This is a genomic window from Streptomyces sp. NPDC029152 (assembly GCF_055564355.1).
Map to the genome: position 1 here is coordinate 486,841 of NZ_JBVHWR010000003.1, position 55,715 is coordinate 542,555.

50 protein-coding genes, 5 tRNA genes and 1 other RNA gene (2 of these 56 only partly in view) are annotated in these 55,715 nt (G+C 74.5%); 28 read left to right on the plus strand and 28 right to left on the minus strand.

What is annotated here, in order from left to right; translation table 11 throughout:
- Positions 1-445, minus strand: the 5' portion of a protein-coding gene (locus tag ACZ4V6_RS08890) for an ATP-binding protein (RefSeq protein ID WP_467824119.1). The gene continues 107 nt to the left of window position 1, outside the view; the window shows 445 of its 552 coding nt (coding positions 1-445); it begins with the start codon at positions 443-445; the stop codon falls past the left edge of the window.
- Here ACZ4V6_RS08890 and ACZ4V6_RS08895 point away from each other — a divergent pair.
- On the plus strand, positions 402-527 hold the full coding sequence (locus ACZ4V6_RS08895; protein ID WP_467824366.1) for a hypothetical protein: 126 nt from the start codon (positions 402-404) through the stop codon (positions 525-527). The genes ACZ4V6_RS08890 and ACZ4V6_RS08895 overlap by 44 nt on opposite strands.
- A gap of 131 nt (positions 528-658) precedes the next feature.
- On the opposite strand, the gene ACZ4V6_RS08900 is transcribed toward ACZ4V6_RS08895, so the two are convergent.
- Entirely contained in the window at positions 659-1,486 is an 828-nt protein-coding gene (locus ACZ4V6_RS08900) for a glycerophosphodiester phosphodiesterase (RefSeq protein ID WP_467824122.1), read from the minus strand.
- Positions 1,487-1,762: 276 nt separating this feature from the next.
- Here ACZ4V6_RS08900 and ACZ4V6_RS08905 point away from each other — a divergent pair, with 276 nt between their 5' ends.
- The gene (locus ACZ4V6_RS08905) at positions 1,763-3,211 is read left to right on the plus strand and encodes a S1C family serine protease (protein WP_467824124.1); all 1,449 of its coding nucleotides are present in this window, start codon (positions 1,763-1,765) and stop codon (positions 3,209-3,211) included.
- 55 nt (positions 3,212-3,266) lie between these two features.
- Here ACZ4V6_RS08905 and ACZ4V6_RS08910 read toward each other — a convergent pair whose 3' ends face one another.
- A complete protein-coding gene (locus tag ACZ4V6_RS08910; protein WP_467824126.1) occupies positions 3,267-4,538 on the minus strand; it encodes a hypothetical protein in 1,272 nt (423 codons plus the stop codon).
- Between the two features lie 421 nt (positions 4,539-4,959).
- Here ACZ4V6_RS08910 and ACZ4V6_RS08915 point away from each other — a divergent pair.
- Positions 4,960-5,044, plus strand: a tRNA-Ser gene (locus ACZ4V6_RS08915).
- A 190-nt stretch (positions 5,045-5,234) separates the two neighbouring features.
- Here the strand turns inward: ACZ4V6_RS08915 and ACZ4V6_RS08920 are convergent.
- The gene (locus ACZ4V6_RS08920) at positions 5,235-6,101 is read right to left on the minus strand and encodes a bifunctional DNA primase/polymerase (RefSeq protein WP_467824128.1); all 867 of its coding nucleotides are present in this window, start codon (positions 6,099-6,101) and stop codon (positions 5,235-5,237) included.
- Between the two features lie 372 nt (positions 6,102-6,473).
- Between ACZ4V6_RS08920 and ACZ4V6_RS08925 the strand changes: the two genes are divergently transcribed.
- The 3 genes from ACZ4V6_RS08925 to ACZ4V6_RS08935 all read left to right on the plus strand — a co-directional run bounded on the left by ACZ4V6_RS08925 (position 6,474) and on the right by ACZ4V6_RS08935 (position 9,455).
- Complete coding sequence (locus ACZ4V6_RS08925; protein ID WP_467824131.1) at positions 6,474-6,800, plus strand: hypothetical protein; 327 nt, start codon at positions 6,474-6,476, stop codon at positions 6,798-6,800.
- Positions 6,801-7,092: 292 nt separating this feature from the next.
- Positions 7,093-7,650, plus strand: a complete 558-nt coding sequence (locus tag ACZ4V6_RS08930; RefSeq protein WP_467824133.1) for a SigE family RNA polymerase sigma factor — start codon at positions 7,093-7,095, stop codon at positions 7,648-7,650.
- A gap of 128 nt (positions 7,651-7,778) precedes the next feature.
- Positions 7,779-9,455: a long-chain fatty acid--CoA ligase gene (locus ACZ4V6_RS08935; RefSeq protein ID WP_467824136.1), complete on the plus strand. Its 1,677-nt coding sequence runs from the start codon at positions 7,779-7,781 to the stop codon at positions 9,453-9,455.
- 84 nt (positions 9,456-9,539) lie between these two features.
- Here the strand turns inward: ACZ4V6_RS08935 and ACZ4V6_RS08940 are convergent, their stop codons facing one another.
- Positions 9,540-13,901 (minus strand): hybrid sensor histidine kinase/response regulator, encoded by a 4,362-nt coding sequence (locus ACZ4V6_RS08940; RefSeq protein ID WP_467824139.1) that lies wholly within the window; start codon positions 13,899-13,901, stop codon positions 9,540-9,542.
- Positions 13,902-14,132: 231 nt separating this feature from the next.
- Entirely contained in the window at positions 14,133-14,648 is a 516-nt protein-coding gene (locus tag ACZ4V6_RS08945; RefSeq protein WP_467824141.1) for an SSI family serine proteinase inhibitor, read from the minus strand.
- A 168-nt stretch (positions 14,649-14,816) separates the two neighbouring features.
- On the opposite strand from ACZ4V6_RS08945, the gene ACZ4V6_RS08950 reads away from it, so the two are divergent.
- A tRNA-Ser gene (locus ACZ4V6_RS08950) sits at positions 14,817-14,907 on the plus strand.
- Positions 14,908-15,162: 255 nt separating this feature from the next.
- Positions 15,163-15,235 (plus strand) — tRNA-Arg (locus ACZ4V6_RS08955).
- A gap of 119 nt (positions 15,236-15,354) precedes the next feature.
- Here ACZ4V6_RS08955 and ACZ4V6_RS08960 read toward each other — a convergent pair.
- Positions 15,355-16,695, minus strand: a complete 1,341-nt coding sequence (locus ACZ4V6_RS08960; RefSeq protein ID WP_467824143.1) for a hypothetical protein — start codon at positions 16,693-16,695, stop codon at positions 15,355-15,357.
- A gap of 256 nt (positions 16,696-16,951) precedes the next feature.
- On the opposite strand from ACZ4V6_RS08960, the gene ACZ4V6_RS08965 reads away from it, so the two are divergent.
- The 7 genes from ACZ4V6_RS08965 (at position 16,952) to ACZ4V6_RS08995 (ending at position 26,100) form a co-directional block, all read left to right on the plus strand.
- Positions 16,952-17,833 carry a DUF2797 domain-containing protein gene (locus ACZ4V6_RS08965; protein WP_467824144.1) on the plus strand — a complete coding sequence of 294 codons (882 nt, stop codon included), beginning with the start codon at positions 16,952-16,954 and terminating at the stop codon, positions 17,831-17,833.
- 62 nt (positions 17,834-17,895) lie between these two features.
- Positions 17,896-18,813 (plus strand): amidohydrolase family protein, encoded by a 918-nt coding sequence (locus ACZ4V6_RS08970; protein WP_467824146.1) that lies wholly within the window; start codon positions 17,896-17,898, stop codon positions 18,811-18,813.
- A gap of 171 nt (positions 18,814-18,984) precedes the next feature.
- Positions 18,985-19,725, plus strand: a complete 741-nt coding sequence (locus ACZ4V6_RS08975) for a response regulator transcription factor (protein WP_467824148.1) — start codon at positions 18,985-18,987, stop codon at positions 19,723-19,725.
- Positions 19,722-21,380 carry a sensor histidine kinase gene (locus ACZ4V6_RS08980; protein ID WP_467824149.1) on the plus strand — a complete coding sequence of 553 codons (1,659 nt, stop codon included), beginning with the start codon at positions 19,722-19,724 and terminating at the stop codon, positions 21,378-21,380. The genes ACZ4V6_RS08975 and ACZ4V6_RS08980 overlap by 4 nt, the downstream gene beginning before the upstream one ends.
- A 14-nt stretch (positions 21,381-21,394) precedes the next feature.
- On the plus strand, positions 21,395-22,819 hold the full coding sequence (locus tag ACZ4V6_RS08985; RefSeq protein ID WP_467824150.1) for a bifunctional glycosyltransferase family 2/GtrA family protein: 1,425 nt from the start codon (positions 21,395-21,397) through the stop codon (positions 22,817-22,819).
- On the plus strand, positions 22,816-25,014 hold the full coding sequence (locus ACZ4V6_RS08990; protein WP_467824152.1) for a glycosyltransferase family 39 protein: 2,199 nt from the start codon (positions 22,816-22,818) through the stop codon (positions 25,012-25,014). The genes ACZ4V6_RS08985 and ACZ4V6_RS08990 overlap by 4 nt, the downstream gene beginning before the upstream one ends.
- Positions 25,015-25,245: 231 nt before the next feature.
- The gene (locus tag ACZ4V6_RS08995; protein ID WP_467824352.1) at positions 25,246-26,100 is read left to right on the plus strand and encodes a TetR/AcrR family transcriptional regulator; all 855 of its coding nucleotides are present in this window, start codon (positions 25,246-25,248) and stop codon (positions 26,098-26,100) included.
- On the opposite strand, the gene ACZ4V6_RS09000 is transcribed toward ACZ4V6_RS08995, so the two are convergent.
- Entirely contained in the window at positions 26,039-26,509 is a 471-nt protein-coding gene (locus ACZ4V6_RS09000; protein WP_467824155.1) for a PPOX class F420-dependent oxidoreductase, read from the minus strand. The two genes, ACZ4V6_RS08995 and ACZ4V6_RS09000, sit on opposite strands and share 62 nt — an antisense overlap.
- Positions 26,510-26,518: 9 nt before the next feature.
- On the minus strand, positions 26,519-26,890 hold the full coding sequence (locus tag ACZ4V6_RS09005; protein ID WP_467824157.1) for an STAS domain-containing protein: 372 nt from the start codon (positions 26,888-26,890) through the stop codon (positions 26,519-26,521).
- 217 nt (positions 26,891-27,107) lie between these two features.
- Here ACZ4V6_RS09005 and ACZ4V6_RS09010 point away from each other — a divergent pair, with 217 nt between their 5' ends.
- Positions 27,108-27,854 carry an ANTAR domain-containing protein gene (locus ACZ4V6_RS09010; RefSeq protein ID WP_467824159.1) on the plus strand — a complete coding sequence of 249 codons (747 nt, stop codon included), beginning with the start codon at positions 27,108-27,110 and terminating at the stop codon, positions 27,852-27,854.
- 18 nt (positions 27,855-27,872) lie between these two features.
- Positions 27,873-28,583 carry a GAF and ANTAR domain-containing protein gene (locus tag ACZ4V6_RS09015; protein ID WP_467824161.1) on the plus strand — a complete coding sequence of 237 codons (711 nt, stop codon included), beginning with the start codon at positions 27,873-27,875 and terminating at the stop codon, positions 28,581-28,583.
- Here ACZ4V6_RS09015 and ACZ4V6_RS09020 read toward each other — a convergent pair.
- From ACZ4V6_RS09020 to ACZ4V6_RS09030, 3 genes are all read right to left on the minus strand, one after another.
- Complete coding sequence (locus ACZ4V6_RS09020) at positions 28,566-29,387, minus strand: YceI family protein (protein ID WP_467824164.1); 822 nt, start codon at positions 29,385-29,387, stop codon at positions 28,566-28,568. The genes ACZ4V6_RS09015 and ACZ4V6_RS09020 overlap by 18 nt on opposite strands.
- Before the next feature lie 145 nt (positions 29,388-29,532).
- Positions 29,533-31,995 (minus strand): MFS transporter, encoded by a 2,463-nt coding sequence (locus tag ACZ4V6_RS09025; protein WP_467824167.1) that lies wholly within the window; start codon positions 31,993-31,995, stop codon positions 29,533-29,535.
- Between the two features lie 85 nt (positions 31,996-32,080).
- Positions 32,081-32,581: a MarR family winged helix-turn-helix transcriptional regulator gene (locus ACZ4V6_RS09030; protein WP_467824170.1), complete on the minus strand. Its 501-nt coding sequence runs from the start codon at positions 32,579-32,581 to the stop codon at positions 32,081-32,083.
- 205 nt (positions 32,582-32,786) lie between these two features.
- Between ACZ4V6_RS09030 and ACZ4V6_RS09035 the strand changes: the two genes are divergently transcribed.
- Entirely contained in the window at positions 32,787-32,987 is a 201-nt protein-coding gene (locus ACZ4V6_RS09035) for a hypothetical protein (protein WP_189230274.1), read from the plus strand.
- 104 nt (positions 32,988-33,091) lie between these two features.
- Here ACZ4V6_RS09035 and ACZ4V6_RS09040 read toward each other — a convergent pair whose 3' ends face one another.
- The 8 genes from ACZ4V6_RS09040 to ACZ4V6_RS09075 all read right to left on the minus strand — a co-directional run bounded on the left by ACZ4V6_RS09040 (position 33,092) and on the right by ACZ4V6_RS09075 (position 38,038).
- Entirely contained in the window at positions 33,092-34,018 is a 927-nt protein-coding gene (locus ACZ4V6_RS09040; protein ID WP_467824173.1) for an RNA polymerase sigma factor SigF, read from the minus strand.
- Between the two features lie 293 nt (positions 34,019-34,311).
- On the minus strand, positions 34,312-35,223 hold the full coding sequence (locus ACZ4V6_RS09045; RefSeq protein ID WP_467824175.1) for an RNA polymerase sigma factor SigF: 912 nt from the start codon (positions 35,221-35,223) through the stop codon (positions 34,312-34,314).
- 140 nt (positions 35,224-35,363) lie between these two features.
- Positions 35,364-35,657 (minus strand): Dabb family protein, encoded by a 294-nt coding sequence (locus ACZ4V6_RS09050; protein WP_467824177.1) that lies wholly within the window; start codon positions 35,655-35,657, stop codon positions 35,364-35,366.
- Positions 35,657-35,833, minus strand: coding sequence for a hypothetical protein (locus tag ACZ4V6_RS09055; protein WP_077801305.1), 177 nt, complete (start codon positions 35,831-35,833; stop codon positions 35,657-35,659). The genes ACZ4V6_RS09050 and ACZ4V6_RS09055 overlap by 1 nt, the downstream gene beginning before the upstream one ends.
- 438 nt (positions 35,834-36,271) lie before the next feature.
- Positions 36,272-36,356: transfer RNA gene (locus tag ACZ4V6_RS09060), tRNA-Ser, on the minus strand.
- Between the two features lie 67 nt (positions 36,357-36,423).
- Positions 36,424-36,858 carry a tRNA adenosine(34) deaminase TadA gene (gene tadA / locus ACZ4V6_RS09065; protein ID WP_467824180.1) on the minus strand — a complete coding sequence of 145 codons (435 nt, stop codon included), beginning with the start codon at positions 36,856-36,858 and terminating at the stop codon, positions 36,424-36,426.
- A 95-nt stretch (positions 36,859-36,953) separates the two neighbouring features.
- Positions 36,954-37,499, minus strand: a complete 546-nt coding sequence (locus tag ACZ4V6_RS09070) for a tRNA adenosine deaminase-associated protein (protein WP_467824354.1) — start codon at positions 37,497-37,499, stop codon at positions 36,954-36,956.
- Between the two features lie 320 nt (positions 37,500-37,819).
- Positions 37,820-38,038, minus strand: coding sequence for a hypothetical protein (locus ACZ4V6_RS09075; RefSeq protein WP_467824182.1), 219 nt, complete (start codon positions 38,036-38,038; stop codon positions 37,820-37,822).
- Between the two features lie 139 nt (positions 38,039-38,177).
- Here ACZ4V6_RS09075 and upp point away from each other — a divergent pair, with 139 nt between their 5' ends.
- Positions 38,178-38,813, plus strand: coding sequence for a uracil phosphoribosyltransferase (upp, locus tag ACZ4V6_RS09080; RefSeq protein ID WP_467824185.1), 636 nt, complete (start codon positions 38,178-38,180; stop codon positions 38,811-38,813).
- A 27-nt stretch (positions 38,814-38,840) separates the two neighbouring features.
- Here upp and ACZ4V6_RS09085 read toward each other — a convergent pair whose 3' ends face one another.
- The 6 genes from ACZ4V6_RS09085 to ACZ4V6_RS09110 form a co-directional block, all read right to left on the minus strand.
- Complete coding sequence (locus ACZ4V6_RS09085) at positions 38,841-39,461, minus strand: LytR C-terminal domain-containing protein (protein ID WP_467824357.1); 621 nt, start codon at positions 39,459-39,461, stop codon at positions 38,841-38,843.
- A gap of 148 nt (positions 39,462-39,609) precedes the next feature.
- A complete protein-coding gene (locus tag ACZ4V6_RS09090; protein WP_030420160.1) occupies positions 39,610-39,906 on the minus strand; it encodes a type II toxin-antitoxin system VapB family antitoxin in 297 nt (98 codons plus the stop codon).
- Between the two features lie 157 nt (positions 39,907-40,063).
- Positions 40,064-40,201, minus strand: a complete 138-nt coding sequence (locus ACZ4V6_RS09095; protein WP_467824188.1) for a hypothetical protein — start codon at positions 40,199-40,201, stop codon at positions 40,064-40,066.
- Between the two features lie 59 nt (positions 40,202-40,260).
- Entirely contained in the window at positions 40,261-40,650 is a 390-nt protein-coding gene (locus ACZ4V6_RS09100) for a hypothetical protein (protein ID WP_467824190.1), read from the minus strand.
- An 80-nt stretch (positions 40,651-40,730) separates the two neighbouring features.
- Positions 40,731-41,408: an HdeD family acid-resistance protein gene (locus ACZ4V6_RS09105; RefSeq protein WP_467824192.1), complete on the minus strand. Its 678-nt coding sequence runs from the start codon at positions 41,406-41,408 to the stop codon at positions 40,731-40,733.
- 738 nt (positions 41,409-42,146) lie between these two features.
- Complete coding sequence (locus ACZ4V6_RS09110; protein ID WP_467824193.1) at positions 42,147-42,869, minus strand: siderophore-interacting protein; 723 nt, start codon at positions 42,867-42,869, stop codon at positions 42,147-42,149.
- Between the two features lie 82 nt (positions 42,870-42,951).
- Here ACZ4V6_RS09110 and ACZ4V6_RS09115 point away from each other — a divergent pair, with 82 nt between their 5' ends.
- From ACZ4V6_RS09115 to ACZ4V6_RS09125, 3 genes are all read left to right on the plus strand, one after another.
- Positions 42,952-45,021, plus strand: coding sequence for a penicillin acylase family protein (locus ACZ4V6_RS09115; RefSeq protein ID WP_467824196.1), 2,070 nt, complete (start codon positions 42,952-42,954; stop codon positions 45,019-45,021).
- Positions 45,014-45,622, plus strand: coding sequence for a GNAT family N-acetyltransferase (locus ACZ4V6_RS09120; RefSeq protein ID WP_467824199.1), 609 nt, complete (start codon positions 45,014-45,016; stop codon positions 45,620-45,622). Before ACZ4V6_RS09115 ends, ACZ4V6_RS09120 begins: the two co-directional genes overlap by 8 nt.
- Positions 45,623-45,741: 119 nt before the next feature.
- Complete coding sequence (locus ACZ4V6_RS09125; RefSeq protein WP_467824358.1) at positions 45,742-47,505, plus strand: copper resistance CopC/CopD family protein; 1,764 nt, start codon at positions 45,742-45,744, stop codon at positions 47,503-47,505.
- A 24-nt stretch (positions 47,506-47,529) separates the two neighbouring features.
- Here the strand turns inward: ACZ4V6_RS09125 and ACZ4V6_RS09130 are convergent, their stop codons facing one another.
- Positions 47,530-48,396, minus strand: a complete 867-nt coding sequence (locus ACZ4V6_RS09130) for a LysR family transcriptional regulator (protein WP_467824201.1) — start codon at positions 48,394-48,396, stop codon at positions 47,530-47,532.
- Between the two features lie 204 nt (positions 48,397-48,600).
- Between ACZ4V6_RS09130 and ACZ4V6_RS09135 the strand changes: the two genes are divergently transcribed.
- Positions 48,601-49,200: a short chain dehydrogenase gene (locus ACZ4V6_RS09135; protein ID WP_467824204.1), complete on the plus strand. Its 600-nt coding sequence runs from the start codon at positions 48,601-48,603 to the stop codon at positions 49,198-49,200.
- Positions 49,201-49,320: 120 nt separating this feature from the next.
- Here ACZ4V6_RS09135 and ACZ4V6_RS09140 read toward each other — a convergent pair.
- Positions 49,321-49,408, minus strand: a tRNA-Ser gene (locus tag ACZ4V6_RS09140).
- Between the two features lie 73 nt (positions 49,409-49,481).
- On the opposite strand from ACZ4V6_RS09140, the gene ffs reads away from it, so the two are divergent.
- From ffs to ACZ4V6_RS09165, 5 genes are all read left to right on the plus strand, one after another.
- Positions 49,482-49,580: signal recognition particle sRNA small type (ffs, locus tag ACZ4V6_RS09145), an RNA gene on the plus strand.
- Positions 49,581-49,625: 45 nt separating this feature from the next.
- On the plus strand, positions 49,626-51,896 hold the full coding sequence (locus ACZ4V6_RS09150; protein ID WP_467824206.1) for a DNA polymerase III subunit gamma and tau: 2,271 nt from the start codon (positions 49,626-49,628) through the stop codon (positions 51,894-51,896).
- A gap of 126 nt (positions 51,897-52,022) precedes the next feature.
- On the plus strand, positions 52,023-53,300 hold the full coding sequence (gene purD, locus ACZ4V6_RS09155) for a phosphoribosylamine--glycine ligase (protein WP_467824209.1): 1,278 nt from the start codon (positions 52,023-52,025) through the stop codon (positions 53,298-53,300).
- A 290-nt stretch (positions 53,301-53,590) separates the two neighbouring features.
- Complete coding sequence (locus tag ACZ4V6_RS09160; RefSeq protein WP_467824211.1) at positions 53,591-55,513, plus strand: M48 family metalloprotease; 1,923 nt, start codon at positions 53,591-53,593, stop codon at positions 55,511-55,513.
- A 199-nt stretch (positions 55,514-55,712) separates the two neighbouring features.
- Positions 55,713-55,715, plus strand: partial view of a N,N-dimethylformamidase beta subunit family domain-containing protein gene (locus tag ACZ4V6_RS09165; protein ID WP_467824214.1) — the 5' end (the start) only. 1,497 nt of this gene lie beyond the right edge of the window; the window shows 3 of its 1,500 coding nt (coding positions 1-3); its start codon is at positions 55,713-55,715; its stop codon lies beyond the right edge, outside the window.

Below are 55,715 nucleotides of genomic sequence, written 5' to 3' on the forward strand. Positions count from 1 at the left end.
GGTCGTGCACGTCGTCGTGGACGACGACCCAGACCGTGACCTCTCCGCGCGCGCCGTCCCGTACGCCCCAGTCGTCGGCGAGCGCGGTGATGATGTTCAGCCCGCGGCCGCCGTGCGCGGTGACCGACGGGGTCGCCGGGGCCGGCCGGGTCGGTCCGCCGCCGTCCGTCACCTCCACGAGGAGCCGGCCCGCCGGGTCCACCTGCCATGCGGCGCGGACGTCACCGTCCCCGGCCAGGGCGTCGCCCAGCGGGCGGCCGTGCTTGCACGCATTGCTGAGAAGTTCGGAAAGGACCAGTACCGCGTCGTCGATGACCGATTCCGCCACACCGCCTCTGCGCAACTGCTCCCGCATCCGGTGCCGTGCTCTCCCCACGCCCGCAGGGCCATGGGGAACGGCCATGCTCGACGACGTGGGCACCTCCTGTGCCACCACCAACGCCACCCCCGAGACCTCCTTCGCCCCACGCCACGGAGTGGATGCCCTTCCGGCCTGGACCGGAAACCGGCCGGTGCCCGCCCGGTGACGCATTCGGCACGGTCGCTCACGCACCGAACGCGCCGGAGCACTCCCCGTGACCGTGTGGCTGGATCTCGTCGGTGGTCGAGCCTGGAGAACGGGTGCGGACGGGCCGCGGGGCCGGGGCTTCCGGACGCGTCAGCGGCCGAGGTGCTCCAGGACCGCCCGCGGCCGGTTGGTGATGACCGCGTCGACGCCCAGGCCGGCGCAGAGGTCCACGTCGGCGGTCTCGTTCACGGTCCACACGTGCACCTGGTGCCCGGCCGCCTTCAGCCGCTCGACGTAGGCGGGGTGGTTGCGCACGACGCGGATCGAGGGGCCCGCGATCCGGACACCGGCCGGCAGCCGTCCGTCGCGCAGCCGGGGGGAGACGAACTGCATCAGGTAGACCGTCGGCAGCGTCGGCGACGCGGCCCGCACGCGGTGCAGCGAGCGGGCCGAGAAACTCATCACGCGCACCGGTGATTCGGCGGCCGAGGCGGGCGCGTCGAGACCGAACCGCTTCAGGAGCAGCAGCAGCCGCTCCTCCACCTGTCCCGCCCAGCGCGTGGGGTGCTTGGTCTCGATGGCCAGCTCCACCCGCCGTCCCGCGTCCGACACCAGCTCCAGCAGCCGCTCCAGGGTGAGGACCGAGGTCTCCTCCCGGTCCTCGGGCCGGTGCTCCCATTCGGGCTGCTCGTCGCGCGTGCGCCAGAAATCCCGGGTCCTGCGGGCGCCGAAGTCCAGGGCGGCCAGATCGGCGAGCTCCAGCGCCGAGACCGCGCCGCGGCCGTTGGACGTACGGTCGACGCGCCAGTCGTGGACGCAGACGAGGTGGCCGTCGGCGGTCAGGCGCACATCGCACTCCAGGGCGTCCGCCCCGTCCTCGATCGCCTTCCGGTAGGCGGCCAGGGTGTGCTCGGGGGCCTCCTCGGAGGCCCCGCGGTGGGCGACCACCTGAATCGGGTGCTGTCGTACGTGGGTCACCGCGTCATGGTGCCACCGCGCGTGGGTAGACGTGGCCCTGGAGTCATCGGTCGCATGCCCGTTTAGTCTTGGATGACCTGTATAAGGAACGACTGCGGGCCCACAGCATCCGCTTATGGTGCTCTGACGGCTCGTGGGAAAAGCTGATGGCCTACACAAACACATGCACCACCACATGCGCAGCCGCTTCGCGCCGGGCCGTGGAGCGGCGCGCGTGAGCGTGGCCGAGCGCGATCAGTACGCCCGAGCGGCAGTCGTGGATCGAGGAGAGAAGCTGTGAGCACCGAGAACGAGGGCACCGCGGTACCCCCGGCCCCGTCCGCACCTCCCGTGCCGGTGGAATCTCCCGCAGCCTCGGAGCCGGCCCCGCCGCCCCACCCGGACCGGCCGCCGTCCCAGCCGCCCACGGGTGCGGATCCGCACGGCGGTTTCCGGACACCCCCGGCTTCCGCACCCGCCCCCCACCAGGCCGCGTCCCCGGGTCCCTCGGCCCCCGACGCCTCCTGGCCGCCGCCCCCGCCGCCGGCCGGTCCGTCCTACGGCGGTGGCGGCGACGGTTCCGGCGGCTGGGGCTCCTCGTACCAGCAGCCGGCGCCGAAGTCCGGCCGCGGCCGCGGCGGCACGGTCGCCGCGTTCCTGATCGCCGCTCTGGTCGCGGGCGGTCTGGGCGGCGGGATCGGCTACACCCTGGCCAAGAACAACGACGAGTCCGGTTCCACGACGGTCTCCGCCTCGGACACCGGCGGCTCCGTCAAGCGCGACGCGGGCACGGTCGCGGGCGTGGCCGCCAAGGCGCTGCCCAGCACGGTCACCATCCAGGCCGAGGGCAGCAACGGCGAGGGCGGCACCGGCACGGGGTTCGTCTTCGACAAGCAGGGCCACATCGTCACCAACAACCACGTGGTGGCGGAGGCGGTCGACGGCGGCAAGCTCAGCGCGACCTTCCCCGACGGCAAGAAGTACGACGCCCAGGTGGTCGGCCACGCGCAGGGCTACGACGTGGCGGTCATCAAGCTCGAGAACGCCCCGTCGGACCTGAACCCGCTGCCCCTCGGCAACTCGGACAAGGTGGCCGTCGGCGACTCGACGATCGCCATCGGCGCCCCCTTCGGCCTGTCCAACACGGTGACCACGGGCATCATCAGCGCCAAGAACCGCCCCGTGGCCTCCAGCGACGGCAGCGCGAGCAGCAAGGCGTCCTACATGAGCGCCCTGCAGACCGACGCCTCGATCAACCCGGGCAACTCCGGCGGCCCGCTGCTGGACGCGAAGGGCAACGTGATCGGGATCAACTCCGCGATCCAGTCCACGAGCAACGGCGGCTTCGGCGGCAGCGGTCAGGCGGGCTCGATCGGACTGGGCTTCGCCATCCCGATCAACCAGGCGGAGTTCGTCGCCAAGCAGCTGATCAGGACCGGCAAGCCGGTGTACGCCAAGATCGGCGCCTCCGTCTCCCTGGAGGAGACGACGAACGGCGCGAAGATCACCGAGCAGGGCGTCAGCGGCTCCGATCCCGTCGAGCCGGGCGGCCCCGCCTCGGCCGCGGGCCTCAAGCCCGGCGACGTCATCACCAAGCTCGACGACACGGTGATCGACAGCGGCCCGACCCTGATCGGCGAGATCTGGACCCACAAGCCCGGCGACAAGGTCACGGTCACCTACGAGCGCGGCGGCAAGCAGCACACCACCGACCTCACCCTCGGCTCCAAGACCGGCGACGACTGACCCGCCCGCGCGTGCCGGCCCGCGGCCCCGGCGCCCGCGTGCGGCCGTCCGCGGGTCAGGAGCGCTCGCGGACGGCCGACGGGTTCAGGCAGAGCGCGATGTTCCGGACCGCGGCGGTGAGTTCCTCGATCACCCGGGCGGCCTGTTCCGCGTTGTGGAAGGCCGGGCGCTCGGTCAGGGACAGGCCCAGCTCCTCCGCCGCCCGCAGCGCCTGTCCGGCGCTCTCGACCGAGGAGGCCGCGGCGGCGGGCGTCTCGGCGGCGGCGGTGGCGGGCGCGGGCGTCTCGGCCGCGGCGGCGGGCGCGGGCACGGTGGCCCGACCCGGTCCGGCCGGGTCCGCCGCCGGCGCGGCGGGGGCCGCGGGTGCCGTCCGGTGCCCCGGCTCGGAGGAGGCCGGTGCCGCACCGGTCTCCGGTTCTGCGCGGTACCCGTCGAACGGAGGGTGGAACGTGCCGGAGCCGCCCACCGCGCGGGCGCGTTCCTCCTCGGCCGGCCGCGCCTGGCCGAACTGCGGGGCGTGCGGGCTCTGGGGGCCCTGCTGGACGTGCGGGGCCAGGTCCGGGGCGTGCCGGGTCTGGGGCACCACGAAGTGCTCGAAGCCCGGGAACGCCGGGGTGGCGGGATGGGCGGCGGAAGAGCGCGGGTTGTACTCGGCCTGCCACTGCATGCGGTAGCAGTCGACCTGATCGGCGCAGGCGGCGCGGGCGTGGAAGACCGCGGTGTTCTCCTCCAGGTCCGGGTACCAGAGGTTCGGCCCCGGGAAGCGCACGGTCCGCCCCCGAGGCTTGATCGGCTCGGCGCACCCCATGCAGCAGCCCTCCGGCACGATGAGCGGGATGCCGCCGCTGTTCTCGGGCCAGCGGGGGCCGCCCTCCCAGCGGTACTCCCCGTGGTGGCAGGGCGGCAGCTCGCCGCAGGCGCGGCAGACGGCGTAGTGCTCCGGGAGGACCTGCCAGTCGTGACTGGCGGGGGCGCACCAGTGCTTGGGCGTGGACCGGGGCAGGTTCTCGTTGCGCAGGACCAGGATCACCGGACGCTTGTAGAATTCGGAGCGCTCCGGCGCCGGCTTGACCATCTGGTTGTTGGCCCGCCGCAGTTCGTTGGCGTGCCACCACAGCTCCACGTGGTCGCGCCACGCCTTCTCGTAGGACTCCGGCCACCGGTCGCCCGAGTAGGCGTTGATCTCCAGGATCCGCCATGCCTGCCGGTCGAGTACCACGATGGAGCCGGCCCGCAGTCGCAGATGTGTTCCGTTGTCACCCTCGTCCGGCCAGTCGTGCCGGCCGATACGGGTGGGCTGGTCTGGGAGCCACCTGCGAACCTGCATGTCACGCTCCTCGGCAAAGAAACTTCATAGTTTCAACTGGGGCAGTGGGGAACATTCTGAACAATTTGGTCGTCCGCTTCGGTGTAGACACGCGCACGCTGTTGACCGATGGCGACCGGAAACGCTTTCGTACCGCCGCTTCCTTTCGGAAACACCCCCGCGACCGGGCATTTTCGCCCCCAGGGCCCGCCCGGGGCCCGCCTCCGCCGAGCGCCGGGGCGGCGGCCTCGTACCCGGTCGTCCGACTCCGACGCTCACCCGTACGTGTGGTGATGCTCCGGTTGCCGCCACCCCGTACGTGTGCATCCCTCCGCGTACCCGTCACCGACCGCCGCGCGCCCGCGCGTTCGGTGGACCACGCCCCCACCGGACGACCCGGGGCCGGTAGTCTGTACCCGCTCCGCCCCGACGGGCGGCACGAGGTGGGTTGCCCGAGCGGCCTAAGGGAACGGTCTTGAAAACCGTCGTGGCGCAAGTCACCGTGGGTTCAAATCCCACACCCACCGCGGTGGCGAACGGCCCCCGACCAGGCATGACGGTCGGGGGCCGTCGTTCTGGGGGAGCCCGCGGACACGCTCCGCACGGCCGGGGCGCGCGGTGACCGCCGGCGTCCTCGGCCGCGTCGGCCTCGCCCCGAAGCCCCCGAGAGGGCGCACCGCGCGCGCCCGGCGCGCCGCAAGGGCTCCCTCGCCCCGGTCAGGGGTGGTGGCCCGTCATGCGGGCCGCCGACGCGACGGTCGTGCGTGCCTCGCGTTCCGTGAGCCCGGTCTCCCGGGCCGCCTCGACCAGGTGGTCCGCCAGTGCGGCGCCGATGCCGTCCTCGTAGGCGCGGCAGGCCGCCCAGAACAGGCGGGTGTTGCGCTGGCCCTCGTGCGCCGCGAGGACGAACTGCACGAGGCCCCGGCCGTGCGCGTCGGTGGTCGCGTGGGCGTGCTGGTGGGCGCGGGGCGGGGGGAGCAGGAGGCGCAGCAGCGCGGGCGGGCAGGCGGCGGGCGCGAGGTGGGCCGTGCCGGGTGCGGCGGCGTAGGTGCCGTGCCGGGTGCGGGAGCCGGGACCGACGAGGTAGCCGCCGGCGCCGCGGATGTCGATGCCGGGGGCGAGACGGCCGGCCGAGTTGGGGACGACGGCGTCGGGCGGGCCGGTCAGCCAGAGGTGGCGGCCTCCGCTGGGGGTCAGGACGACCACCGTGGGCGGGATGGTGAACAGGTGGCGCAGGGCCAGCTCGCGCAGGGCGGCCGTGGAGTCCGTGTCCCCTTTCGTGTCCAGGTCCACGCCGATGAGGTGATGCGGCGGCAGCCCGCAGGCGATGCCGTAGCCCGTGGCCCAGGGGGCCGCGGCGAACAGTTCGCGGATGCGGGAGGGGTCGGTGGAGGCGTCGTGGACGCCGTGGCCGAAGCGGCCGCACTCGCCGTGGCAGCGGAGGGGGGCCGGGTCGTCGCGGTGGGGGGAGCGCAGGGCCGGGAGCTTCGTCGGGGACAGGGGGATGACCGCCAGTCCGCGTTCGGCGGCGGACAGGGCGTGGGCGAGGGCCAGCGTCGTGGCCCGCCGGTCGATGGTGGCCATGACTTCATTTTCGTACGCGCGTTCGATAAAGGGAAGGGTGCCCGCATGCGACGCGCCGGGGGTGGAGGGGCGGAGGGGGAAAGCGGCGGAACGCTTCACCTCTTGTGGCGCTTGATGCGGAACCGTCCGCACCGACCGGGGTGCGGCGTAAGGGTGGCGAAGGGGTTTATCGGCTTGTCCTCACGCTTGAGGGCGAATCGGGGCCTCCCGGGTGGTTCGCCGGGGAGCGGTGGGCAAGTCTGATCACGCGACGTCGTGCACAGCGTCGGGGCGGTCGGCCAACTGCCTTGGCACACAGGCTGGTTCACAAGTGCTGGTACTTCTCGCGTTGTCGGCAGGAAGCCGGTGCGCACCGTGTTCTGGAGGAACTACATGGCAAGCATCCGTACCGCTCGCGTCATCGCCGCCGTCGCCGCGCTCCCGCTGGCCGTCGCCCTCTTCGGCGGCGCGGCGACGGCGGACAACGGCGCCCTCGCGGACGACGGATCGAATGCGACCTCCGCGGAGGCCTTCGCGGGCATCGTCGGCAGCGGCGTCGGCGACGACAACAGCGGCAACTCGTCCACCACGCAGCAGCAGGCGGTCGGCCCGGGCGCCTCGAACCAGAACAACACCGCGCAGGTCGACGGCTCCGCGTTCACCGCCGTCAACCAGGGCAACGAGAACGTGGCCGTCAGCTTCCCCCCGCTGTGGTGGTGAGCTGAGGGGCCGGTGCGGGCGCTCCGGCGCCGGCCCCCGGTCTCCGTACGGGTGTGCTTCACGGGGTCGCACGACGTCCGGGCGGTGGTGCTCCGGTGCCACCGCCCGGACGTTCCTCCCCGCCGGGCCCCGCGGGAGCCGGGGGTCCCCCAGGGGCGAACCCGCAGTACTCCCCGCCCCCTCCTCCACCCAGAGGAGGTGCAGCCGGCCCCACCCCTACAACCTGAGGCGGACTCCGCTTCGGGACCTGCGGCCGATCCGCCGCGCACCCCTTCGCTCATAGCGTTGAGTCATGACCGCACCCGTCTGCACCAGCGCTTCGAACGCCGCCACGGCAGTGGCGCAGACCTTCCCGTACCCGTCGTTCTCGTCGTACGTGAAGGACCGCCGGCCGGTGCTGCTGCGTACCGCCCGGTCCCTGACCGCGAACCCGAGCGACGCGGAGGACCTGCTGCAGACCGCGCTCACCAAGACGTACGCGGCCTGGGAGCGCATCGAGGACCACCGCGCCCTGGACGGCTACGTGCGCCGGGCGCTGGTGAACACGCGGACGTCGCAGTGGCGCAAGCGCAAGGTCGACGAGTTCGCGTGCGACGAGATGCCCGAGCCGGAGCCCGAGCCCGGCGGGGACGACCCGGCGGAACGGCAGGCGCTGCGCGACGCGATGTGGCGGGCCGTCATGAAGCTGCCGGCCCGGCAGCGGGCGATGGTCGTCCTCAGGTACTACGAGGACCTCAGTGAAGCCCGGACGGCCGAGGTCCTCGGAGTTTCCGTGGGCACGGTGAAGTCGGCGGTGTCCCGCGCACTCGGCAAGCTCCGCGAGGACCCTGAGCTGGGGTTCGTCGGGTGACGGGCGGCCCCGTGGCACCGCGGCGGGCGGGCCTGCCGGGCCGCGGGCACTGATCGATCACCCGGGAGCAGTGACATACCGCGCGGTATGTGCGCAGAATCAGCGCAACCCTTGCCGCCGCGTAGGCAATGTCGCCCCGGGAGGACACCGTGCTGAGCACGATGCAGGACGTACCGCTGCTGATATCGAGGATCCTGACCCACGGGTCGACGATCCACGGCAGCTCGCAGGTGACCACCTGGACCGGTGAGGAGGGGCCGCACCGCCGCTCCTTCGCCGAGATCGGCGCCCGCGCCGCCCAGCTGGCGCACGCCCTGCGCGAGGACCTCGCCGTCGGCGACGACGAGCGCGTGGCGACCCTCATGTGGAACAACGCCGAGCACGTCGAGGCCTACTTCGCGATCCCCTCCATGGGCGCGGTCCTCCACACCCTCAACCTCCGCCTCCCGGCCGAGCAGCTGGCCTGGATCGTGAACCACGCCGCCGACCGGGTCGTGATCGCCAACGGTTCGCTCGTCCCCCTCCTCGCCCCCCTGCTGCCGCACCTGAAGACGGTCGAGCACGTCGTCGTCACCGGCCCCGGTGACCGCTCCCCGCTGGACGGGACCTCCGTCCAGGTGCACGAGTACGAGGACCTGATCGCCGGGAAGCCCACCGCGTACGACTGGCCCGAGCTGGACGAACGGGCCGCCGCCGCCATGTGCTACACCTCCGGCACCACCGGCGACCCCAAGGGCGTGGTCTACAGCCACCGCTCCGTCTACCTGCACTCCATGCAGGTCAACATGGCCCAGTCGATGGGCCTGACCGACCAGGACACCTCGCTGGTCGTGGTCCCCCAGTTCCACGTCAACGCCTGGGGACTGCCGCACGCCACCTTCATGACCGGCGTCAACATGCTGATGCCGGACCGGTTCCTGCAGCCCGCGCCGCTCGCCGCGATGATCGAGGGCGAGCGGCCGACGCACGCCGCCGCCGTCCCCACCATCTGGCAGGGCCTGCTCGCCGAGCTGACCGCGCGGCCCCGGGACGTCTCCTCGCTCACCCAGGTCACTATCGGCGGCTCCGCGTGTCCGCCGTCCCTGATGGAGGCGTTCGACGCGCTCGGCATGCGGGTCTGCCACGCCTGGGGCATGACGGAGACCTCGCCGCTCGGCACGGTCGCCCGGCCGCCGGCCCACGCGGTCGGCACCCCGGAGGAGTTCGCGTACCGCCTCACCCAGGGGCGCTTCCCGGCCGGGGTCGAGGCCCGCCTCACCGGGCCCGGCGGCGAGCGCCTGCCCTGGGACGGCGAGTCCGCCGGCGAGCTGGAGGTCCGCGGCAACTGGATCGCCGGCGCCTACTACAACGGCCCGGAGGCCGAACCGCTGCGTCCCGCCGACAAGTTCAGCGAGGACGGCTGGCTGAAGACGGGCGACGTCGGCACCATCTCCCCCGACGGCTTCCTCACCCTCACCGACCGCGCCAAGGACGTCATCAAGTCCGGCGGCGAGTGGATCTCCTCCGTCGAGCTGGAGAACGCCCTGATGTCCCACCCGGACGTCGCCGAGGCCGCCGTCGTCGCCGTCCCCGACGACAAGTGGGGCGAGCGTCCCCTGGCCACCGTCGTCCTCAAGGAGGGCGCGAGCGTCGGCTTCGAGGAGCTGCGCACCTTCCTCGCGGAGGACGGCAAGATCGCCAAGTGGCAGCTCCCGGAGCGCTGGACGGTCATCGGGGCGGTGCCGAAGACGAGCGTCGGCAAGTTCGACAAGAAGGTGCTGCGCAGGCAGTACGCCGAGGGCGGGCTGGACGTCACCCGGCTCTGACCTCCGGGTACGAAGGCGCGGAGGCCGGGCGGCACCCACCGCCCGGCCTCCGCGCCCACCGCTCGCGGGGCCGGGCCGACGGCGTCAGTTGGTCCCGATCCGCGCGAGCAGCTCGACGATCCGGGACTGCACCTCACCGCTGGTGGACCGCTCCGCCAGGAACAGCACGGTCTCGCCGGACGCCAGCCGCGGCAGGTCGGCCTGGTCGACGGCGGCGGTGTAGACGACGAGCGGGGTGCGGTTGAGCCGGCCGTTCGCACGCAGCCAGTCGACGATCCCGGCGAATCCCTCCTGGCGCCGGTGGACCCGCATCAGGTCCATCACGACCAGGTTCGGCCGGAACTGGCCCGCCAGCGTCACCGCGTCGGCGTCGCTCGCCGCCCGCGCCACCTGCATCCCCCGTCGCTCCAGCGCCGAGGTCAGCGCCAGCGCGATCTCCGCGTGCTCCTCGATCAGCAGGACGCGCGGCGGGTGCTGCTCGCTGTCCCGGGGCGCGAGCGCCTTCAGCAGCACGGCGGGGTCGGCGCCGTAGGCGGCGTCGCGCGAGGCCTGCCCCAGCCCGGCCGTGACCAGCACCGGCACCTCGGCCGCGACGGCCGCCTGCCGCAGCGACTGGAGCGCCGTACGCGTGATCGGTCCGGTCAGCGGGTCCACGAACAGCGCGGCGGGGAACGCCGCCATCTGCGCGTCCACCTCCTCGCGCGAGTGCACGATCACCGGCCGGTAGCCGCGGTCGCTGAGCGCCTGCTGCGTGGAGACGTCCGGCGCGGGCCACACCAGCAGCCGGCGCGGGTTGTCCAGCGGCTCCGGGGGCAGCTCGTCGTCCATGGGCTGCGGACGCGGCGGGTCCGCCACCTCCACGGCTCCGCCGGGCCCGTCCAGCGGTTCGGGTCCCTCGGCGGCGTTCCGGTCCGGCGCCCCTATGGCGTACGACCGTCCCGCGCCCTCGGTCGTCGGCGCGAGCCGGGGCTGGCCGCCGCCCGGGGACGGCTGCTCCTGCCCCGGGGAGGACGGGGCCTTGGACTGTGCGGGCAAGGGCGGCTGTTCCGGGCGCGCCGTGGCCGCCGGGTCGGGCGGGGTGCCCAGCTTGCGGCGCCGGCCGGAACCGCCCGGCTGGTGCGGCGGCGGCGTGGGCGACGACTGCTGCACCTGGAACGCCTGCCGGTTGAACGGCACGCCCTGTCCGAGCGTGCGCACGCTGATCGCCCGGCCCTGGGTGGAGTCCGGATCGACCGGAGCGGAGGCTTCCGCAGGCAGGGGCTGGGCCACGCGCGGCGTGTTCTCCGGCGGCAGCGGGGTGCCCCGGCTCGGCGTGACGGCGGGCAGGCCCCGCGGGGCCGCCGGGGCCGTGGGGGCCGCCGGGGCGGGCGCGCCGGTGGTGTCCGGGGCGGTCGAGGGCGTCGCGCCGTCCATGTCTCCGGGCGGCACGGGGGTTCCCGCGCCCGGGGTCTCGGCGGCGGCGGGCCACGGCTGCGGGGCCGGGGCCGGGGCGGCCGGGGCCTGCGTGCCGACGGGGGGACCGACGGCCTCCGGTGCGGCGGGCGCGGGGGCGGAGGGCTCGGTGCCCGCCGCGGGCACGGTGGACGGGACGGGGTCCACGGGCTGCGCGGGTCCGGCCGGCTGGTCGGGCCCTTGGGGCTGGACGGGTCCGGCGGGCCGCGCCGGTCCGGTGGGCGCGGTGGGCCGCTGCGCGGTCTCCTGCGGTGCGGGCACGCCCTGACCGGCGGCGCCGCCCTGCGGGGGGACGACGGCACTCCGCCGGGGCACGGGCGCTCCCTGCACCGGGCCGCCCTGGGCGGGAATGCCGTGGGCCTGCGCCGTCCGCGCGGCCTGTGCCGCCTGTGCCGACGGGGCGCTGACGGCCCGGCGACGGCGCCCCGTCGGCGCCTCGGCCGGGTGCGGCTGCGGCGGAGTGTGGTCGTCGGCCTGGTCGTGCGGCACGGCGTCGTGCCGGCCGTCGTCGATCAGGGCGTCGCCGGAAGCAGCCGGGCCGGGCACCGGGGCCTGCCCCGCGGCCACGTCCCCCACGGGGCCTGCCGCCTCGGCCGCACCGTCCGCCGCGCCGCTCGCCTCCGGCACACCGCCGGACGGCCGGTCGGCCTCGGCGGGCGGCAGGGCGAACACCTGACGCGGTGCCGCCTCCTGCGCGGCGGCGCGCTCGTTCGCGGAGGCCAGGGCACGCCGCCGGCGCCCGGTCGGCCTCGACGCGTCGTCCGGGTCCGACTCGCCGGCCTGCGCGGGCAGCGCCGCGGGCAGCGCGTACTGCTCCTCCCCGGCCCGCCGGGCACGCCGCCCGGTGGGTGCGGGCAGGGCCTGCGGGGAGCCGGGCACGCCCTGCGGCGGCACGGTTCCGCCCAGGCCGGTGTTGGAGGCCGCCGCGTCCCCGGTGTGCTCGGCGGCCATGACGACGGCGCCCTCGGAGACGCCGGCGGACGCCGGCCCGGGCCGGGCGTCGTCCGCGTCCTCCGCGGGCCGCCCCCGCCGGCGCCCGGTACCGCCGGACCCCTCGGCCGACGACGCCTGTGCCGGCAGGGGGAGGGCGGCCGGTGCCGGCTCCTGGGCCGCACGCCGCCTGCGCCGCCCGGTCGGCGTGCCGCCCTCCGCCTCGGGGCCGGCGGTGCCGTCGGCGTCCTCGGCGGACGGGTCCTCGGCGTCGCTCTCCAGGAAGGAGTCGACGGACGGCCGCCGGGCCCGTCGCCGCCCGCCGTCGGCGGGATCCTGAGCGGCCGGCTCCTCCTGGGTCTCCTCCGCGTCGGCGGCCGGGTCCTCGGCCGCGACGGCTCCCGCCCCACCCCCGATCGGCACCTCCAGGACGTACGCGCTGCCGCTCATGCCCGGCACCTCGTGCGTCTGCAGCACGCCGCCGTGCGCCCGGACGATCCCGCGCACGATCGGCTCGTGCACCGGGTCTCCCCCGGCGTACGGTCCGCGCACCTCGATCCGTACGACCTCGCCGCGCTGCGCCGCCGCCACGACGACGGTGTTGTCCAGGTAACCGCCCGTCGACACCGGTGTGTTGCCGGTCGCGTCGACGCCCGCGACGTCCGCGACGAGGTGCGCCAGCGCGGTGGCCAGCAGCCGGGGGTCGACCTCGGCCTCGATGGGCGGCGCGTGCACGGCGAACTGCACCCGTCCCGGGCCGACCAGCTCGACGGCCCCGTCGACACCGGCGGCGACGACGGCGTCCAGCATCACCTTCGTACGGGAGACCTTCTCGCTCCCGACGTCGAGGCGCTGGTAGCCGAGGACGTTGTCGATGAGGGTGGTGATCCGCGTGTACCCGGCCGACAGGTGGTGCAGCACCTGATTGGCCTCGGGCCACAGCTGCCCGGCGTCGTCGGAGGCCAGCGCGGCCAGCTCCTGGCGCAGCTCCTCCAACGGGCCGCGCAGGGAGGTCCCGAGGAGGGTGAGCAGCTGCTCGTGCCGGGCGGCGAGCGCCTCGTACCGGTCCTTCTCCCGCTCACCGAGCGCGGCGTAGCGGTCCTCGTTCGCGGCGAGTTCCTCCGCGTGCTTCTCGCGCAGTTCCTCCAGCTCGGTCACGTGCTGCTGGCGCAGCGCGGTCAGCTCGGAGGCGTGCTCCTCGGAGAGCCGCTCCAGCTCCTCGGCGTGCCGCTTCTCCGCCTCCTCGTGCTCCTTGACGAGGGCGTCGTACGGCCGCCGGTCGGTGAAGGTCATCACGGCGCCGACGAGCTGGTCGCCGTCGCGCACGGGCGCGGTCGTCAGGTCGACCGGCAGCTTGTCGCCGCTCTTGGAGTACAGCACCTGCCCGCGCACCCGGTGCTTGCGACCGGAGCGCAGGGTGTCGGCGAGCGGGGACTCGTCGTACGGGAAGGGGGAGCCGTCGGCGCGCGAGTGCAGGACGAGGGTGTGCAGCTCACGGCCGCCGAGGTCGCTGGCGCGGTAGCCCAGGATCTGGGCGGCGGCCGGATTGACGAGGACGATGCGCCCGTCGGTGTCCGTGCCCACGACGCCCTCGGAGGCGGCCCGCAGGATCATCTCGGTCTGCCGCTGCGAACGCGCCAGCTCGGCCTCGGTGTCGACGGTGCCGGTCAGGTCGCGGACGACGAGCATCAGCAGCTCGTCGCCGGTGTAGCCGTAGCCGTCGTAGGCCTGCTGCCCGTTCTCCAGGTTGGCGCTGGCGACCTCGACGGGGAACTCGGTGCCGTCCGTGCGCCGGGCGACCATCCGCGTCGGCTTGGTCCGCGCCCGCGGGTCGATGTGGTCCGGCCGCCGCATGGACCCGGGGATGAGCCGCGAGTCGAACTGCGGCAGCAGGTCCAGCAGGCCGCGTCCGACCAGCGCGGTGCCCGGCGCCTCGAAGGCCTCCAGCGCGATGGAGTTCGCGTTGACGACGGTGCCGTTGGCGTTGACCAGGACCAACGCGTCGGGCAGGGCGTCCAGTATGGCTGCGAGGCGAGCAGCGCCTCGGGATGGCCTGCTGCTCACGAGACGCTTCCCTCCTGTTACCGCACTTGCCGACCGCCCGGGCCATCTTGCCAACCGGCCCGCAACGTGTCACGCGAGGGAGTCTAAGCGCTGGGGGCCGGTCGGGGGCGCGGGATGGGAGGGAGGTCGCACGAGGAAGTGACGCAGAACGTGTGACCGAGGGCCGCCCCGGCCGGTGCCGGTGTCCGGGCCCGGCCCGGAACCGGAGGCTCCGGCCGGGTGCCGGACCGGCTACGCCCCCTCGGGCGCCCGCAGATCGGGCAGCAACGGCACCATGCGGTTCCAGCGGGAGACCTGGCAGCCGTTGCTCCGGTCGAAGCGGGCGTCGACGGGACGGCCGGCCCAGACGCCGGTGACGTGCGCGGTGGCCGGCCCGCCGTACTGCAGGGTGCAGACGCCGCCCTCCGCGGCCGGCGCGAAGGTGTCCTGCCCCCAGCGCGTGCCCCGGTCGAGCACGGCACAGGCGCCGGCCGGATCGGGATGGCTGCCGCCGTCGGGGTGGCAGTACAGCTCGTACGTCCCGTCCGCCCCCGCGCCGGCGTCCCGGACGGTGACCGTCAGGTGATCACCGGCCCGGTCCTCGTCGCGGACCGGCGGCGGCATCAGCGTGCCCGCGCCCGTACCGGCGCGGGGGACGGTGTCGGCGTACGCGGCCGCGGGCACGGCGGCCAGGGGGACGAGGGCGGCGACGGACACGGCGGCCGCGCCGAGAAGGCGGGCGGCGGTGAGACGGGTGATCGGCAGCATGACCTGACCAACGCCCCACCGGGCCGGACGTTGCGCGGCCGCGCCGTAAGGGCTTTGCCCTGCGGCCCGCCTGCCTAGTACCGTGGGGGTCGATTGGTGACAGCGCGCTCGACTGTGTCATCATCGGCACGCGCCACTCGCGCTCGCACGTGAGGGGTGATGTTGTCTGGAGGCGTCGCCTAGTCCGGTCTATGGCGCCGCACTGCTAATGCGGTTTGGGTCTTAAAGCCCATCGAGGGTTCAAATCCCTCCGCCTCCGCACATGACCGACGAAGCCCCGGCCCTTGCGGCCGGGGCTTCGTCGTCGTCCGGTTCCTGCTGTCTTCCTGTTGCCTTCCTGCTGCGGTCCCGCCGCCTCCCTGCTGCTGCCCCGCTGCGCCTGTGATGGCGTTTCCGCAGGTCAGAAGGGGTGCGGCTATCGGATTTCACATGACGGCGGCAGTCATGTAATGTTCTTCCTGTCGCCGCGAGCGGGCCGAAAGGACCGGGAGCGGCGGGAAAACAGAAAAGACAAGCACTCGTAGCTTAACGGATAGAGCATCTGACTACGGATCAGAAGGTTGCAGGTTCGAATCCTGCCGAGTGCACACAGAGCGAAGGCCCCGGAGCGATCCGGGGCCTTCGGCGTTCCCCGGCGGTGCTGCCGGGGTCGGGTCCGGGTCCTGCGGGAGATTTCCCAGGACCCGGACCCTTCACTGTTCGGGGATCAGATGGTGTCCGCGGCCCTGCGGCGGCGTACGGCGAAGACCGTGCCGGCGCCGAGGGCGGCGGTGAGGGCGCTTGTGAGGGCGAGCGTCGTCGTGGAGGACGCTCCGGTCGCGGCGAGGCTGCCGCCCGTGCTCGTGCTCGTGCTCGTGCTCGTGCTCGTGCCCGTGACCACCGCCTGCTCGGACGTGCCGCCCTGAGTCGAGGTGCCCGTACCCGTACCCGTGCCCGTGCCCGGGTCCGTGCCGGGCTTCGCGGTGTCCGGACGCTTGTCGTCGTTCTCCCCGGGGCTGCCGGGCTGGGCCTCGTCGACCGTGCCGGGCTCGCTGCCCGCGGGCAGGAGCGCGAAGTCGTAGCGCTTCATCGGACCCAGGACGCAGGGGTTGTACGCGTCGGAGGCGTCACTCGCGAACAGGGCGAAGGCGTCGGCGGCCTGGGCCTGGGAGTCGACCTTCATCCGCAGCTTCACGTCGCTCTGCTCGCCCGGCTTCATGACGTCCACGCGCGCGATGTGCACCGGCCCGTCGTCGGAAAGGGGCTGCCAGTCCGAACCGTTGGACCACTCCACCTCCAATGGGTTCTTCCCCTCCTTCTGTTCGCTCTCCAGGTGGATGAAGGCCAGGGGGTCCACCGTCAGCGTGCGCGCGGTGCCGTTGGTCACGCGGAGGGTGAAGTCGACGGTGCTGCCGGCGACGACCTTGGACGGCAGTCCCACCGCGAGCGAGGTCAGCCCCTTCTCGCGGACGCACTCCTTGGCGGTGGCGAGCGCCGCCGCGGCGGCTTCCTTGGCCTTGAGGGCCTTGTCGCGGGTGTCCTGGAGGACGCTGTACTCGCGGACGGCCGCCACCCTGGCGTCGTCCAGCGCGGTCTGGGCCGCCTCGGCCGCCGCGTCGGCCTTCTGCTGGGCCTCGACGGCCTTCGTCAGATCGGCCTCGGCGGTTTCGAGGGCTTTCTGCGCCTCGGCCTTTTCGGTGTCGTTCTCGGCCGCTCCGAGTGCGGCCTCGGCGTCCGCGACGGCCTGCTCGGCGGCGGTTTTGGCGTCCGCCGCGTCCTTGGCCGCCTTGTTCGCGGTGATCGTGGCCGCCTTGAGCGGGTGGGTGTCGGAATACAGGGCGGCCAGGGTGGCCTCGAGCTCCTTCCGACCCTCCTCTGCGGCGGTGACGGCCTCTTCGTACGCCTTCTTCGTGTCGGTGGCGGCCTTCACCAACTCCGCGTAGGTCGGCTGGTTCTGCGTCTGCGCCATGGGCGTTCCGGCGGCGAGTGCCGGCGTGGCGGCGAAGAGCGCGACGGGCGCGGCCACCGCGACGGCGGCGGCCACGGCGAGGGAACGGCGAAGCTTCACTGAGGACCTTTCCTGCTGGCCTGGTGAAAGAGGGAAAGTAATGGCCGCTGCGAATCGCGCAGCATGGCCAGAATGCCGACGAGTTTATAGGGAACGTAAAATACGGGCTTCTCTTTTCCTGATTCTCCTTTCTCGGTGGCAGGTATTCGCCGGGATAAAATGGACGGACGGGGGCGGTTGTTCCGGACGGCCGTATTTTTCTGTGACTCATGTCACGCGCCCTGTGTTGTCGGTGCCGGCTCGTACGCTCGGGGTGATGGCACAGGCGTGGAAGTGCGCGGGGCTGCGGTGGGTGGCGGGCGGTCCTGTGCTGACGTGGGTCGGTGGGCGGCGCAGTGCGCTGACCCGGGGGCGGCGGGTGTCCTTCGGGGTCGCGGCAGGCAGTGTGCGGACGTGTGCCGGGGCGCGGGGGCACGCGTGTCCGGCCGGGGTGGCCGTGCCGGGGCGGAGCACGGGGGCGCGGTGCGAGGAGTGCGCGCGGCTGGACCGGGCGCACTCGGTGGCCGCGGACACGATCGCCGACGATCCGCGGCCGTACCGGGTGTACCTGGCGTGGTTCGGGCCGGGGCTCGTCAAGGTGGGGATCACCGGGGTGGAGAGGGGGTCGGCTCGGCTGCTGGAGCAGGGGGCCGTGTGTTTCAGCTGGCTGGGGACCGGTCCGTTGATGGCCGCACGGCGGACCGAGGAGCTGCTGCGGGCCGCGCTGCGGGTGCCCGACCGCATCCCGTACGCCCGGAAGCGGGCGGTGCGGGCCATGTTGCCGGCGACGGAGGAGGAGCGGGCGGCGGAGATCGCCGAACTGCACGGACGGGCGGTGGCGCTCGGGGGTTGGCCGGAGTCGCTGACGCCGGAGCCGTTCCAGGGCGTCGATCACGTGCGGGCGTTCGGGCTCGCGGAGGGGGGCCGGGGGCCGGGAGCCGTGGGGGAGGTGGTCGAGCTGGTGGCGGGAGGCGCGGTCGGGGGCGAGCTGGTGGCGGTCGCCGGGCCGGACCTGCACCTGGCGACGGAGCGGGGGGTCGTCGTGCTCGACACGCGGCTGATGACGGGGTGGGAGCTGGTGGCCGCCGAGGGGGACCGGTGCGGCGTTCCCGTGCGGGGGTTCGAGGGGGCCGCCGGCGTTCAGGACGGGCTTTTCTGATCCGGTGCCCTCTTCGGCCGGGAGGTGGACCCCGCCCGGCTCCCGGGGAGATCGTGGGCCGCATGAGTGATCACCGCATCGCACCGGGGGCCGGTCCCGAGGAGGCCCGGCACGTCCGCGGCTTCTGGGAGGGGCTGGGGCTGCCCGGCCTCGTCGACGTGCACACGCACTTCATGCCCGAGCGGGTGCTGCGCAAGGTCTGGGGGTACTTCGACGCGCTCGGTCCGCTGACCGGCGGGGTGGAGTGGCCGATCACCTACCGGCGGGAGGAAGAGGAGCGGACGGCACTGCTCCGGGAGTTCGGCGTGCGGGCCTTCACCGCCATGCTGTACCCGCACAAACCGGGCATGGCGCAGTGGCTGAACGACTGGGCGGCGGACTTCGCCCGCCGGACACCCGACTGCCTGCACACCTCCACCCTCTTCCCGGAGCCCGGCGTCGAGGCGTACGCCGGCCGGGCCGTCGAGGCGGGGGCGCGGGTCTTCAAGGCGCACGTGCAGGTGGGCGCGTACGATCCGGCCGACGAGCTGCTCGACGGGGCCTGGGGGCTGCTCGCCGACGCGGGGGTCCCGGTGGTGATCCACTGCGGTTCCGGGCCCGCGCCGGGCAAGCACACCGGGCCCGGGCCGATCGCGCGGGTGCTGGCGAGGCACCCCCGGCTGCGGCTGGTCGTCGCGCACATGGGCATGCCCGAGTACGAGGACTTCCTGGACCTCGCCGAGCGGTACGGGGAGGTGCGGCTGGACACGACCATGGCGTTCACCGACTTCAGCGAGCGTCTGGCCCCCTTCCCCCGGCGGGCCCTGCCCCGGCTGGCGGACCTCGGCGACCGCGTCCTGCTCGGGTCGGACTTCCCCAACATCCCGTATCCCTACCTGCACCAGCTGCGCGCGCTGGAGCGGCTGGAGCTGGGGGACGCGTGGCTGCGGGGCGTGTGCCACGACAACGCGGCCCGGCTGTTCGGGCCGGCCGAGGGCTGACGCGGGGCCGGCCCGGGGCCGGCCCGGGGACGGCAGGCGGCAGGCCGGTCGCCGTCCGGTCGCCGGCCTGCGGCGTGCCCGAGGGGTTCCTGAGAGGTCCCTGTGGGTTTCTCAGAGAAATCACAGCCCGGGGAAAGGGTGTTCTCAGAGCGCCCCGACATCGTGTCCGGTATGACCACGACCTCGCCCCAGGGGCGCACCGAACTGCTGAGGCCGGACGGGAGCCCCGTCCGGGTGCTTGTGGTGGACGACGAGGTGTCCATCACCGAACTGCTGTCCATGGCCCTGCGCTACGAGGGCTGGCAGATCCGCAGCGCCGGTGACGGACACGGCGCCGTCCAGGCGGCGCGCGAGTTCCGTCCCGACGCCGTCGTCCTGGACATGATGCTGCCCGACATGGACGGGCTGAGCGTGCTGGGGCGGCTGCGCCGCGACCTGCCGGACGTGCCGGTGCTCTTCCTGACCGCCAAGGACGCGGTCGAGGACCGTATCGCCGGGCTGACCGCGGGCGGGGACGACTACGTGACCAAGCCGTTCAGCCTGGAGGAGGTCGTCGCCCGGCTGCGCGGCCTGATCCGCCGCTCGGGCGCCGCCGACCGGCGCTCCGACTCCGTCCTCGTCGTCGGCGACCTCATCCTCGACGAGGACAGCCACGAGGTCACCCGCGGCGGCGACGGCATCCACCTCACCGCCACCGAGTTCGAACTGCTGCGCTTCCTGATGCGCAATCCGCGGCGCGTGCTCAGCAAGGCGCAGATCCTGGACCGGGTCTGGTCCTACGACTTCGGCGGGCAGGCCAACGTGGTCGAGCTGTACATCTCCTACCTGCGCCGGAAGATCGACGCCGGGCGCGAGCCGATGATCCACACCCGGCGCGGCGCCGGCTACCTGATCAAGCCCGCCGTGTCATGAGCCGACGGCGACGGCCGCGGCCGCGGACCCTGCGGACGCGGCTCGTCGTCGCGTCGGTGGCGTTGATCGCGGTGGTGTGCGCGGTGATCGGCACGGTGACGACGGTGGCGCTGCGGTCGCACCTGTACGAGCAACTGGACGGGCAGGTGCGCGAGGTCGTGGCACGGGTGTCCGGATTCGGGCCGCCCAAGGACCCCGAGGCCGGCGTCGTGGGCCCGCAGCGGATGGACCTCGACGCGTTCGTCACGCACGGGGGGCCGCAGCCGCGGGGCACGATCGTCGCCGAGGTGCGGGGCGGTGCCGTCGTCGACGCCAAGTACGGCAGGAAGGACGACGAGAGCACCGACCTCAGCCGGACGACGGCGGTCTCCCTCAGCGAGGCGCAGCGGGCCGCGCTGGCCTCCGTGCCCCGGGACGGCGACGCGCACGGCGTCGGGATCCCCGGTCTCGGCGACTACCGCGTGGAGTACCGCGACGGCTACTACGCCGCCCTCCCGACCTCCGACGTCACCGGCACCATCAGCACCCTGGTCCTCGTGGAGGCCAGCGTCACCGCCGCCGGTCTCGTCGCCGCGTCCCTCGCGGGCACCGTCATCGTCGGCGTCGCCACCCGGCCCCTGCGCAGGGTCGCCGCCACCGCCACCCGCGTCTCCGAACTGCCGCTGCACGCGGGCGAGGTGAACCTCGACGAACGCGTCCCGGAGTCCGAGTGCGACCCGCACACCGAGGTCGGCCGGGTCGGCGCCGCGCTCAACCGGATGCTGGACCACGTGCACGGGGCCCTGCACGCACGGCAGGAGAGCGAGACGCGGGTACGGCGGTTCGTCGCGGACGCCAGCCACGAACTGCGCACGCCGCTCGCCTCCATCCGCGGATACGCCGAACTCACCCGCCGGGGACGCGAACAGGTCGGTCCCGACACCCGGCACGCGCTGGGCCGCATCGAGTCCGAGGCGGGGCGCATGACCCTGCTGGTCGAGGACCTGCTGCTGCTCGCCCGCCTGGACGCCGGACGGCCGTTGCGGTTCGAGCGGACCGACCTCGTCCCGCTCGTCGTGGACACCGTCAGCGACGCCCGCGCGGCCGGCCTCGACCACGTCTGGCGGCTCGACCTGCCCGACGAGCCGGCGCCGGTGCCGGCGGACGCCGCCCGGCTCCAGCAGGTGCTGGTCAACCTGCTGGCCAACGCCCGCACCCACACCCCGCCCGGCACGACCGTCACCGCACGGGTGCGGCACCGCGGGTCCTGGCTGTGCGTGGACGTCGAGGACGACGGGCCGGGTATCCCGCCCGCGCTGCTGCCGCACGTCTTCGAACGCTTCGCGCGCGGTGACTCCGCGCGGTCCCGGGCGACCGGCTCGACGGGTCTCGGGCTCGCCATCGTGCAGGCCGTGACGACCGCGCACGGCGGCGGTGTGACCGTCGACAGCGTGCCGGGACGGACGGTCTTCACCGTGCACCTGCCCGCGCTGCCCGCGCTGCCCGCGCTGCCCGCGCTCACCGCGCAGCCCGTCCCGTCCGTCCCGCCCGCTCCGCCCGTCCCGTCCGTCCCGTCCGTCCCGCCCGCTCCGCCCGTGCCGTCCGTGCGGGACAGCGCGGGACCGCACTCACAGGTTCGGCACAGCCTCACCACACGGACGCGACAGGGGAGTTGAGGAGAGTCGGTCCCATGCGAACCGACTCTTCTCCCGGCTCCCTGCCGGCGCGGGAGCACCTCCCGGCCGCAGGAGCCGGTACGCCTGTCCTGGACGTAGTGGTCCCCGTATACAACGAGGAGAAGGACCTGCGGCCGTGCGTCCTGAGACTGCACGAGCACCTCACCCGCACCTTCCCGTACGCGTTCCGCATCACGGTCGCGGACAACGCCTCCACGGACGCCACGCCGCACGTGGCGGCGCGGCTGGCGGCGGAGCTCGACGAGGTCAGGTCCTCCCGGCTGGAGCAGAAGGGCCGGGGCCGGGCCCTCGGCACCGTCTGGTCGGCCTCCGACGCCCCGGTCCTCGCCTACATGGACGTCGACCTGTCCACCGACCTGAACGCGCTGCTTCCGCTGGTCGCCCCGCTGATCTCCGGCCACTCCGACCTCGCGATCGGCTCCCGGCTCGCCCGCAGCTCCCGGGTCGTGCGCGGCGCCAAGCGGGAGTTCGTCTCCCGCACCTACAACCTCATCCTGCGCGGTTCCCTCCAGGCCCGGTTCTCCGACGCCCAGTGCGGCTTCAAGGCGATCCGCCGGGACGTCGCCCAGGTGCTGCTGCCGCTGGTCGAGGACACCGGCTGGTTCTTCGACACCGAGCTGCTGGTGCTCGCCGAGCGGGCCGGGCTGCGCATCCACGAGGTGCCGGTCGACTGGGTCGACGACCCGGACTCCACCGTGCACATCGTGAGGACGGCCACCGACGACCTCAAGGGCGTGTGGCGGGTCGGCAAGGCCCTGGCCACCGGTTCGCTGCCGCTGGACCGGCTGGCCCGGCCGTTCGGCGACGACCCGCGCGACCGGGACATCGAGGACGTGCCGCAGGGCCTGGCCCGGCAGCTCGTCGGCTTCTGCGTCGTCGGGGTCCTGTCCACCCTCTTCTACCTGGTGCTCTACAGCGGCTTCCGCGTCCTCGCCGGGTCCCAGCTCGCCAACGCGCTCGCCCTGCTGGTCTCCGCGGTCGCCAACACCGCCGCCAACCGGCGGCTGACCTTCGGGGTGCGCGGCCGGGGCGGCGCGGTGCGCCACCAGGCCCAGGGGCTGGTCGTCTTCGGCATCGGCCTGGTCCTCACCAGCGGTTCGCTCGCCGCCCTGAGCGCGGCGAGCGCCGACCCGGCCCACTCCACGGAGCTGGCCGTGCTGATCGCCGCCAACCTCGCCGCCACCGTGCTGCGCTTCCTGCTCTTCCGGGCCTGGGTGTTCCCGGACGCGCCGCCCGCCCCGGCGCCCGCGGGAGCGCGGCCGCTCCCGCGGCCGTACGGGACGGCCCCGTACGCCACGCCCCCCTGCCCGACGACCTCGTTCCGCGCCGGTGACGCCGCGGAACACAGCCGGGGCGACGCCACCGTGCGACTGGCGCCGGTACGCCCCGCCGACACCGACCCGAGGGACGGACGATGACGACGCACCACGACCGGACGACGCACGAGGGGGATGCGCGTCCCGCCGACAGCGGCGCCCCGCCCCCGGCACAGCCTCCCCGGTCACCCGCACGGGCCCTGCCGCGCAGACTGTGGCGGGGCCGCCCCGAGGACCCGAGCTGGGTGCGCCCGGCCTTCCTCGGCCTGCTGCTGGCCACCGCGCTGCTCTACCTCTACAACCTGAGCGCCTCCGGCTACGCCAACTCCTTCTACTCGGCGGCCGTGCAGGCGGGCAGCCAGTCCTGGAAGGCGTTCTTCTTCGGCTCGCTCGACGCCGGCAACGCCATCACCGTCGACAAGCCCCCGGCCGCGCTGTGGCCGATGGCGCTGGCGGTGCGGGTCTTCGGACTGAACTCCTGGTCGATCCTCGTCCCCGAGGTGCTCATGGGCGTCGCGACGGTCGCCGTCGTGTACGCGGCCGTGCGCCGCCGCTTCGGCCCGGCCGCCGGACTGATCGCCGGCGTGGTGCTGGCGCTCACGCCCGTCGCCGCGCTGATGTTCCGGTTCAACAACCCGGACGCGCTGCTGGCGCTGCTGATGTCCGTCGCCTGCTGCCTCGTCGTGCGCGCGCTGGAGGACGGCCGGACGAAGTGGCTGGTGTGGGCCGGCGCCGCGATCGGCTTCGCGTTCCTGGCGAAGACCCTCCAGGCCTTCCTGATCCTGCCCGCGCTCGCCGTGGTGTACGGCGTCTGCGCCCCGGTCCCGCTGAGGAAGCGGCTGGGCCAGCTGGCGCTGGCGACCGCCGCGATCGTCGTCTCCGGCGGCTGGTGGGTCGCGGTCGTCGAGCTGTGGCCCGCGTCGTCGCGGCCGTACATCGGCGGCTCGCAGAACAACAGCTTCCTGGAGCTGACCTTCGGCTACAACGGCCTCGGCCGGCTCAACGGCGAGGAGACCGGCAGCGTCGGCGGCGGGGGCGGCCCCGGCGGCGGGGCCGGCGGGCAGTGGGGCGAGACCGGCTGGGACCGGATGTTCAACGCGGAGATCGGCGGCCAGATCTCCTGGCTGCTGCCGGCGGCCCTGATCCTGCTGGTGGCGGGGCTGGTCGCTCTGCGCCGCGGCGGTCGTGCCGACGCGGCCCGCGCGTCCCTCCTGGTCTGGGGCGGCTCGCTGCTGACGACCATGGCCGTCTTCAGCTACATGGCGGGCATCTTCCACCAGTACTACACGGTGGCCCTCGCCCCCTACCTGGCGGCCGTGACCGGCACGGGCGCCGCGGCCCTGTGGGAGCGGCGCGAGCGGGTCTGGGCGTCCCTGGCGCTCGCCGCCGCCGCCACGGCGACCGCCGCCTGGGGGTACGTCCTGCTGAACCGCACGCCCGACCACCTGCCGTGGCTGAGGTGGCTGGTCCTGGTCGGCGGCCTGGCCGCCGCGCTCGGACTCGTCTTCGTCGGGCGGCTGGGGCGGCGGACCGTGCTCGCGGTGGCGGGGCTGGGTGTCGTGACGGCGCTGGCCGGACCGACCGCGTACACGCTCAGCACCGTTCAGGAAGGGCACAGCGGGTCCATCGTCACGGCCGGGCCGGCCGGCGCGAGCATGATGGGCGGGCCGGGCGGTGGCGGCCGGGGCGGCGGCCCCGGGGGCGGCGGCTTCCCGGGCGGCGCAAACGCACCGGGGCGGGGACAGCAGGGCCAGGGCGGTCCGGGCGACGGCGCCGGCGGCTTCCCCGGCGGTGCGCCGGGCCGGAACCAGCCGGGCGACGGCTCTCCCGGCGGCGGCCAGAACGGCCGGACGGCTCCCGGGGGCCAGGACGGCGCCACCGGCGAGGGCGGCCGCACGGGGGGCCAGGGCGGCGGCATGGGCGGCCTGCTCGACGGGGCCCGGGTCGACGCCGAGGCCAGGAAGCTGCTGGAGACCGACGCCGACCGGTACACCTGGGCCGCGGCGGCGGTCGGCTCGCAGAACGCCGCGAGCTACCAGCTCAGCACCGGCGAACCGGTGATGGCGATCGGCGGCTTCAACGGCACCGACCCCTCGCCCACGCCGGCCCAGTTCAAGGAGTACGTGGCGGACGGCAGGATCCACTACTTCGTCTCCGGCGGCGGCATGGGCGGCGGCATGGGCGGCGACTCCGGCAGCTCTTCGCAGATCACCTCCTGGGTCGAGGCCAACTTCAAGAAGGTCACGGCGGGCTCGGCCACCTTCTACGACCTCACGCAGCCGGCCGGCGGCAGCTGAGCGGCGGGGCCCGAAGGGCGGCGGGGGCCCCACGGTGCCGTACGCCGTGGGGGAGCCCCCGCCGCTGTGCGGCGCGAGGCCGTCGCCGCTCGCGGCGGGCGGAGAGGAGCGGTGGCCAGGAGCCCGGGTGTTCGCGCCGTCGCGCGAGCGCGGGTCCGTCGTGACCGGTCGCGTGGTTCGCCGCGCCCCTTCCAGGGACGTTCAGCATGACCGGCGACCGGTGATCGGTGGATCGAGGCGGGTGCGGATGGCGAAGGCCGGCCGGCGGGGGCCGGTGTCCGGCTCGGTGACCGGGGCCGCCGCGGCGGGCGGGGCGGCGGACAGCCGTCCGGGCTCGACCGGGAGCGGATCACCGAGGTCACGGTCCGGCTGCTGGACGCCGAGGGCCTGCCGAAGTTCTCCATGCGCCGTCTGGCCGCGGAGCTGAACGTGACGGCGATGTCCGTCTACTGGTACGTCGACACCAAGGACGAACTGCTCGAACTCGCCCTGGACGCCGTCTTCGGCGAGCTGCGGTTGCCCGGTCCGGAGGCCGACGAGGACTGGCGTGACCAAGTGCGCGCGCCGGCCGGGGGGAACCGCGCGCTGCTGGTGCGCCACCCCCGGACGTCCCAGCTGATCGGCACCTGCCCCGCCATCGGCCCCGACGCGCCGGCCTTCTCGCGGGCCGTGCGGCGCGTCATCCGCCGCACCGGTCTGCCCGCGCACCGGGTGACCGGTGCCCTCTCGGCCGTCTTCCGGTCCGTCTACGGCTACGGCTACGGCTACGGCTACGGCACGATCGAGGGCCGCTTCCTCGGCCGCGCGGCGGACACCGGCCCGAGCCCGGACGAGTGCTTCCGGCGCTCCATGAGCGCGGTGACCGAGTCGCCGGACACCGCGGGCGTCCTCGAGGAGTCCCGGGACATCACGGCGGCCCGCGGCGGCGACACCGTGGCGGAGATGCTGGAGCGGGACTTCGACTTCGCCCCGGAGCTGCTCGTCGCGGGCATCGAGGCGATGGCGGAGCGCGGCCGGGGACCGCTCAGTCGTCCTTCGCCAGGCGGGCCGGGAAGCCGCCCGTCGCCACCGGCCCCCACCTCTTAGGCGTCACCCGGATGAGCGACTTGCCCTGCTCGACCATGGCCCGCCGGTACTCGTCCCAGTCGGGGTGCTCGCCGGCGATGTTGCGGTAGTACTCCACGAGCGGCTCCACGGAGTCGGGCGCGTCGAGGACCTCCGCCGTGCCGTCGACCTGGACCCAGGGGCCGTTCCACTCGTCGCTGAGCACGACGAGGCTGACCCGCTCGTCCCGCCGGGCGTTGCGGGTCTTGGCCCGCTCCGGGTAGGTGGAGAGCACGATCCGGCCCGAGTCGTCGACCCCGCAGGTCAGCGGCGACGCCTGCGGGCTGCCGTCGGCCCGCCGGGTCAGCAGGACCGCGCGGTGCCGGGGGCGTACGAAGTCCAGCAGCTCGTCGAGGGACACGCGGGTGTTGGTCGCGATGTTCGGTGCCATGCGGCCAGCCTAGGCCGCAGGCCCGCCACCGGCCCGCAGCGCCTCCGCGAGGTTGTCGTGGACCGGCACGTCGCGGCGCAGGCCGGTCAGTTCCAGGATCCGGCTCGGCGCACTCCTCGGGGCCGCCACCACCCGCAGCCGGACCCGGTCGCGCAGCCGGTCGCGCACCTCGTCGAGGAGGCGGACGCCCTGGGAGTCCATGAAGTGGGTCCCGGTCAGGTCCAGGACGAGGAGGCGCAGTCCGCCGGGGTGAAGGTCCACCGCGGCCATGATCATCGGCAGCAGGCCCTCGGCGTTGCAGTAGTCGATCTCCGGGGGCAGGGGCAGTACGGCGCAGCCGGGCGGATCGCACGGCTCGCAGGGCTGGGGGAGGAAGGTCACGTCACTCACCTGACAGACGTCCGTCCGGCTTCCGGCAAGGCCGCTTCCTGACCCGGGCCCCATTCCACCACGCCGGGCCGGACCGCGAAAGGTGCCCGCCCGCTCCGTCGGCCGGGCATCACCGGCGCGCAACGGAGCAGTTAAAGTGCTGTCTGTCCTGTGCTCGCAGTCGGGAATGTGCTGCGGAGCTCTCCTGCGCACGGCCACGTGGCCGTGCATGCCGAAGAGGTTCGTGGTGGCTGCGTCCGAATTTACCGATGTGCCGCGTTTTCCCGTGGGTTTCGAGCTGGCCGAGGCCTTGACCACGGCGGCCCGGCAACTGCACCGGACGCGCACCGCCGACACCACCCTGCACACCGCCGTCGAGCTCGCCGTGCACCTCATACCCGGTGCCGAGCACGCCGGCATCTCGCAGGTCGAGCGCGGCGGCGGGCGCCGCGCGCTCGCCTGGACCGACGAGGCCGTGCGCTCGGCCGAGACCCGGAACCCGGGCCGCGAGCCGCACCCGGGCTGGGAGCGGCTGTGGACCACGCCCGTGGTGCGGAGGGAGGACACCGAGGCCGACGGCGGCGGCAACGCCCTGCCCGGCCCCGGCCTCCGTTCGGCGCTCTCCCTGCGGCTGCGTGCCGACCGGCGCCGCCTGACCGTGCTGACGGCGTACGCGCGCGAGCCGCGCGCCTTCGACGAGGACGCCGTCCGCATCGGCCGTCTGCTCATCGCGCACGTCGGCCTCGCCCTGGACTCGGCGACCGTGCGCGAGCAGCTCACCGAGGCGATGCACACCCGGGACCTGATCGGCCAGGCCACCGGCATCCTCATGGAGCGCATGGCCATCGACGCGGCCGGCGCCTTCGATTCCCTGGTCAAGGCCTCGCAGCGGGAGAACATCAAGCTGCGGGACCTGGCCCGCCGCATCGTCGACGCGAACGACGCTCCCGGGCGGCGAGGCGTCGACGGCCGCTGACGGGATATCCGTAGGGGCATGACCGCACAGAGCCCCGAGAGTCCCGAGACGCTGGACCGGGCGTTGGCGCGCAGTCAGGGGCTCGACACCCTGCTGCGCGATCTGACCGACCGCGCGGTGCGGGAGGTGGCCGGCGCCGACGCCTGCTCGGTCACGGTGCGCCGCGCCGACCGGCTGATGACCCTGGCCGGCAGTTCCGGCCTCCCCAGGGGCCTGGACCTGCGCCAGTACGAGAACGGTGCGGGTCCCTGTGTGGACGCCGCCGAGACCGGCAGCCCCCGGTACTCCCCCGACCTGGCCGAGGAGACCCGCTGGCCCGCCTACACGGAGTACGCGCTGGCCACCGGGGTGCGTTGTGTGCTGGCGCTGCCGCTGGCCCTCGAGGACGAGACGGGCGCCGCGCTCAACCTCTACGGCCTCGCACCCGGCTCGCTGGACGACGGACGCGAAGCGGCCCGCACCTTCGCGGTGCGGGCCGCCGACGCGGTGAACGAGGCCCTGCGCATCGAGCGGCAGCGGGCCTCGGTGGCCGACGTGCGCACCGCCCTGCTCTCCCGCAGCGTCATCGACCAGGCGGTCGGCATCCTCATGGCCCGGGAGCGCATCGACGCCCACCGGGCCATGGAACGGCTGCGCCGGACCTCGCAGCACACGAACGTCAAGCTCCGGGACCTGTGCGACGAACTGGTGGCCCGGGCGTCCGGCGGCGCCTCACGCGGCCGGCAGTGACTCCCCCTGGACGGCCTGGATGTCCAGCTCGACCCTGAGCGTGGTGCCGATGGCGGCGATGCCGGCCTGGAGGACCTGGTTGTAGTTCATCGCGAAGTCCTCGCGCCGCAGTTCCGTGGTCGCGCGGAACGCCGCCCGGGTGCCGCCCCACGGGTCGGCACCGGTGCCGAGGTAGGCCAGGTCCAGGTCGACCGGGCGGACGACGCCGTGCAGGCCCAGCTCGCCGTGGACGGTCCAGCGGTCGGTGCCGGCCTGGGCCACCCCGGTGGACCGGAAGGTGATCTGCGGGAACCGTTCGACGTCCAGGAAGTCCGCCGAGCGCAGGTGGGTGTCGCGCATGCCGTTGCCGGTGTCGATGGAGGCCGCCTCGATCACCGCCTCCACCCGGGACTTGGTGACGTCGTCCGGCGCGATCTCGACCGTGCCGGCGAAGTCGGTGAAGCGGCCGTGCACGCTGGAGATGCCCAGGTGCTGGGCGACCGCGGCCACGCTGGAGTGCGCCGGGTCGATGGTCCACGGACCGGGCGGCGGCAGTTCGGTGCCGCCCTGGCGGGCCAGCGTCACGGTGCCGACCTCGGCCCGGCCGCTCGCGGTGACGATGGCGCTGGAGGCGGCGGGCGCGTAGCCGACGGCCGTGACGATGACGGTGTACGCCCCCGGCGCCAGCCGCGTGGTGTCCCGGACGGCGCCCTCGGCGTCCGCCTCGGCGCGCAGCACCTGCGCGCCGGTCATGTCGGTCACCGTGACGACCGCGTGCGACACGGCCCATCCGTCCCGCGTACGGATCCTCGCGGTCAGTCCCATTCCGTTGTCCCCTGTTCTCCCCGGAAGGCGGGCCCACAGGTCTGGCGGGCCCGAGAAGTCTTGTATGTCGGTCACAAAGGGACCGGCCCGTGACGGCGGCGCGCCTCCGCTCGGTGCGCGCGGGCCGCCACGGGCCGGGGTCTCGCTACTCGCCGGGGTGGGCGAGCTCGATGTCGTGGTCGTCGACGCCCCGGCCGGCGACCGTGAGGGCCGTCGCCACCGGCGGGTAACCGGTCGCGATGACGGTGTACTCACCGGCGTCCAGGTCGGTGAAGGCGTACGCCCCGTCCGCGCCGGTCGTGGCCGTGCCGACCACGTTGCCGGCCGCGTCGACCAGGGTCACGCGGGCGTCGGCCAGCGGACCCTGCGGCGCCCGCACGACACCCTGGACCTCGGCGCCGGCCTGCAGTTCGACCTCGACGCGGGTGACACCGGTGCCGCCCACCTCGACGGGCAGGGCGCGCGGCCGGTACCCGGCGGCGTTCACCGCGACGGTCACCGTGCCCGGCACCAGCTCGGCGAAGGCGAACTCGCCGGCCTCACCGGTGGCGGCGGTGGCCAGCAGGTCCCCGCGCACGTCGGTCACGATCACCATCGCGTCCTTGACGGGCTGCCCGCTCTCCACGGCCCGGACCAGGCCGGTGAGCCCGCTGGTGCCGCTGAGCAGGATGTCGTAGGCGACCGGTTCGTCGTTGACGACGATCGTGGACGCCTGCGGCTGGAAGCCGTCGGCGGAGGCGATCAGGACGTACGATCCCGCCCCCGGCGCGTCGAGGGTGTAGGAGCCGTCGGCCTGGGCCACCGAGCGGCCCAGCTGCCGGCCCGCCAGCGAGATCAGCGTGACGGCGGCCTGCCCGACCGGCGCGGACTCGGCGCCGCGGACGAAGCCGCGGACCGGGATGCCGCCCGAGGCGGGGGCGTCGGGGCCGGCCGTCGTGGCGACGGCGGCGAGCCGCTGCGTGGCCGCGGGCCGGACGGCGGTGTCGGCGGCCGGCGCGGCGGCGACCGCGGCGGCCGGGACCGGCTCGGCGACCCGGGTGGCCTCGGCCGGAGCCGGGGCCGCCGGGGAGGCGGTCTCGGCGGCGGACTCCGCCGCCTGGGCCAGGGCGCCGGTGGTGCGCAGCGGGACCTCCTTGATGAACAGCGTCACCAGGAAGGCGATCAGGGCGATCGGCGCGACGATCAGGAAGATGTCGGCGATGCCGTGCCCGTAGGCGCTCTCGAGCCAGTTGCGGATGCCCGGGGGCAGCAGGTCCATGTCGGGGATCGCGCCGCTGCCGGAGGACTTGGCGGCCACCGCCTGCTCCTGCGGGCTGAGCGAGCCGATGGTGTCCGAGGCGTAGTGGCTGATCCGGGTGGACATCACGGAGCCGAGCACCGAGACGCCGACCGCACCGCCGAGGGAGCGGAAGAAGGTCACCGTGGAGGACGCGGCGCCCAGGTCGCTCGGGGCCACCTGGTTCTGCGTGCAGAGCACCAGGTTCTGCATCATCATGCCGACGCCGAGGCCCATCAGCGCCATGAAGATCGCGATGCGCCAGTACGGGGTGTCGTACCGCATGGTGCCCAGCAGGCCGAGGCCCGCCGTCAGCAGCACGCCGCCGGCCAGCAGCCAGCCCTTCCACTTGCCGGTCTTGGTGATGATCTGACCGGAGACCGTGGACGAGACGAACAGGCCGCCGATCATCGGGATCGTCATGACGCCCGACATGGTCGGGGACTTGTCCCGGGCCAGCTGGAAGTACTGGCTGAAGTAGACGGTGCCCGCGAACATCGCGATGCCGACGAACAGCGAGGCGATCGACGCCAGGGTGATGGTGCGGTTCCGGAACAGGCGCAGCGGGATGATCGGCTCGCTGGCCCTGGTCTCGACGAAGCAGAAGACCAGCGTCAGCAGGATCGCGCCGCCGACCATGACGCCCGTCTGCCAGGACATCCAGGAGTACTTGTCGTCGGCGAAGGTGACCCAGATCAGCAGCAGGCAGACGGCCGCGGTGACGAAGAAGGCACCGGCCCAGTCGACCTTGACCTTGCGCTTGACCACCGGCAGGTGCAGCGTCTTCTGGAGCACGACCAGCGCGATGATCGCGAAGGGCACACCGACGTAGAGGCACCAGCGCCAGCCGAGCCAGCTGGTGTCGGTGATGACACCGCCGAGCAGCGGACCGCCGACGGTGGCGACGGCGAAGGTCGCGCCGAGGTAGCCGGAGTACCGTCCGCGCTCACGCGGGGAGATCATCGCGGCCATGATGATCTGGGCCAGGGCGGACAGACCGCCGGCGCCCAGACCCTGGATGACCCGCGCGCCGATCAGCATCGCCGGGTTCTGCGCCAGGCCGGCCACGACGGAGCCGAGGACGTAGACGCAGAGGGCTATCTGGACCAGGGCCTTCTTGCTGACCAGGTCCGCGAGCTTGCCCCACAGGGGGGTGGAGGCGGTCATCGCCAGCAGCGAGGCGGTGACGACCCACGTGTAGGCGCTCTGGCCGCCGCCGAGGTCACCGATGATCTCGGGCAGGGCGTTGGTGACGATGGTGGAGGACAGGATGGCGGCGAACATGCCGAGCAGCAGCCCGGACAGCGCCTCCATGATCTGCCGGTGCGTCATCGGAGCGTCTCCCGAGGAGCCTCCCCCGTGCTTGGCATGAGCCCGCACACCGGCTGGTGTGGTCGTTGCCATGGACTTCCTTTGCTTACGTGGTGACTGCGGGTGTACGGGTGGTCTGTTCGACCGCGGGTGGTGCGGCGGGCCGGCCCACGGAGGACCGGCAGTCGTCGAAGCTCGCCCTGAGCCTGGCCATGAGCCGGGTGAGCTGGCCGACCTCCTCGTCGGGCCAGTCGCTCAGGCGGTGGGCCAGCAGCTGGGTCGTCCGTTCGGACAGGTCGTCCAGCTGGGCCTGGCCCTCGGGCGTCAGGCGCAGGATGCGCGAGCGCTTGTCCGCCGGGTCCGGGGAGCGTTCGATCCAGCCCCGGTCGGCGATGTGGGCGACATGGCGGCTGGTTACTGACATGTCCACGGCGAGCAGCTCCGCGAGCTTGCTCATGCGCATGTCGCCGTGCCTGCCCAGCAGCGTCAGTACGGCGGCCGATCCACCGGGGCAGTCGGCCGGCAGGATCCGGCCCAGTTCCCGTTTCACGGCGCCGAAGGCGCTGAACTGGCGGATCAGCTCCTCGTACTGCGCCCTGTCGGCCATGCGCACCTCCCGCATTCGTTGCTTAGGGCAACCATACGAGCGGTTGGTTGCTACAGGCAAATAAAAACGGGGTGAGGCTCATAAAAAGTTGGCAAAGGCAAGTATTGCGATAGTAAACGCCCAGGTGGAGGCGGTGGCCTGGGACAACGCGTCTCCGGAGCCCCGCACTTGGGCCCTTCCCGCGGATTCGCTAGTGTCTCGGCCCATGGCTAACAACCAGGGCCCCCAGGGCAATTACGACCCCGCAGGCAGCACCCAGATGTTCCGCGCGTTCGTCGACGAGGGCGCCCCCCAGTCCCGGCAGGCGGACCCCGTCGCCTCCTCCGGTCCCCGCATCGGTCTGATCGTCGGCATCGTGGCCGCCGTGGTGGTCGTCGCGGCCGTGGCCTGGCTGGCGCTGAAGTAGAACGGGGCACGGACCCGCGTACGACGCGACCGCCGCGGCACCCGGGGGTGCCGCGGCGGTCGCCACGCTGTCATGGGGCGCCGCCGGACGGCGGCGGGGCGGGCTCAGTCCGAGATGAGGCCCTCGCGCAGCTGCGACAGGGTGCGGGTGAGCAGCCGGGAGACGTGCATCTGCGAGATGCCGACCTCCTCGCCGATCTGCGACTGGGTCATGTTGGCGAAGAAGCGCAGCATGATGATCCGCCGTTCCCGCGGCGGCAGCTTGGCCAGCAGCGGCTTGAGGGACTCGCGGTACTCCACGCCCTCCAGTGCCGTGTCCTCGTAGCCGAGCCGGTCCGCCAGCGAGCCCTCGCCGCCGTCGTCCTCCGGGGCGGGGGAGTCCAGCGAGGAGGCGGTGTAGGCGTTGCCGACCGCGAGGCCGTCGACGACGTCCTCCTCGGAGACGCCCAGCACGGCGGCCAGCTCGCCGACCGTCGGGGAGCGGTCCAGCTTCTGGGAGAGCTCGTCGCTGGCCTTGGTCAGCGCCAGGCGCAGCTCCTGGAGCCGGCGCGGGACGCGCACGGACCACGAGGTGTCCCGGAAGAACCGCTTGATCTCGCCCACGACCGTCGGCATCGCGAAGGTCGGGAACTCCACGCCCCGCTCGCAGTCGAAGCGGTCGATCGCCTTGATCAGGCCGATGGTGCCGACCTGGACGATGTCCTCCATCGGCTCGTTGCGGGAGCGGAAGCGCGCGGCGGCGTAGCGCACCAGCGGAAGGTTGAGCTCGATCAGGGTGTCCCGGACGTACGCGCGCTCCGGGCTGTCCTCGTCGAGTGCGGCGAGCCGCAGGAACAGGGAGCGGGACAGGGTGCGGGTGTCGATGTTCGTCGAGGCCGCCAGGGCGGGGGCTTCGGCTGCCGGGAGGGACTGAGCCGGCACGGCGTCGAGGGTCGGGACGTCATCGATGGAGCCGAGCGCCTGGAGCGCGTCGGGCGCGGTCTCGCTCTCCGCGAGCGCGAGCACCTTCGAGCTGCCCTGGTCTACGGACATGCCACCCCCTTTGGGTCGCGGGACGGTCGCGGCGCACGCTCCCACGGTGGGAACGCAGCCTTCACCTGAATACCGGCGCCGAAGCCCCGGCAAACGCGCTTCCGGCAGAATGTCACATGTCGGCAACGCGCTGTAGTGACATGTCGACATCCGAGACGCGAAAACCCCCTGGAAAGAGGGGGTCTGACGGTCTGTCGGACGGAATTCGCCCACAACCGCCCTGGTGAGCGATTCGCTCGCGACGGTGATAGCTCAAACGCGCTTTCGCGTATGCGCGGGGTTGCGCCTTCGGCTCACGGGTCGATCCGGTTGGCGGACCTCAGCCGCTGGAAACTGCGCGCCAGGAGCCGCGAGACGTGCATCTGGGAGACACCGAGTTCCGCGCTGATCTGCGACTGGGTGAGGTTGCTGTAATAGCGCAGCAGCAGGATGCGCTGCTCGCGCTCCGGGAGCTGGACGAGCAGGTGGCGGACGAGGTCGCGGTGCTCGACGCCGTCCAGCGCGGGGTCCTCGTAGCCGAGCCGGTCGAGCAGCCCGGGCAGCCCGTCGCCCTCCTGCGCGGCCTCCAGCGAGGTGGCGTGGTACGACCGCCCCGCCTCGATGCAGGAGAGCACCTCGTCCTCGCCGATGCGCAGCCGCTCGGCGATCTCGGCGGTGGTCGGGGAGCGCCCGAAGGCGGTCGTCAGGTCCTCGGTCGCGCTGTTGACCTGCACCCACAGCTCGTGCAGCCGGCGCGGTACGTGCACGGTGCGCACGTTGTCGCGGAAGTAGCGCTTGATCTCGCCGACCACCGTGGGCATCGCGAAGGTCGGGAACTGCACGCCGCGGTCCGGGTCGAAGCGGTCGATGGCGTTGATGAGCCCGATGGTGCCGACCTGGACCACGTCCTCCATCGGCTCGTTGCGGGAGCGGAAGCGCGCGGCGGCGTAGCGGACCAGGGGGAGGTTGGCCTCGATGAGCGCCGCGCGCACGCGGTCGTGCTCCGGCGTGCCCGGCTCGAGTCCCTTGAGCTGCCCGAAGAGCACCTGGGTCAGGGCCCGGGTGTCGGCGCCCCGGCTGCGCTGCGGCGCGGCGTGACCCGCCGGCGCCTCCTCGGGCTGTGCGGGGGGTGCGGGCGGTGCCTGAGGCGCAGTACTGGCCGGCACGGTCAACTCCACCTCGTGATCCGTCAACTCATCGGTCAACTCTCCGTCAAAAGCGGTCATAGCATCACAAGACAGGCGCACGGTGCGCAAGCACCTGTAACCCCGTGTTGAAGGCGTTCGGGGCGGGCGCGGTGGGGCGGTCCCCGCACATGGACCAGCCCCCCGACGTTTCCGGCGGGGGGCTGTGGGGGCGCGGTGCCTCAGAACTCGTAGTCGGCGATCACCCAGGTGGCGAACTCCCGCCACAGCGCGACGCCCGCCTGGTGCGCCGGGTGCTCCAGGTAGCGCCGCAGGGCGTCGGCGTCGTCCACGGCGGAGTTGATGGCGAAGTCGTAGGCGATGGGGCGGTCGCTGATGTTCCAGGCGCACTCCCAGAAGCGCAGCTCCTCGATCAGGCCACCGAGGGCCCGGAAGGCCTCGACGCCCTTCACGACGCGCGGGTCGTCACGCTCGACGCCCTCGTTCAGCTTGAACAGCACCAGGTGACGGATCATCACTTTCCTCCGTTGGCGGCCCAGGTCATGAAGTCGCCCACCGCTCCCGCGGCGTCGGATATGCCCTGGAACCCGATCTGGACGTAGTCGGCGGCCTTGGCCGGGTCCGTGATGATCACATACAGCACGAAGACCACGAGCACGTAGACGGCGATCTTCTTCGCGTTCACCGCCACCGCGGCCTCCTTGTCACCGGTGTTCCTCCGGGCCTTCTCGCCGGCGGTGAGTGTAACCTTTCGCCTTTTCTTCCTCCCAGCTCGTCGGGGACGCCCGCGGGTCCACCGGCGCGCGGTGGCGCGCCGTGCGCGGCGCCACCGCCCCGTCCGGCGGTCCGGTGGCGAAGGGGGACCCGTCGCGCGCGAAGGGCGCCGGGCCGGCGACCGCCCCCGGTTCCGGCGGTACCGGTCCTCGGGGCCCGGCGGCACGATCGAGCCGCTCGCACGGCCCGTCAGCTGCCCGGCAACCCCCGGGCCGGGAAGGACGCCTCCTCGCCCGCGTGCGGCGCGCCGGACGCCGCCGGGGGCCTGCCGGGCCTTCCCGTCCGCCGTCCGAACGGTCCCGCGCACGCGAACACCCCCTGGTCCGTGTCGCCACGGTCCAGGGGGTGTTGTCAGCGGTAGCGGAGGGATTTGAACCCTCGGTGACTTGCGCCACACTCGCTTTCGAGGCGAGCTCCTTCGGCCGCTCGGACACGCTACCGAGAGAGACCTTACAGCACAGTGCGGCATGGTTCGAAATCGGTCTCCGGCGGCCTCGCCGACGGGGGTCAGCGGTCGCGGAAGAAGTCGGTGAGCAGCAGGGCGCAGTCCTCGGCGAGCACGCCCTCGATCACCTCGGGCCGGTGGTTGAGCCGCCGGTCGCGGACGACGTCCCACAGGGAGCCGGCCGCGCCCGCCTTGTCGTCGCGGGCGCCGTAGACGACGCGGTCCACCCGGGACTGCACGAGCGCGCCCGCGCACATCGTGCACGGCTCGAGGGTGACGACGAGCGTGCAGCCGGTCAGCCGCCACCGGTCGCCGAGCCGCGCGGCGGCGCGCCGGATCGCCAGCACCTCGGCGTGGGCGGTCGGGTCACCGGTGGCCTCGCGTTCGTTGTGCCCGGACGCCAGCACGGTGCTGCCGTCCGGGGCCAGCACGACGGCGCCGACCGGGACGTCCCCGCCCCGGGCGGCGTGCCCGGCCTCGGCCAGGGCGAGCCGCATCGCGGGCCGCCACCGGTCGCGCACCGGGTCCGGTACGGCCGGGTCCTGCTCCAGGCCCGGCGGCGTCCGCCCCGGGCCCTCGTCGGCCGGTGCGGTCAGCGGACCGTCTCCAGCACCTCGGAGGCGCCCAGCGCCTCGGCGATCTCACCGACCGCGTCCCCGGACATCGACCGCAGCTCCTTCTCGCTCACGCCGAGGTCGTCGAGGATCTCGGCGTCGCCGACCGGGCCGTGCGGCACGGAGGACTCGCCGGCGCCCGCGTCCGCGTCGTCGCCGTCGGCACCGTCGTCGTCACCGGACTCACCGTCCTCCGTGCCGTCGAGGTCGAGGGCGTCGAGGTCGGGGGCGTCGTCGCCGGGGTCCCGGCCGAGCAGCTCGTCGGTGAGAAGGATCTCCCCGTAGCTGCTGCGGGCGGCCGCGGCGGCGTCCGAGACGTAGATGCGGGGGTCCTCCTCGCCGTCCACGCGGACGACTCCGAACCACGCGTCCTCCTGCTCGATCAGCACGAGCACCGTGTCCTCGTCGGGAGAGGCTTCCCGGGCCAGGTCGGCCAGATCCGACAGGGTCTCCACATCGTCGAGCTCCGTGTCGCTCGCTTCCCACCCGTCTTCGGTGCGCGCGAGCAGTGCGGCGAAGTACACCGTGACTCTCCCACTGGTCATAGGCGTGCCGGTTGGGGGTCCCCCCGGCGGAGGCTGTGGGCGGGGCACGTGGTCCTGCGAGCCCCACCCACTCGGAATCGTGGCAGAAACAAGGCGCTCGGGGGACGTCTTCGGCACCCTGTGTCCCGCCGTTTTGATCGCGAGTCCGTGCGTATGTGTCCGAGCCGGACCCGGCGGCGCAGTCCTTGCCGCCACTCGCGGATCGTACGCGGCTTTTCCCCGGGGCGGTGCACCCCGTTCCCGTGCCGTCGGCGCGGCGCGCGATCTTCCCCCGACGGGCTCTGGGACGGAGCCGCGCGCTACCAGCGGAACGTGCGCATGCGCATCGCGTGGCGCAGCCGGGCTGCCTTGGCGCGGCGCGGCTGGACGCGGTCCCGCAGTTCCCGGGCCTCCGCGAGGTCGCGCAGGAACTGGGCCCGGCGCCGACGGCGTTCGGACGCCGCCTCCGGTCCCGTCCTCTGCCGTGTCCCCGGCTCCTCGCTCGGGGACGACGTGTCGTATGCGTCCCGGTCAGGCACAGTCTCACCACCCAGCGTCCGTCCCTCCCACCTTCCCCCGGGCGGGAGGTTTGACGCCAGGGAGCGGGTGGAGCGTCCGTCACGGGCCCGTCCGGCCGCGGCGGCGCCGGTGCGGCGGGGCCCGGTTACTGTGGTGGACATGCGTCTCCACGTCGTCGACCACCCCCTGGTCGCCCACAAGCTCACCACGTTGCGCGACCAGCGCACCGACTCCGCGACCTTCCGCCGTCTCGCCGACGAGCTGGTCACCCTGCTCGCCTACGAGGCCACGCGCGACGTGCGCACCGAACAGGTCGACATCCAGACGCCGGTCACACGGACCACCGGCGTCAAGCTCTCCCACCCGCGCCCGCTGGTGGTGCCGATCCTGCGCGCCGGCCTCGGCATGCTCGACGGCATGGTCCGGCTGCTGCCGACCGCCGAGGTGGGCTTCCTCGGCATGGTGCGCAACGAGGAGACGCTGCAGGCCTCCACCTACGCCACCCGCATGCCGGACGACCTCTCCGGGCGCCAGGTGTACGTCCTGGACCCGATGCTGGCCACCGGCGGCACGCTGGTCGCCGCCATCCAGGAGCTGATCGGGCGCGGCGCCGACGACGTCACGGCCGTGGTGCTGCTGGCGGCCCCGGAGGGCGTGGAGGTGATGGAGCGCGAGCTGGCCGGCACCCCGGTGACGGTCGTGACGGCCTCGGTCGACGAACGCCTCAACGACCAGGGCTACATCGTGCCGGGCCTCGGCGACGCGGGCGACCGGATGTACGGAGCGGCCGAGTAGCCGCTCGCGGCGCGTCCGTACGGCTGCTCAGCAGTCCTTCTTCTCCGCGGCGGACGTCGGCTGCGGCGCGGCCAGCCGGGCCAGCGCCGCGTCGGCGTCCGCCTGCTTCGCCAGCCCCTCGAATCCGTTACCGATGATCAGGTCCACGGTGGCCCCGTCGCGGGCCGCGTCGGTGCGGCGCTCGGCGGCCGGGAGCTGGGTGCCGAGCACGGGCAGCGAGCCCTTCAGGGCCGCGGCGGGTCCGAGCAGCACGCCCGAGCTGTCGACCTTCTTGTCGAACTCCTCGGGCGCGTTGCCCACGTCGCCGATGCGGAAGCCGCGCTTCTTCAGCTCGTCGGCCGTCTGCTGGGCGAGGCCCTTGCGGGTCGTCGCGTTCAGCACGTTGACGGTGACCTGCGCCGGCTTCGGCACGGCCACGGCGGCGGGTGACGCGCTCGCGCGGGCCGGGACGGTCCGGCAGTTCGCCGCGGCACCGGCCGCGGACGCCTCGTCGCCGCCGGTGAAGACGTCGATGAGCTGCAGCGTGCCCCAGCCGAGGGCCCCGAGGACGGCGGCGCAGGCGACGCCGGCCAACGCGAGCCTGCCGCGTCGCCGGGCCGGCCGCATCCGTGGGTACTTGTCCCCCGTGATCTTGTACTGGCCGCCCATGCCAGGGGGAGTCAGCATGCTCATGGGCGCAGCGTAGTGCGCCGGGACGGCGATGCCTATTAGATGATCAGTCGGTGATCCGTGGTTCGGTGCAATGTCACCCGAAAGGGCCAAGCGGCGGCATCACGGAGGCCGGTGCGGGTCCCGGTCAGTCGAGTTCGAGGACGCGCGCGTGGAGCACCTGACGCTGTTGCAGCGCCGCGCGGACCGCGCGGTGGAGACCGTCCTCCAGGTACAGGTCGCCCTGCCACTTCACGACGTGTGCGAAGAGGTCGCCGTAGAACGTGGAGTCCTCGGCGAGGAGGGTCTCCAGGTCCAGTTGGCCCTTGGTCGTCACGAGCTGATCGAGGCGGATCGGGCGCGGCGCGACGTCCGCCCACTGCCGGGTGCTCTCCCGGCCGTGGTCGGGGTACGGCCGGCCGTTTCCGATGCGCTTGAAGATCACACGGAAAGCCTACCGGCCCGGGCGTCGCGGGCGCAGCCATGGCGGCGCAGTGCGACACCGGAAAAGACGTAGCAAACAGGGACAAACGGGAAGAGGGGCCGGGCGGGACGGCCGTGCGGGCGTCCCGCCCGGGCGCGGTGGCCGCGTACCGCTCGGGTCAGTCCCGCCCCTCTTCCCGTGCGGGCGGCGGCTGTTCGCGCGGGACGTCGGCCCGGGCATCGGGCTCGGCGGGGGTGCGGCGGGCGGCTTCGGCGCGCAGAAGGGCGCGCAGGACGGCGTAGGGGTCGTCGAGCATGGCTGTGCTCCTGTGGTGCGTTCCGTTGGAGGACTGAGGGACCGGGGTGGCCGGTCCGGTCAGCAGCGCAGGACCACGGAGCGCGTGCCGCACGGCGGGCGCGGCGGAGCGGGCGGTGCGCGGTGCCCGTCGGCGCGGGCGTGCCCGGCGGTGGCGGGCAGGGGTGTCCGCCGGGGCGGGGCCGGGTACCGGGAGAGCCGGACCGGTGCCCTCGGTGCGGTGTCGAGGTGGTCGTACTCGGCGGCCGAGCCGCCCGGACCGCCGGGTCCGCCCTCGCCGGCCACCACCACCGGTGTCGGCGCCGCACGGCCCTGCGCGTGTGCGCAGGGCACGATCAGGGCGAGCAGCAGGACCAGGGCCCGCACCCAGGCGCCGCGGCCTCCGGCGCGGACGGCGCGTGGTGCGCGTCCGGCGCGGTCCGTGGCGGCGGCGTGCGGAACAAAGCTCACGCAGGTCGTCTCCCCGCTCGGCGCACGCCGTTCGGCACGCCCCGGACCGGAACCGCTCGCTCGGCGTAGGGGGGCGCCGTTCACACCGTGCGCGGGACGCGGCGGGCCCGGCCGCGGATGCTCAGTGACGTGACGATCTCGACCACGCCGACGACGACGAGCCACCAGCCGCCGAGCACCGTGAGGACGGCGACCGACTCGACCGGCGAGTCGATCAGGACGATGCCTGCGAGCACCGTGACGATCCCGAGGAAGACGTGCCAGCCGCGCGCGGGCATCGCCGGGTCGTGGGCGGCGGCCACGGTCTGGGTGATGCCGCGGAACAGCCAGCCGATGCCGATCCACAGCGCGAGCAGCAGGACCGACTGGAGCGGGCCGCGGAAGCAGAACAGGCCCAGCAGGATCGACACGGCCCCGCTGACGAACGCGAGGACCCGCAGCGAGGTCCTGCTGTGCGTGCCGAACGCGGCCGCGAGCTGCAGGACGCCGCTGACGAGGAGGTAGAGGCCGAACAGCACGCCGGCGGCCCGCAGGGACGCGCCCGGCCAGACCAGGACCAGCACGCCGAGCACCAGTGAGGCGATCCCGGTGAGCAGGACCGTCCGCCAGGCGGTGCGGGACAGCAGGTGCAGGGGTCCTTCGAAGGGCGGCTCGGGCTCGTGCCCGCCGGGGGGCCCGGTGCGCGTGCCGTGCCGGGCGTGGACCCCGCGGTCGTCGTACGGCGGACCCCCGGGGGAGCCGCTCGGTGGCTCGGTCATGGTCCATGCTGTGAGCGGCCGCGACGCCCCCGCCACCTGGAGCGGTCCGGCGGGCTGACCTCGTGGGCGGCTCCGGTGCCGGGGCGCCGCGCCGGCCCGCCGCCCGGTCACGTGCCGGGGGTCCTCGCGGCCCGCGCCGCCTTCGTCCCCTGTTCGTGCGCCCGGTCCCCGGTCAGCGGCTCGGGGCCGGTGGTGCCGGCGGCCGAGCGGAAGGTCCTGGGCCCGCCGTGGTCGCCCGCCGGCCCTCGGGGCGGACACCGGGCCGCTTGTCCGGCGGGGCCGGGAGGACCCGCGCCTCCCGCTCGCCGGGGCCCGGCGGCTCCCGGGGCCGCTTTGGCAGCTCCCCGTCCGGGCCGGCGCCCCGCCGGGCGGCCCCGGCGTCACCGTCGCGGGTCCGTGCGAGGTGCCGGCACGGCCGCTGGACGCGGCCCGCCGCGGGGGCGGGACGGGTGGCACGCGGCGGGCTTCTCGGACAGCGGTGAACGCCTCCGGTCGGTACGCGGCGATGCCGTGGGCGTCCAGGTCCTCGGCGTTCACGTGTCGGGCGACGGCCGACGGGCCCTCGAACGCCCGCTCCGGGGACGTGCCGGTCCAGCGGCATGCCCGGCCGGCGCGGCGGGCGACCGCGGCCCAGGGGCCCGCCGGCCCAGGGGCCCGCCGGCCTCGGGATCCGCCGGCCTCGGGTTCCCGGGCGGGGGCGGAGAGCGACGTCCGTGCCCCGACGAGCCGTGCGCGGGCTCAGGCCGCGCGCCAGTACCCCAGCGCGTTCACCCGCTGCCTGGGCACGCCCAGGTCCTTGCGGACGTGGGTGGCCAGGGCCCGGGTCGTCGCCGTGTCGCAGGCGATCCAGACGTACGGCTCGGGGGTGTCGCGGAGCAGTCCGGGCAGGGCCTCCCGCACCTCGGCGACCAGACGGGCACCCCCGTCGAGGCGCGGCACCGTGCGGACCTCGTGCCGGGCCGGATCGGTGCGCAGGGGCAGGCCGGCGGTCTCGCCCTCGAACCAGACGGTCGCCGGGACCGTGTCCAGCGCGTCGAGGAGCGAGTTGAGGGCCGGCAGGGACGCCGGGTCGGCGACGGCGAACAGGCGCGAGGGCGCCGGGTCGGGGTGCTGGAAGCCGGTGCCCTGGACCGTCGCCCCGATGGTGTCGCCGGGCTTCGCGGCCCGTGCCCAGTCGCTGGCGCACCCCTCGTGCAGGGCGAACTCCAGGCCGAAGGTGCCGGTCGCCGGGTCCGGGTCGACCAGCGTGTACGCCCGCTGGTGCGGCTTGCCCGCGTTGTCGAACCAGAGCCGCACCCACATCGTGGGGTGGACGCCGGTCGCCGCCAGCAGGCCGCCGTCGGACAGGCGCAGCCGCCGGAAGTGCGGGGTGACGTCCTCGGCGTCCGTCACGGTGACCTCGAAGTCCTTCGCACGCATCAGCTTGAGGACCGCGCCCTCCCAGCCCCGCCCCTGCCTCATCGGCCCTTCACCCTTCGCGTACGATTCCGCCACGACGTAAGACTTAGGTGAGCCTAACCTAAAGGAAAGTAGAGGCACAGGGGTGAGCGCCGAGATATACCGCGACGCCTGGGGGATCCCGCACCTGCGCGCCGACGGCGTGGACGAACTCGCCCGCGCCCAGGGCCGCGTGACCGCCCGTGACCGGGCCTGGCAGCTGGAGGTCGAGCGGCACCGCGCCCAGGGCACCTCGGCGTCCTTCCTCGGCGCGGAGGCCCTGTCCTGGGACCGGTTCGCCCGCCGGGCCCTGCTGGCCGACACCGCCCGCCGCTGCTTCGCGGCCCTGGAGGAACGGGACCCGGAGACGGCCGCCTGGGTACGGGCGTACACCGACGGCGTCAACGAGTCGCTCGCCCGGGACACCCCCGCCCCCGAGTTCGCGCGCGCCGGCCTCGCGCCCGGCCGCTGGGAGCCGTGGACCCCGCTCGCCGTCTGGCTCTCCACCCACGTCCTCTTCGCCGGTTTCCCCGCCAAGCTCTGGCGCGAGCACATCGCCGGGCACCTCGGCCCGGACGCCGTCGCCCTGTTCGCCACCGACGGACCCGGCACCGCCGGCAGCAACGGCTGGCTGGTGAGCGGCGAGCGGACCGTGACCGGGCACGCGGTCATCGCCGGCGACCCGCACCGCTACATCGAGGAACCCGGCGTCTACCAGCAGATCCACCTGTCCTGCCCGGAGTTCGACGTGGTCGGCCTAGCCGTGCCCGGCGTCCCCGGCATCGCCCACTTCGGACACACCGGCACCGTCGCCTGGGCCATCACCAACGCCATGGCCGACTACCAGGACCTGTACCGCGAACGGCTGCGCCGCACCGGCGCCGGCGTCGAGGCGCTGGGCCCCGACGGCCGCTGGCACCGGGCCGCCCGGCGCACCGAGCTGATCCGGGTCGCGGGGGAGGAGACCGTCGAGGTCGAGGTCGTCGAGACCGACCGGGGCCCGGTGATCGCCGGCGGTCCCGAGGGCCTGGACGACGGCACCCCCCTCGCCCTGAGCCTGCGTCACCCGCCCCGCGTCACCGCCGACCTGGGCTTCTCCGCCCTGCTGCCGCTGCTGCGGGCCCGCCGGGTCGCCGACGTGGACCGCGCCCTGGACGCGTGGGCCGAACCGGTCAACGTCGTCCAGGCCGCCGACACCGGCGGCGGGCTGCTGCACCGGGTCGCGGGCCGCGTGCCGGTGCGCGCGGCCGCCAACGGCCTGGGGCCGGTGCCCGCCTGGGAGCCCGGGCACGAGTGGACCGGCTGGCACGAGACGCCCCGCGCGGGCCTCACCGACGGCGTCGCCGTGATGGCCAACCAGCGCGGTCCGGCCGGCCCCCTCGGCGTCGAGTTCGCCCCGCCGCACCGCGCCGAGCGCATCGCCGCCCTGCTCGCCGCCGAGGACCGCTGGTCGGCCGCCGGCATGCCCGCGATCCACACCGACACCCACCTCGCCTCCGCTGGGCCGCTCCTCGACCACCTGGCGGCCCTCGACGACCTGACCCCCGCGGCCCGCACCCTGCGCGACCGACTCCTCGCCTGGGACCGGCACATGGACGCCGGCAGCACCGACGCGGCGGCCTACGCGGCCGTGCGCGGCGCGGTCGTACGGCGCCTGGCGGCACACCCGGCCCTCGCCGCGGCCGCCGTCCCGCCCGCCTACCCCGAGGTGTTCCTGCCGTGGCTCGCGCTCGTCCCGCGCGTCGCCTACGCCCTCGAGCACCTGCTGCGCGCCGAGGAGCTGTACGGCATCGACCGCGCCGGGGCCGTCCGCGCGGCCCTGGAGGAGGTGGCCGCGCGAGAGCCCTCGGGCACCTGGGGCGACACCCACCGCCTCGCCCCCTGGCGTGCGCTGCCGGACGCCGCCCAGGAGGAACCCGGCCTGTCCGGCGACCACGACTGCGTGCTGTGCACCTCCGCCGTCCCCGGCCTCACCGACCGCGCCGCGCGCGGCCCCGCCGCCCGGTACGTCTGGGACCTGGCCGACCGGCAGGACAGCCGCTGGGTGGTCCCCCACGGCGCCTCGGGCGTTCCCGGCTCGCCCCATCACCGCGACCAGCTGCCCCTGTGGCTCGACGGGGAACTCGCCCCGGTGGTCACCGACTTCGACCGGCTCGTGAAGGAGACCGATGTCTGACCCGTACCTCTTCCGCACCCCCGTCCACGAGCAGGCGCTCGACGGTTTCGGCACCGTCCGGGTCCTGCCCCTCGACCCCGCGGCGGACGCCGGGGTGGTCCACCGCTGGGTGAGCGAGGAGCGGGCCGCCTTCTGGGGCATGAACGGCCTCACCCGGGACCAGGTCGCCGCGGTCTACGCCCACATGGCCGGCCTCGACACCCACCACGCCTTCCTGGTGGTCGAGGACGGCGAGCCCGTCGCGCTGTTCCAGACCTACGAGCCCGGGGCCGACCGGGTGAGCGAGTGCTACGACGTCGAGCCCGGCGACATCGGCGTCCATCTGCTGCTCGCCCCCGCCGGGGAGGGCGGCGCGCGGTCCGGCTGGACCGCCGCCCTGTCGGGGGCCCTCATCGCCTACGCCCTGCTGGGTCTGGACCGGAAGCGGATCGTGGTCGACCCGGACGTGCGCAACGACAAGGCGGTCGCCCGCTTCCTCAGGCAGGGTTTCACCGCCGGTCCCCGGGTCGTCCTGCCGGAGGTCGACCTGCCGGACGTGTACCTGCCCGAGAAGGAGGCGCAACTCGCCTTCCTGCGCCGGGAGACGGTCTTCCCCGGCTGACCGCGCGGTCCCTCCCGGCCCGGTTGAGCGGGACGGCGTCCGCGTCCGTACGTATCCCCGTGGTGTGCGGCGGCGGTGAGCGCGGGAGGGCGGGGCGGCGGGCGGTCCGGGGGCCGGCGCTGCTCGTCGCCGTGCTGGTCCTGCTCGTCCTCGGCGGCGCGGGACCGGCGTCCGCCCACGCCGCCCTGCGCTCCACCGACCCCGGCGACGGCACCGTCCTGGAGCGCGCCCCCCGCGCCGTCACCCTGGTCTTCACCGAGTCCGTCGGCCTGCGCGACGACTCCTTCCGCGTCCTCGGCCCCGACGGCCGCCGCCTGCGCACCGGGGACGCCGGGCACGCGGACGGCCGCTCCGACACGGTCCGCGTCCCCCTGCCGGACACGCTCGGCGAGGGCACCTGCACCGTGGCCTGGCGGGTGGTCTCGGCCGACGGCCACCCCGTCTCCGGTGCCTTCGCCTTCTCCGTCGGCAAGCCGTCCGCGACGGCCGCCGAGGTGGACACCGGCCCCACCGAGGACCCGCTGACCGGCGTCCTGCACAAGGCGGCCCGCTACCTGTCCTACCTGGCCGTGGCCCTGCTCGTCGGCACGGCGGCCTTCGTGCCCCTGTGCCGCCCGCCGGACCCCGCCCGGCTGCGCCGTCCCCTGGTGACGGGCTGGTGGGCCCTGCTGGCGGCCACGGTCGCCCTGCTGGTGCTGCGCGCCCCGTACGAGGCGGGGACCGGTCCGGCGACGGCCCTGGACGTCCCGGCCCTCGGCGACACCCTGACGGGCCGGCCCGGGGTGCTGCTGCTGACCCGGCTGGCGCTGCTCCTGCCGGCCGCGCTCCTCCTCACCCGGGCGTCCGGCCGCGAGCGCACCCCGCCGGTCGACGCCGCCTGCGCCGTCCTGGCCGTCGCACTGGCCCTGACCTGGGCCGCCGCGGAGCACGCCGTCGTCGGCCCCGGGGTACCCCTGGCGGTGGCGTCGTCCGCCCTCCACCTGCTGGCCGCGGCCGTCTGGCTCGGCGGCCTCGTGGCCCTGCTCACCACCCTGCGCGGATCCCCGGACGCCGGCACGGTCGCCCGCTTCTCCCGCACCGCCCTCGTCTGCGTGACCGTCCTGGCCGTCACCGGCGTCCACCAGTCCTGGCGCGGCCTCGGCTCCTGGCCGGCGCTCACCGGGACGGCGTACGGCCGGCTGCTGCTCGCCAAGCTGGCCGGGGTGTCCGTGCTGCTGGCGGCGGCCGCGGTCTCCCGGAGGTGGACGGCCGCACCGGTGACGGTCCGGGCTCCCGCGCCGGCGAGGGGGCGGGCCCGGTCCCCCGTGGCGGCGGGCGCCCCGTCCCCGCCGCCGTCGGCTCCCCCGCCGGCCGGGACGGCGCCCGCCGGGGACGAGCACGCCGGCACGGACACCGCCCGCCGCCGGGCCCTGCGCCGGTCCGTCCTGGCCGAGGCCGTCGTCGCGGCCGTCGTCCTCGCGCTGACGACCCTCCTCGCCGGCACCCCGCCGGGCCGGACGGCGGCCGAGGCGGCACGGTCCGCACCGGCGGGCGGGGTGCTGCCCGCGTCCGTCACCACGATCCCCTTCGACGCGGGCGCCGCCGGCGGCCGGGGCACGGTCCAGATCACCCTGGACCCCGGCCGCACCGGTGACAACGCGGTGCAGGCCGTCGTCTTCGGCCCCGACGGCAGCCTGACCGCCGTTCCCGAACTGCGCCTCTCCTTCACCCTCCCCGACCGGGAGGTCGGCCCGGTCACCGCCGGACTCGTCGACCGGGGCGGCTACTGGAGCGCCAACTCCCTCACCCTCCCCCTCCCGGGCACCTGGACCATGAAGGCGACGGTCCGCATGACGGAGGTGGACCAGGTGAGCGAGACGAGGCGGGTCCGGATCCTGCCCTGAGCGGGGGCGCGGGCGGAGCGGGGCTCAGGCGCTCACCACCTCCCGGACCGCCGCGAGGAACTCCTCCGTCCGCGGGTGCGTGGGATGCGCCGGGCGGGCGAGGTAGACCGTGGCCGCGGGTGCGTCGGTGACCGGGACGAAGCGGACGCCCGGATGGCCGTGGCTCTCCGCCGTTCCCGCCGCGCCGAGGCCGAACGCGCCGCCGGCGGCGACGAGGTTCAGCCACTCGTCCACGTTGCCCACCTCGACCGTCCTGTCCGGGCGCCGCTCCGGGGGCCACAGATCCGGTGAGGCGGTGCCCGCACCGGGCCACAGGGCCAGCGGAAGACCCGGACGGGCGGTGAGCTCGGCCAGCAGCACCCCCGTCCGGTCCGCGAGCGGGTGGTCGTCGGGCAGGGCGGCGATCCGGTCCTCCGTGTAGAGGGCCTCGGTGCGGATGCGCGGATCGGCGGGGACGGTCCGGAGCACCGCCACGTCGGTGTCGCCGGTGGCCAGGCCCGCCGTGCTGTTGTCCCGCCGGACCACGTCGAGCGGGATCTCGGGGTGGGCGCGGCGCCAGGAGCGGAGCAGGGGCACGGTCTGCCGCCCCAGGACCGCGCAGGTGTAGCCGACGCGCAGGGGGCGGCAGACCTCACGGGTGTCGGCGAGGGCCGCGTCCAGGTGGGCGAGGATCGCCCGGCCGTGTCCGAGCAGGGTCGTCCCCGCCGGGGTGAGGGCCAGGTGGCGGGAGGAACGGTCCACCAGCCGCACCCCCACGCGGGCCTCCAGCTGCGCCAGCGTGCGGGAGAGGGCCGGCTGCGTCACGTGCAGCCGGGACGCCGCCGCCGTGATGGTGCCCGCGGCGGCCACCGCGTCCAGGGCCCTGAGGTGGCGCAGCTCCACGTCGTCCATGCCTGCCGAGCATAGACGCTGACCAGAAGGCATTTCCGGGTCCGCGGAACGCTCCGTAGCGTCGAAGGCGCGGGCGGCCGAGCGGTCGTCCGGGCTTCGCCGGTCGTCGGCGACGTTCTTTCTGCGTTCTTTCTGTCTTCCTGTTTCTTGTTTCGGTTTCGGTTTCGGTTCGGCCCGGCTTCGGCGGGCCGGGGACGGTGGGTCATGAGGATTCTTCTGGTCGGCGCGGGCGGCACGCTCGGCGGCGCGGTGCGCGAGGCGCTCGCGGAACGCGGGCACGAGGTGATCGGCGTAGGCCGCTCGGGCGGTGACCTGGTGGCCGACGTCACCGAACCCGAGGCGGTGGCCCGGCTGTACGCGGAGGCGGGCGCGCTGGACGCGGTGGCCGTCGCGGCGGGCGACGCCGTGTTCGCCCCGCTGGGCGAGCTGACCGCCGACGACTTCGCGGCGACGCTCCGGGGCAAGGCGCTGAGCCAGGTGGAGCTGGTCCGCCAGGGCGCCCGGCACATCGCCCCGAACGGCTCGTTCACCCTCGTCAGCGGGATCCTCACCGAGGAACCGGTCGTGGCGGGGGCCGCGGCGTCCGCGGCGAACGGCGCGGTGGAGGCCTTCGTGCGCGCCGCCGCGATCGAACTCCCGCCCCAGCGGATCAACGCGGTGAGCCCGGCGGTGGCCGAGGAGTCCCTCCCCTCCTACGGTCCCTTCTTCCCCGGCACAGAGGCGGTCCCGGCGGCCAGGGCGGCCACGGCGTACGTCCGCTCGATCGAGGGCGCGCAGACGGGGCGGGTCTACCGGGTCCGGTAACTCCTGGGCGGCTCCCGCGTGACGCAGGACACGAGCAGCCGCGACCCGCTGGGGCGGCGGCAACGTCGAAGGGCCCCCTGTTTCCAGGGGGCCCTTCGACGTTAGTGCCCGGTGAGGCACTGGCGGAGGATACGAGATTCGAACTCGTGAGGGGTTGCCCCCAACACGCTTTCCAAGCGTGCGCCCTAGGCCTCTAGGCGAATCCTCCGCGGCAAACATTACATGACGCCGGAGAGTGCTCGCGAACTCGTTCTCGGGGGCCCGCATCGGGTAACGTGTGGCCCAGCCCCTCACGCGGCGCTATCTGACTGAACTCCCCCAGGGCCGGAAGGCAGCAAGGGTAGGTCGGCTCTGGCGGGTGCGTGGGGGGCGCTTGCGTTCGCGGGGCGGTCCGGTTGTCGGTGGGCGCCTATAACCTCGTATGCGTGTCGTCTCTCGCGCTCTACCGCCGTTACCGCCCGGAGTCCTTCGCCGAGGTCATCGGGCAGGGGCATGTCACCGACCCGCTGCAGCAGGCGCTGCGGAACAACCGGGTCAACCACGCGTACCTGTTCAGCGGTCCGCGCGGGTGTGGCAAGACGACGAGCGCGCGCATCCTGGCCCGGTGCCTGAACTGCGAGCAGGGGCCCACGCCGACACCGTGCGGCGAGTGCCAGTCCTGCCGCGACCTGGCGAGGAACGGGCCGGGGTCGATCGACGTCATCGAGATCGACGCCGCTTCGCACGGTGGTGTGGACGACGCCCGCGACCTGCGCGAGAAGGCCTTCTTCGGGCCCGCCCACAGCCGGTACAAGATCTACATCATCGACGAGGCCCACATGGTCTCCCCGCAGGGCTTCAACGCCCTGCTGAAGGTCGTCGAGGAGCCTCCGGAGCACCTGAAGTTCATCTTCGCGACCACCGAGCCCGAGAAGGTCATCGGGACCATCCGGTCGCGGACCCATCACTACCCGTTCCGGCTCGTGCCGCCCGGCACCCTGCGCGACTACCTCGCCGAGGTGTGCGCCAAGGAGGACATCCCCGTCGAGGACGGCGTGCTGCCGCTGGTCGTGCGGGCGGGTGCCGGTTCCGTGCGTGACTCCATGTCCGTCATGGACCAGCTCCTCGCGGGCGCCGGACCCGACGGTGTGACGTACGACATGACGACCGCCCTCCTCGGCTACACGGACGGCTCGCTGCTCGACTCCGTCGTCGAGGCGTTCGCCACGGGGGACGGCTCCGCCGCCTTCGAGGTCGTCGACCACGTGATCGAGGGCGGCAACGACCCGCGGCGCTTCGTCACCGACCTGCTGGAGCGCCTCCGCGACCTCGTCATCCTCGCCGCCGTGCCCGACGCCGCGGAGAAGGGGCTCATCGACGCCCCCGCCGACGTCCTCGAGCGGATGCAGGCCCAGGCGCGGTCCTTCGGCGCGGCCGAACTGAGCCGCGCCGCCGACCTGGTCAACGAGGGCCTCACCGAGATGCGCGGCGCCCACTCGCCCCGCCTCCAGCTGGAGCTGATCTGCGCGCGCGTGCTGCTGCCCGCCGCGTACGGCGACGAGCGGTCGGTGATGGCCCGGCTGGACCGGATCGAGCGCGGGGTGCAGTTCTCGGCGGGGGCGGGGGCGCCCGCCATGGGGTACGTGCCCGGTCCCGAGGCGCACACCGGCGTCCCCGGTGCCGCGAGTCCCGCGGCCGCCGCGCCGGTCCCGCCGGGCGGCGGCCCGGCCGCGGCCCGGGCGGCGGTCCGGGGCGCCGGCGTCGGCGTCGGCGGCCAGGGCGCGGCGGCCGGGGAGGGCGCGGCCCCGGGGCCGGGCACCGGCCCCGCCTCCGCTCCCACCCCTGCTCCCACCCCTGCTCCCGCCCCCGCCTCCGCTCCCACGCCGACGGCCGCTCCGGCGCCCGCCGCACCCGCCCCGGTCCCCGCGCCCGGCGCCTGGCCCACCGCGGCTCCCGCGGGCGGCGGGCGGCGGCCCGGAGGATGGCCCACGGCAGCGCCGACGGGCGGCGGGCAGCCCCAGGCGCCGGCCGCTCCGCCCCGGCCCCCGGCCGCCCCCGCCCCGGCCGCCGCCGTGCCGCCCGCCGCCCCACCGCCGTCCCCGGGCGGCGGGCCCGACCCGCGCTCGCTGTGGCCCAACATCCTGGAGGCGGTCAAGAACCGCCGCCGGTTCACCTGGATCCTGCTCAGCCAGAACGCCCAGGTGACCGGCTTCGACGGCACCACCCTCCAGATCGGCTTCGTCAACGCCGGAGCCCGCGACAACTTCCTGAGCAGCGGCAGCGAGGACGTGCTGCGGCAGGCCCTCGCCGAGCAGTTCAACGTGCAGTGGAAGGTCGACGCGGTCGTCGACCCCTCCGGCGGTTCGGCGCCCCCGCCCCACGCCGGCCCGCCCGGCGGCTACGGCGGCCCGTCCGGCGCCGGCCACGGGGGACCGGGCGGCGGCGCGCCCGCTCAGCGGCCGGCGGCACCGGCACCCGCGGGCCCGCCGTCCCAGGGCTCCGGTTCTCCCGCCTACGGTCCGGCGGCTCCGGCGTCCGCCCCGGCGGCCGGCCCCGCTTCCCGGCCCGCGGCGCACGAGCCGCCGCCCCCGGTCTCGCCGGAGGACGACATCCCGGAGGACGACGACCCGGACCTCGACGAATCGGCCCTCTCCGGGAAGGAACTGCTCGTACGGGAGCTGGGGGCGACGGTGGTGGAGGAGATCGCGCACGAGTAGGCGCCGGCCGCCGCCCGGGCACGGCCCTGCGACGGCGCCGGCTGGAGGAAACCACAAGCCGCCCCCGTCCGCGCCCTCGGAAGCCCGCACAAAGCGTCCGGGCCCGTTCCCATTAGGCTGACCCCCGTGAAGGTCCTTGTCATCGGCGGCGGCGCCCGCGAACACGCCCTGTGCCGTTCCCTGTCCCTCGACCCCGACGTCACCGCGCTGCACTGCGCACCCGGCAACGCCGGCATCGCCGAGGTCGCCGAACTGCACCAGGTCGACGCCCTCGACGGCGCGGCCGTGACGGCACTGGCCACCGGGCTCGGCGCCGACCTGGTCGTGGTCGGTCCCGAGGCGCCCCTCGTCGCCGGGGTCGCCGACGCCGTGCGCGAGGCGGGCATCCCGGTCTTCGGCCCCTCCGGGCAGGCCGCACGGCTCGAGGGCTCCAAGGCCTTCGCGAAGGACGTGATGGCCGGCGCCGGGGTGCCCACGGCCCGTTCGTACGTCTGCACGACCCCGGCCGAGGTCGACGCGGCCCTCGACGCCTTCGGCGCCCCGTACGTCGTCAAGGACGACGGGCTCGCCGCCGGCAAGGGCGTCGTCGTCACCGACGACATCGAGGCGGCCCGGGCGCACGCGAACGCCTGCGAGCGCGTGGTCGTCGAGGAGTACCTCGACGGCCCCGAGGTGTCCCTCTTCGCCGTCACCGACGGCGAGAACGTGCGCCCGCTCCAGCCCGCCCAGGACTTCAAGCGCGCCCTCGACGGCGACGAGGGCCCGAACACCGGCGGCATGGGCGCGTACTCGCCGCTGCCGTGGGCCGACCCCAAGCTCGTCGACGAGGTCGTGGAGAGCGTGCTCCAGCCGACCGTGGACGAGATGCGCCGCCGCGGCACCCCGTTCTCCGGCCTCCTGTACGCCGGCCTGGCGATCACCTCGCGCGGCGTCCGCGTGATCGAGTTCAACGCCCGCTTCGGCGACCCCGAGACCCAGGTCGTGCTGGCCCGCCTGAAGACCCCGCTCGCCGGTCTGCTGATGGCCGCCGCCACCGGCAACCTCGCCGACCTCGAGCCCCTGCGCTGGAGCGCGGAGGCGGCCGTCACCGTGGTCGTCGCCTCCCACAACTACCCCGGCACCCCGCGCACCGGCGACCCGATCACCGGCCTCGACGAGGTGGCCGCCGAGGACGCCCCGCACGCCTACGTCCTGCACGCCGGCACCCGGCGCGAGGGCGACGCCGTCGTCAGCGCCGGCGGTCGCGTCCTGTCCGTCACGGCCACCGGCGCGGACCTCACCGAGGCCCGCGACCGTGCCTACCGGGCCGTCGCCCGCATCGGCCTCGACGGTTCCCAGCACCGTACGGACATCGCGGCGAAGGCGGCCGCGGACGCGGCGGCGCAGGGCGCGACGGGGGCCTGACCGCCCCCGGGAGCGCGCGCTCCGCACCCGTTCCGACAGGCCCCGGCTCCTTCTCAGGAGCCGGGGCCTGATCCTTGCTGTCCGTCATCCACCTTTCCCCAAAGCCATTCCATCGAGTGACCGATGCGCCATACGGCTGACGGGCGCCGAGGCCCCAACTAGGGTGCCGCGCAAGCGTTCCGGCACTTGGCCCACCGGCATTGCGATGTCAGCGGCGGGTGCCACAGTGGGGGAGTGAGCAACAGCGAGAGCGCAGTCCCCGGGCGGCGAGGAGGGGGTGAGGTCCGGTCGTGACCGGTATCGGTGGTGTGGAGGCGGGCGCGCAGGCCGCGCGTTCCCGGGCGCTGGCCGTGCTGCGCGTCCGCAGCCGGGCGCTGGCCGTCGCCCTGCTGCCCGCTGCCGCCGCCGTGATCCTGCTCGCGGGCGGCCGGACCGGCCACCTCGTGGGCGCGGGCTGGGACGCCGCCCGCTGGACCGTGTCCGCGCTCGCGCTCCTCGTGCTGTCGGCCGCCGCGGGGGTCGCCCTGGTCGTCGCCCGCGCCCGGCCCGCCATGACCCCGACGGTCCCGGTCGCCGAGGGGGCGGCGCCGGACCTCTACCGGATGGTGCGCGACCTCGCGGACCGGCTCGAGGTGCCCGCCCCGTCCGCGATAGCGCTCACGCCGGACTGCGACAGCTGGCTGGAGGACCGCACCCACCCCGCCCACGGTCCGCCGCCCGGGGAGCGGCACGGGGACGTGGCCGGTCCGGGCGGACCCGGCCCCCGCCGCGGCCCCGCCGCGCCCGTCCTCGTCATCGGCTCGCCCTTCCTGTGGTGGATGCGCGTGGGCGAGCTGCGCGCGGTCCTCGCCCCCGTCGTCGCCGGCACGGGACCGTCCGCGCACCCCGACATAGCCGCCGCCCGGCGCTTCATACGGGGCCTGGACGCCGCGGCGGCGGTGGCCTCGGCGCGGAACCGCCGCCTGCTGTCCCGCGTGGTGTGCGCGGGCCTCGGCCAGGTGTCCCGGCTGCTGCTGCGCAGCTGCCGCGTCCACGCCGCCGAGATGGAGCGGGGGGTCGCGGCGGCGGCCGCCGAGCGCGCCCAGGCCGTGGACTACGGGCTGCGGATCGTCGCTCAGGAGCAGGTCGGGCTGGCGTACGCGGGCTGGGACCGGCTGCTGACGCGGGTGGCGCTGCCCGCCTGGCGGATGGGCCGCTGGCCCGCCCGGCTGGACGTGGGCGTCGTCGCGGCGCTCACGGAACTCTCCCGCCGGGACCGCCTGGCCGAGGGCTTCGCCTCGCGCCTGGGCGAGCGTCCCGCCTGCGACCTGCTGGAGGAGCCCGGGCTGATCGACGAGGCGGTCTCGCTGCTCGCCGCGCGCCTCTTCCACGGGGGACCGGCGGAGACCGGGCCGGACTGGGCGCCGGTGGGATGGGACGAGTATCCGGAGGAGGTCGTCGACCGGACCTGGCGCGCGGACGCCGCCCGCCTCCACCGCGTCCTGGACACCCTGGGCGTCCGGCGCACCGCCGAGGACGCCGTCCCGGGCGCCGGCGGCCCCACCCTGGCCCGCGTCCTGGACCACCTCACGGACCGGCCCGCCCCGGCGCCGCCCGGCCCGCCGGCGGACCGGGAGGAGCACGGGGCCGGAGCCGGAACGCGGCCCGGGGCGGGGGCGGGGCCCCGGCCCGGGGCGCCCGGGGCGGAGGCGGGAGAACCGACCGGGACGGGTTCCGGGACCGTGCCCCCCGCCGGCCCCCTCCACGCACCCGGCGGCCCCACCCCGGGCGACGACGATGACGACCTCGCCGACGCCACCCCCCGGGGCGCCGCCCTGGCCGCCGGGCTCAGTGCGCAGCTGGCCCGCGAGGAGGCCGGTACGGCCGGGGCCCCGGCCTCCGCGTCCAAAGCGGCCGCGGGGCGGGCAGGGCCCGACAGCGCCCTCTGGGACGACCGCGCGCTGCCTCTCCTCCCGCTCCAGCCCCCGCGCACCGGCCGCGAGGTCCTCACCGACCACATCACGGCGATGGTGTGCTGCGCCGCGATGGACACCGCCGGGGCCACCCCCGGCCTGGACTGGCTCGACGGCCCGTCCCTCCTCGTCGACGGCGTCCGTGCCGCGGATCTGGCCCCCCGCGTCCGCAGCCTCGTCGAGACCGGCGACCCGGCCCCCCTGCGCGCCTGGCTGACGGAGCTCGGCATACGCGCGGAGAAGCCGGTCCGCCTGGTCTGAGCCCACCCGGCCCGCCGGACGTCCGCCGGGCGTCGGACCGGGCCCCCCGGATTCGGATCCTTCCGTTCCACTTTCGGTCACTTCGCGACGAACAGTGACAGCACGCGCGCCACATGTGATGTGCTGGGACCGATCGCGCACATGGCAAAGGCGTTCGTCATACGCACGACCACGGGGACACGAGGGAGGGGGTGGTCCCATG

Bases quoted from the DNA above. Each gene is read 5' to 3' on its own strand.
- ACZ4V6_RS09015 (WP_467824161.1), top strand. From the start codon at position 27,873: ATGACCGCACAGAGCCCCGAGAGTCCCGAGACGCTGGACCGGGCGTTG.
- ACZ4V6_RS08935 (WP_467824136.1), top strand. From the start codon at position 7,779: ATGTCGCCCCGGGAGGACACCGTGCTGAGCACGATGCAGGACGTACCG.
- ACZ4V6_RS08925 (WP_467824131.1), top strand. From the start codon at position 6,474: ATGGCAAGCATCCGTACCGCTCGCGTCATCGCCGCCGTCGCCGCGCTC.
- ACZ4V6_RS09035 (WP_189230274.1), top strand. From the start codon at position 32,787: ATGGCTAACAACCAGGGCCCCCAGGGCAATTACGACCCCGCAGGCAGC.
- ACZ4V6_RS08970 (WP_467824146.1), top strand. From the start codon at position 17,896: ATGAGTGATCACCGCATCGCACCGGGGGCCGGTCCCGAGGAGGCCCGG.
- ACZ4V6_RS08895 (WP_467824366.1), top strand. From the start codon at position 402: ATGCTCGACGACGTGGGCACCTCCTGTGCCACCACCAACGCCACCCCC.
- ACZ4V6_RS08980 (WP_467824149.1), top strand. From the start codon at position 19,722: ATGAGCCGACGGCGACGGCCGCGGCCGCGGACCCTGCGGACGCGGCTC.
- ACZ4V6_RS08920 (WP_467824128.1), bottom strand. From the start codon at position 6,101: ATGGCCACCATCGACCGGCGGGCCACGACGCTGGCCCTCGCCCACGCC.
- ACZ4V6_RS08945 (WP_467824141.1), bottom strand. From the start codon at position 14,648: ATGCTGCCGATCACCCGTCTCACCGCCGCCCGCCTTCTCGGCGCGGCC.
- ACZ4V6_RS09085 (WP_467824357.1), bottom strand. From the start codon at position 39,461: ATGGGCGGCCAGTACAAGATCACGGGGGACAAGTACCCACGGATGCGG.
- ACZ4V6_RS09045 (WP_467824175.1), bottom strand. From the start codon at position 35,223: ATGACCGCTTTTGACGGAGAGTTGACCGATGAGTTGACGGATCACGAG.
- ACZ4V6_RS09025 (WP_467824167.1), bottom strand. From the start codon at position 31,995: ATGACGCACCGGCAGATCATGGAGGCGCTGTCCGGGCTGCTGCTCGGC.
- ACZ4V6_RS08910 (WP_467824126.1), bottom strand. From the start codon at position 4,538: ATGCAGGTTCGCAGGTGGCTCCCAGACCAGCCCACCCGTATCGGCCGG.
- ACZ4V6_RS08990 (WP_467824152.1), top strand. From the start codon at position 22,816: ATGACGACGCACCACGACCGGACGACGCACGAGGGGGATGCGCGTCCC.
- ACZ4V6_RS09130 (WP_467824201.1), bottom strand. From the start codon at position 48,396: ATGGACGACGTGGAGCTGCGCCACCTCAGGGCCCTGGACGCGGTGGCC.
- ACZ4V6_RS09110 (WP_467824193.1), bottom strand. From the start codon at position 42,869: ATGAGGCAGGGGCGGGGCTGGGAGGGCGCGGTCCTCAAGCTGATGCGT.
- ACZ4V6_RS08930 (WP_467824133.1), top strand. From the start codon at position 7,093: ATGACCGCACCCGTCTGCACCAGCGCTTCGAACGCCGCCACGGCAGTG.
- upp (WP_467824185.1), top strand. From the start codon at position 38,178: ATGCGTCTCCACGTCGTCGACCACCCCCTGGTCGCCCACAAGCTCACC.
- ACZ4V6_RS09095 (WP_467824188.1), bottom strand. From the start codon at position 40,201: ATGCTCGACGACCCCTACGCCGTCCTGCGCGCCCTTCTGCGCGCCGAA.
- ACZ4V6_RS08965 (WP_467824144.1), top strand. From the start codon at position 16,952: ATGGCACAGGCGTGGAAGTGCGCGGGGCTGCGGTGGGTGGCGGGCGGT.
- ACZ4V6_RS08985 (WP_467824150.1), top strand. From the start codon at position 21,395: ATGCGAACCGACTCTTCTCCCGGCTCCCTGCCGGCGCGGGAGCACCTC.
- ACZ4V6_RS09135 (WP_467824204.1), top strand. From the start codon at position 48,601: ATGAGGATTCTTCTGGTCGGCGCGGGCGGCACGCTCGGCGGCGCGGTG.
- ACZ4V6_RS09050 (WP_467824177.1), bottom strand. From the start codon at position 35,657: ATGATCCGTCACCTGGTGCTGTTCAAGCTGAACGAGGGCGTCGAGCGT.
- ACZ4V6_RS09010 (WP_467824159.1), top strand. From the start codon at position 27,108: ATGCCGAAGAGGTTCGTGGTGGCTGCGTCCGAATTTACCGATGTGCCG.
- ACZ4V6_RS09000 (WP_467824155.1), bottom strand. From the start codon at position 26,509: ATGGCACCGAACATCGCGACCAACACCCGCGTGTCCCTCGACGAGCTG.
- ACZ4V6_RS09120 (WP_467824199.1), top strand. From the start codon at position 45,014: ATGTCTGACCCGTACCTCTTCCGCACCCCCGTCCACGAGCAGGCGCTC.
- ACZ4V6_RS09030 (WP_467824170.1), bottom strand. From the start codon at position 32,581: ATGGCCGACAGGGCGCAGTACGAGGAGCTGATCCGCCAGTTCAGCGCC.
- tadA (WP_467824180.1), bottom strand. From the start codon at position 36,858: ATGCGGCTCGCCCTGGCCGAGGCCGGGCACGCCGCCCGGGGCGGGGAC.
- ACZ4V6_RS09105 (WP_467824192.1), bottom strand. From the start codon at position 41,408: ATGACCGAGCCACCGAGCGGCTCCCCCGGGGGTCCGCCGTACGACGAC.
- ACZ4V6_RS09040 (WP_467824173.1), bottom strand. From the start codon at position 34,018: ATGTCCGTAGACCAGGGCAGCTCGAAGGTGCTCGCGCTCGCGGAGAGC.
- ACZ4V6_RS09020 (WP_467824164.1), bottom strand. From the start codon at position 29,387: ATGGGACTGACCGCGAGGATCCGTACGCGGGACGGATGGGCCGTGTCG.
- ACZ4V6_RS08975 (WP_467824148.1), top strand. From the start codon at position 18,985: ATGACCACGACCTCGCCCCAGGGGCGCACCGAACTGCTGAGGCCGGAC.